This window comes from Streptomyces sp. NPDC059534, from assembly GCF_042743475.1.
GTDB lineage: Bacteria > Actinomycetota > Actinomycetes > Streptomycetales > Streptomycetaceae > Streptomyces.
On the sequence record NZ_JBHWAQ010000006.1, the window covers coordinates 1 to 57,040 of the forward strand.

General features: G+C 71.2%; 50 protein-coding genes (1 of these 50 cut by a window edge). 18 read left to right on the top strand and 32 right to left on the bottom strand.

The genetic code is table 11. The annotated features are described in order from the left end of the window. Positions 1–205: 205 nt before the first annotated feature. The 12 genes from ACFVZH_RS09210 to ACFVZH_RS09265 form a co-directional block, all read right to left on the bottom strand. Positions 206–1,249, bottom strand: a complete 1,044-nt coding sequence (locus ACFVZH_RS09210; protein WP_384894892.1) for an ABC transporter ATP-binding protein — start codon at positions 1,247–1,249, stop codon at positions 206–208. Next, positions 1,242–2,225, bottom strand: a complete 984-nt coding sequence (locus ACFVZH_RS09215; RefSeq protein WP_384894894.1) for an ABC transporter ATP-binding protein — start codon at positions 2,223–2,225, stop codon at positions 1,242–1,244. Before ACFVZH_RS09215 ends, ACFVZH_RS09210 begins: the two co-directional genes overlap by 8 nt. A 6-nt stretch (positions 2,226–2,231) precedes the next feature. After that, complete coding sequence (locus ACFVZH_RS09220) at positions 2,232–3,227, bottom strand: ABC transporter permease (RefSeq protein WP_384894896.1); 996 nt, start codon at positions 3,225–3,227, stop codon at positions 2,232–2,234. Continuing rightward, positions 3,220–4,143, bottom strand: coding sequence for an ABC transporter permease (locus ACFVZH_RS09225; protein ID WP_384894898.1), 924 nt, complete (start codon positions 4,141–4,143; stop codon positions 3,220–3,222). Before ACFVZH_RS09225 ends, ACFVZH_RS09220 begins: the two co-directional genes overlap by 8 nt. Before the next feature lie 82 nt (positions 4,144–4,225). Next, positions 4,226–5,854, bottom strand: a complete 1,629-nt coding sequence (locus ACFVZH_RS09230) for an ABC transporter substrate-binding protein (protein WP_384894900.1) — start codon at positions 5,852–5,854, stop codon at positions 4,226–4,228. Positions 5,855–6,013: 159 nt separating this feature from the next. Next, positions 6,014–7,102, bottom strand: coding sequence for an ABC transporter ATP-binding protein (locus ACFVZH_RS09235; RefSeq protein ID WP_384894902.1), 1,089 nt, complete (start codon positions 7,100–7,102; stop codon positions 6,014–6,016). After that, a complete protein-coding gene (locus ACFVZH_RS09240; RefSeq protein WP_384894904.1) occupies positions 7,095–8,153 on the bottom strand; it encodes an ABC transporter ATP-binding protein in 1,059 nt (352 codons plus the stop codon). Before ACFVZH_RS09240 ends, ACFVZH_RS09235 begins: the two co-directional genes overlap by 8 nt. A gap of 14 nt (positions 8,154–8,167) precedes the next feature. Next, the gene (locus ACFVZH_RS09245) at positions 8,168–9,121 is read right to left on the bottom strand and encodes an ABC transporter permease (protein ID WP_384894906.1); all 954 of its coding nucleotides are present in this window, start codon (positions 9,119–9,121) and stop codon (positions 8,168–8,170) included. Continuing rightward, positions 9,114–10,046, bottom strand: coding sequence for an ABC transporter permease (locus ACFVZH_RS09250; protein ID WP_384895419.1), 933 nt, complete (start codon positions 10,044–10,046; stop codon positions 9,114–9,116). The genes ACFVZH_RS09245 and ACFVZH_RS09250 overlap by 8 nt, the downstream gene beginning before the upstream one ends. Before the next feature lie 173 nt (positions 10,047–10,219). After that, a complete protein-coding gene (locus ACFVZH_RS09255) occupies positions 10,220–11,860 on the bottom strand; it encodes an ABC transporter substrate-binding protein (RefSeq protein WP_384894908.1) in 1,641 nt (546 codons plus the stop codon). A 479-nt stretch (positions 11,861–12,339) separates the two neighbouring features. Continuing rightward, positions 12,340–14,241 carry a translational GTPase TypA gene (typA, locus tag ACFVZH_RS09260; RefSeq protein WP_384894910.1) on the bottom strand — a complete coding sequence of 634 codons (1,902 nt, stop codon included), beginning with the start codon at positions 14,239–14,241 and terminating at the stop codon, positions 12,340–12,342. Positions 14,242–14,514: 273 nt separating this feature from the next. Then, positions 14,515–16,911: an ABC transporter family substrate-binding protein gene (locus ACFVZH_RS09265; RefSeq protein ID WP_384894912.1), complete on the bottom strand. Its 2,397-nt coding sequence runs from the start codon at positions 16,909–16,911 to the stop codon at positions 14,515–14,517. Between the two features lie 247 nt (positions 16,912–17,158). On the opposite strand from ACFVZH_RS09265, the gene ACFVZH_RS09270 reads away from it, so the two are divergent. From ACFVZH_RS09270 to ACFVZH_RS09285, 4 genes are read left to right on the top strand one after another with little or no spacing between them, the layout of a single operon-like run. Beyond that, positions 17,159–17,386, top strand: a complete 228-nt coding sequence (locus ACFVZH_RS09270; protein WP_384894914.1) for a hypothetical protein — start codon at positions 17,159–17,161, stop codon at positions 17,384–17,386. Between the two features lie 33 nt (positions 17,387–17,419). Further along, complete coding sequence (locus tag ACFVZH_RS09275; protein ID WP_384894916.1) at positions 17,420–18,241, top strand: hypothetical protein; 822 nt, start codon at positions 17,420–17,422, stop codon at positions 18,239–18,241. A gap of 1 nt (position 18,242) precedes the next feature. Beyond that, positions 18,243–20,114 carry a fumarate reductase/succinate dehydrogenase flavoprotein subunit gene (locus tag ACFVZH_RS09280; protein ID WP_384894918.1) on the top strand — a complete coding sequence of 624 codons (1,872 nt, stop codon included), beginning with the start codon at positions 18,243–18,245 and terminating at the stop codon, positions 20,112–20,114. Beyond that, positions 20,111–20,881 (top strand): succinate dehydrogenase/fumarate reductase iron-sulfur subunit, encoded by a 771-nt coding sequence (locus tag ACFVZH_RS09285; protein WP_384894920.1) that lies wholly within the window; start codon positions 20,111–20,113, stop codon positions 20,879–20,881. The genes ACFVZH_RS09280 and ACFVZH_RS09285 overlap by 4 nt, the downstream gene beginning before the upstream one ends. Here the strand turns inward: ACFVZH_RS09285 and ACFVZH_RS09290 are convergent. Both ACFVZH_RS09290 and ACFVZH_RS09295 read right to left on the bottom strand, forming a co-directional pair. Continuing rightward, positions 20,862–21,743: a transglutaminase domain-containing protein gene (locus ACFVZH_RS09290; RefSeq protein WP_384894922.1), complete on the bottom strand. Its 882-nt coding sequence runs from the start codon at positions 21,741–21,743 to the stop codon at positions 20,862–20,864. The genes ACFVZH_RS09285 and ACFVZH_RS09290 overlap by 20 nt on opposite strands. A 93-nt stretch (positions 21,744–21,836) precedes the next feature. After that, positions 21,837–22,856: a hypothetical protein gene (locus ACFVZH_RS09295; RefSeq protein WP_384894924.1), complete on the bottom strand. Its 1,020-nt coding sequence runs from the start codon at positions 22,854–22,856 to the stop codon at positions 21,837–21,839. Positions 22,857–22,984: 128 nt separating this feature from the next. Between ACFVZH_RS09295 and ACFVZH_RS09300 the strand changes: the two genes are divergently transcribed. Beyond that, positions 22,985–25,084, top strand: a complete 2,100-nt coding sequence (locus ACFVZH_RS09300; protein ID WP_384894926.1) for a TPM domain-containing protein — start codon at positions 22,985–22,987, stop codon at positions 25,082–25,084. Positions 25,085–25,137: 53 nt separating this feature from the next. Further along, positions 25,138–25,845, top strand: coding sequence for a PspA/IM30 family protein (locus ACFVZH_RS09305; protein ID WP_384894928.1), 708 nt, complete (start codon positions 25,138–25,140; stop codon positions 25,843–25,845). A 119-nt stretch (positions 25,846–25,964) separates the two neighbouring features. On the opposite strand, the gene ACFVZH_RS09310 is transcribed toward ACFVZH_RS09305, so the two are convergent. The 6 genes from ACFVZH_RS09310 to ACFVZH_RS09335 all read right to left on the bottom strand — a co-directional run bounded on the left by ACFVZH_RS09310 (position 25,965) and on the right by ACFVZH_RS09335 (position 31,344). Beyond that, a complete protein-coding gene (locus tag ACFVZH_RS09310) occupies positions 25,965–28,535 on the bottom strand; it encodes a SpoIIE family protein phosphatase (RefSeq protein WP_384894930.1) in 2,571 nt (856 codons plus the stop codon). Between the two features lie 144 nt (positions 28,536–28,679). Continuing rightward, complete coding sequence (locus ACFVZH_RS09315) at positions 28,680–29,102, bottom strand: ATP-binding protein (protein WP_384894932.1); 423 nt, start codon at positions 29,100–29,102, stop codon at positions 28,680–28,682. A 143-nt stretch (positions 29,103–29,245) separates the two neighbouring features. Continuing rightward, positions 29,246–29,653: a (deoxy)nucleoside triphosphate pyrophosphohydrolase gene (locus ACFVZH_RS09320; RefSeq protein ID WP_384895421.1), complete on the bottom strand. Its 408-nt coding sequence runs from the start codon at positions 29,651–29,653 to the stop codon at positions 29,246–29,248. Between the two features lie 148 nt (positions 29,654–29,801). Continuing rightward, positions 29,802–29,981, bottom strand: coding sequence for an SPOR domain-containing protein (locus ACFVZH_RS09325; RefSeq protein WP_384894934.1), 180 nt, complete (start codon positions 29,979–29,981; stop codon positions 29,802–29,804). Between the two features lie 155 nt (positions 29,982–30,136). Continuing rightward, positions 30,137–30,313: a hypothetical protein gene (locus tag ACFVZH_RS09330; protein WP_384894936.1), complete on the bottom strand. Its 177-nt coding sequence runs from the start codon at positions 30,311–30,313 to the stop codon at positions 30,137–30,139. Positions 30,314–30,591: 278 nt separating this feature from the next. After that, positions 30,592–31,344 (bottom strand): GntR family transcriptional regulator, encoded by a 753-nt coding sequence (locus tag ACFVZH_RS09335; RefSeq protein ID WP_384894938.1) that lies wholly within the window; start codon positions 31,342–31,344, stop codon positions 30,592–30,594. A 244-nt stretch (positions 31,345–31,588) separates the two neighbouring features. Between ACFVZH_RS09335 and ACFVZH_RS09340 the strand changes: the two genes are divergently transcribed. Beyond that, positions 31,589–32,920 (top strand): glycoside hydrolase family 18 protein, encoded by a 1,332-nt coding sequence (locus ACFVZH_RS09340; RefSeq protein WP_384894940.1) that lies wholly within the window; start codon positions 31,589–31,591, stop codon positions 32,918–32,920. A gap of 56 nt (positions 32,921–32,976) precedes the next feature. Here the strand turns inward: ACFVZH_RS09340 and ACFVZH_RS09345 are convergent, their stop codons facing one another. After that, positions 32,977–34,143: a DUF4190 domain-containing protein gene (locus tag ACFVZH_RS09345; protein WP_384894942.1), complete on the bottom strand. Its 1,167-nt coding sequence runs from the start codon at positions 34,141–34,143 to the stop codon at positions 32,977–32,979. 159 nt (positions 34,144–34,302) lie between these two features. Continuing rightward, the gene (locus ACFVZH_RS09350) at positions 34,303–35,877 is read right to left on the bottom strand and encodes a S8 family serine peptidase (RefSeq protein ID WP_384894944.1); all 1,575 of its coding nucleotides are present in this window, start codon (positions 35,875–35,877) and stop codon (positions 34,303–34,305) included. 196 nt (positions 35,878–36,073) lie between these two features. On the opposite strand from ACFVZH_RS09350, the gene ACFVZH_RS09355 reads away from it, so the two are divergent. Next, entirely contained in the window at positions 36,074–37,198 is a 1,125-nt protein-coding gene (locus ACFVZH_RS09355) for a threonine synthase (protein WP_384894946.1), read from the top strand. Between the two features lie 78 nt (positions 37,199–37,276). Continuing rightward, complete coding sequence (locus tag ACFVZH_RS09360; protein ID WP_384895423.1) at positions 37,277–37,507, top strand: DUF6000 family protein; 231 nt, start codon at positions 37,277–37,279, stop codon at positions 37,505–37,507. Positions 37,508–37,559: 52 nt separating this feature from the next. Here ACFVZH_RS09360 and ACFVZH_RS09365 read toward each other — a convergent pair whose 3' ends face one another. From ACFVZH_RS09365 to ychF, 3 genes are all read right to left on the bottom strand, one after another. After that, a complete protein-coding gene (locus ACFVZH_RS09365; RefSeq protein WP_384894948.1) occupies positions 37,560–38,303 on the bottom strand; it encodes a DUF4232 domain-containing protein in 744 nt (247 codons plus the stop codon). Between the two features lie 101 nt (positions 38,304–38,404). Beyond that, complete coding sequence (locus ACFVZH_RS09370) at positions 38,405–41,050, bottom strand: BTAD domain-containing putative transcriptional regulator (RefSeq protein ID WP_384894950.1); 2,646 nt, start codon at positions 41,048–41,050, stop codon at positions 38,405–38,407. 185 nt (positions 41,051–41,235) lie between these two features. Further along, positions 41,236–42,324 carry a redox-regulated ATPase YchF gene (gene ychF / locus ACFVZH_RS09375; protein WP_384894952.1) on the bottom strand — a complete coding sequence of 363 codons (1,089 nt, stop codon included), beginning with the start codon at positions 42,322–42,324 and terminating at the stop codon, positions 41,236–41,238. Positions 42,325–42,485: 161 nt separating this feature from the next. Between ychF and ACFVZH_RS09380 the strand changes: the two genes are divergently transcribed. Then, entirely contained in the window at positions 42,486–43,211 is a 726-nt protein-coding gene (locus ACFVZH_RS09380) for a DUF6542 domain-containing protein (protein WP_384894954.1), read from the top strand. Positions 43,212–43,394: 183 nt separating this feature from the next. Here the strand turns inward: ACFVZH_RS09380 and ppgK are convergent, their stop codons facing one another. Beyond that, positions 43,395–44,138, bottom strand: coding sequence for a polyphosphate--glucose phosphotransferase (gene ppgK, locus ACFVZH_RS09385; protein ID WP_384894955.1), 744 nt, complete (start codon positions 44,136–44,138; stop codon positions 43,395–43,397). A gap of 29 nt (positions 44,139–44,167) precedes the next feature. After that, positions 44,168–45,187 carry a 4-hydroxy-3-methylbut-2-enyl diphosphate reductase gene (locus ACFVZH_RS09390; RefSeq protein ID WP_384894957.1) on the bottom strand — a complete coding sequence of 340 codons (1,020 nt, stop codon included), beginning with the start codon at positions 45,185–45,187 and terminating at the stop codon, positions 44,168–44,170. 54 nt (positions 45,188–45,241) lie between these two features. Here ACFVZH_RS09390 and ACFVZH_RS09395 point away from each other — a divergent pair, with 54 nt between their 5' ends. The 4 genes from ACFVZH_RS09395 (at position 45,242) to ACFVZH_RS09410 (ending at position 49,138) form a co-directional block, all read left to right on the top strand. Next, positions 45,242–46,603 carry an APC family permease gene (locus ACFVZH_RS09395; protein WP_384895425.1) on the top strand — a complete coding sequence of 454 codons (1,362 nt, stop codon included), beginning with the start codon at positions 45,242–45,244 and terminating at the stop codon, positions 46,601–46,603. 54 nt (positions 46,604–46,657) lie between these two features. Beyond that, entirely contained in the window at positions 46,658–47,878 is a 1,221-nt protein-coding gene (xseA, locus tag ACFVZH_RS09400) for an exodeoxyribonuclease VII large subunit (RefSeq protein WP_384894958.1), read from the top strand. A 106-nt stretch (positions 47,879–47,984) separates the two neighbouring features. Beyond that, positions 47,985–48,239 carry an exodeoxyribonuclease VII small subunit gene (locus tag ACFVZH_RS09405; RefSeq protein WP_384894960.1) on the top strand — a complete coding sequence of 85 codons (255 nt, stop codon included), beginning with the start codon at positions 47,985–47,987 and terminating at the stop codon, positions 48,237–48,239. Between the two features lie 308 nt (positions 48,240–48,547). Further along, positions 48,548–49,138, top strand: coding sequence for a malonic semialdehyde reductase (locus ACFVZH_RS09410; RefSeq protein ID WP_384894962.1), 591 nt, complete (start codon positions 48,548–48,550; stop codon positions 49,136–49,138). Positions 49,139–49,234: 96 nt separating this feature from the next. Here the strand turns inward: ACFVZH_RS09410 and ACFVZH_RS09415 are convergent, their stop codons facing one another. Continuing rightward, positions 49,235–49,768, bottom strand: a complete 534-nt coding sequence (locus tag ACFVZH_RS09415) for a DUF4245 domain-containing protein (RefSeq protein ID WP_384894964.1) — start codon at positions 49,766–49,768, stop codon at positions 49,235–49,237. A gap of 117 nt (positions 49,769–49,885) precedes the next feature. On the opposite strand from ACFVZH_RS09415, the gene glpX reads away from it, so the two are divergent. After that, on the top strand, positions 49,886–50,920 hold the full coding sequence (gene glpX / locus ACFVZH_RS09420; protein WP_384894966.1) for a class II fructose-bisphosphatase: 1,035 nt from the start codon (positions 49,886–49,888) through the stop codon (positions 50,918–50,920). Positions 50,921–51,091: 171 nt separating this feature from the next. Here glpX and ACFVZH_RS09425 read toward each other — a convergent pair whose 3' ends face one another. Beyond that, positions 51,092–51,466 (bottom strand): WhiB family transcriptional regulator, encoded by a 375-nt coding sequence (locus tag ACFVZH_RS09425; RefSeq protein WP_384894968.1) that lies wholly within the window; start codon positions 51,464–51,466, stop codon positions 51,092–51,094. A 209-nt stretch (positions 51,467–51,675) separates the two neighbouring features. Continuing rightward, positions 51,676–52,395 (bottom strand): DUF1707 domain-containing protein, encoded by a 720-nt coding sequence (locus ACFVZH_RS09430; RefSeq protein ID WP_384894970.1) that lies wholly within the window; start codon positions 52,393–52,395, stop codon positions 51,676–51,678. Between the two features lie 185 nt (positions 52,396–52,580). On the opposite strand from ACFVZH_RS09430, the gene ACFVZH_RS09435 reads away from it, so the two are divergent. Further along, positions 52,581–54,251 carry a fumarate hydratase gene (locus tag ACFVZH_RS09435; RefSeq protein WP_384894972.1) on the top strand — a complete coding sequence of 557 codons (1,671 nt, stop codon included), beginning with the start codon at positions 52,581–52,583 and terminating at the stop codon, positions 54,249–54,251. Between the two features lie 214 nt (positions 54,252–54,465). Beyond that, positions 54,466–55,095 carry an HAD family acid phosphatase gene (locus ACFVZH_RS09440; RefSeq protein ID WP_384894974.1) on the top strand — a complete coding sequence of 210 codons (630 nt, stop codon included), beginning with the start codon at positions 54,466–54,468 and terminating at the stop codon, positions 55,093–55,095. Between the two features lie 7 nt (positions 55,096–55,102). On the opposite strand, the gene ACFVZH_RS09445 is transcribed toward ACFVZH_RS09440, so the two are convergent. After that, on the bottom strand, positions 55,103–55,606 hold the full coding sequence (locus tag ACFVZH_RS09445) for a hypothetical protein (RefSeq protein ID WP_384894976.1): 504 nt from the start codon (positions 55,604–55,606) through the stop codon (positions 55,103–55,105). Between the two features lie 119 nt (positions 55,607–55,725). Between ACFVZH_RS09445 and ACFVZH_RS09450 the strand changes: the two genes are divergently transcribed. Continuing rightward, positions 55,726–56,382, top strand: coding sequence for a lipoprotein (locus ACFVZH_RS09450; RefSeq protein ID WP_384894978.1), 657 nt, complete (start codon positions 55,726–55,728; stop codon positions 56,380–56,382). A 105-nt stretch (positions 56,383–56,487) separates the two neighbouring features. Here the strand turns inward: ACFVZH_RS09450 and ACFVZH_RS09455 are convergent, their stop codons facing one another. Further along, a protein-coding gene (locus ACFVZH_RS09455; RefSeq protein WP_384894980.1) for a ricin-type beta-trefoil lectin domain protein crosses the window boundary here: on the bottom strand, positions 56,488–57,040 show its end. It continues 977 nt past the right edge of the window; only the last 553 of its 1,530 coding nucleotides appear in the window; its start codon lies beyond the right edge, outside the window; its stop codon occupies positions 56,488–56,490.

The window sequence follows — 57,040 nt, forward strand, 5'->3', positions numbered from 1 at the left end:
TCGGCTTGTGGGGGGGCGGGGGGGGGGGGGGGGCGGCCCCGGCGCCCCCCGCGGGGGCCCCCGGGTGGGGGCCCCGCCCGGTAGATGTGGCGGCGGGCGGGGGCGGGTGGGGCCCCCCGGCCGGCCTACGGCACCCGCACGGCCGTACGTCGCCGAGCCTGCCGTGTCCGTATATCGGAACGGATTCCGTCAAGTTGCCCGCGCGTTACGGCTCTTGGGGCTCCTCCGGGGGGACGACCTGCTTCTCCTCCGCGAAGTGACAGGCCGAGTCGTGCTTGGCCGGGCTGTCGGTGAGGCGGAAGGCGGCCGGGACGGCGAGGAGGGGGACCTCGAGGGTGCAGCGTTCCTGGGCCTTCCAGCAGCGGGTGCGGAAGCGGCAGCCGGAGGGGATGTTGGCCGGGGAGGGGACGTCGCCGGTGAGGATGATCCGCTCGCGGTGCGCCCGGGCCTCCGGGTCCGGCACGGGCACCGCGGAGAGCAGCGCCTGGGTGTACGGGTGCGTCGGGTGCTCGTAGATCTGCTCGTCCGTACCGATCTCGACGATCCGGCCGAGGTACATCACGCCGACCCGGTCGGAGATGTGCCGCACGATCGACAGGTCGTGCGCGATGAAGACGTACGACAGGGAGAACTCGGACTGGAGGCTCGCGAGGAGGTTGATCACCTGCGCCTGGACGGACACGTCGAGGGCCGACACCGGTTCGTCCGCGACGATGATCTCGGGCTGGAGCGCGAGGCCGCGGGCGATGCCGATGCGCTGGCGCTGGCCGCCGGAGAACTGGTGGGGGTAGCGGTTGATGTACTCGGGGTTGAGGCCGACGACGTCCAGGAGGTCCTGGACCTTGCGGCGCCGGTCGCCCTTGGGGGCGACCTCGGGGTGGATCTCGTACGGCTCGCCGATGATGTCGCCGACGGTCATCCGGGGGTTGAGCGAGGTGTACGGGTCCTGGAAGACCATCTGGATGTTGCGGCGGACGGCCTTGAGGGCGCGCGGGGAGAGCGTGGTGATGTCCTCGCCCTTGTAGCGGATGCTCCCTGAGGTCGGCCGCTCCAGGTTGACCAGCATCTTCGCGACGGTGGACTTGCCGCAGCCGGACTCGCCGACGATGCCGAGGGTCTCGCCGGCGGCGAGGTCGAAGTCGACCCCGTCGACCGCCTTGACGGCGCCGACCTGCTTCTTGAAGACGATGCCCTGGGTGAGCGGGTAGTGCTTGTGGAGGTCCCGGACTTCGAGAATCGCCTCAGCCATGGAGGCACTCCTTCCAGAAGTGGCAGGCGCTGGAGCGCGGCACCGGGGACTCGGTCACGTCGTAGAGCGGGGGTACGTCGGTGCGGCAGACGTCCTGGGCCAGGGGGCAGCGCGGGTTGAAGGCGCAGCCGGGCGGGATGGCGAGCAGGTTGGGCGGGAGGCCCTTGATCGCGTAGAGCTCCTGGCCCTTCTGGTCCAGGCGCGGGATCGAGTCGAGCAGGCCCCGTGTGTAGGGGTGGGCGGGTGCCTTGTAGATCTCGTGGACGGGTGCCTGTTCGACGATCCGGCCGGCGTACATGACGGCGATCTTGTCGGCGACGTCGGCGACGACGCCGAGGTCGTGGGTGATGAGGATGAGGCCCATGTGCAGCTCGCGCTGGAGCTCGGCGAGGAGGTCCATGACCTGTGCCTGGACGGTGACGTCGAGGGCCGTGGTCGGCTCGTCGGCGATGATCAGCTCGGGTTCCAGGGCCAGCGCCATCGCGATCATGATGCGCTGGCGCATGCCGCCGGAGAACTGGTGGGGGTACTGACCGACGCGTTCCTTGGCGGCGGGGATGCGGACCCGGTCCATCAGCTCGACGGCCTTCGCCCTGGCGTCCTTGCGCGACATGCCCCGGTGGACCTGGAACATCTCGCCGAGCTGGTCCCCGACGGTGATGACCGGGTTGAGGGAGGACAGCGCGTCCTGGAAGACCATCGCCATCTTGGCGCCGCGGATCTTGCGCCGCTCGTCCTCCTTGAGCTTCAGGAGGTCCTGGCCCTGGAAGAGGATCTCGCCGCCGCTGATCTTCCCGGGCGGGATGTCGAGGATGCCCATGACGGCCTGGGCCGTGACGGACTTGCCGGAGCCGGACTCGCCGAGGACGGCGAGGGTCTCCCCCGCGTCGACGGAGTAGTTGACGCCGTTGACCGCCTTGGCCACCCCGTCCCGGGTGTGGAACTCCACGTGCAGGTCGCGCACTTCGAGCAGCATGGGTCCCTACCTCAACTTCGGGTCGAGGGCGTCGCGGACGGCGTCGCCGAGCATGATGAAGGCGAGCACGGTGACGGCGAGCGCGCCGGCCGGCCAGAGCAGCATGTGGGGCGCGTTGCGGATGTACTGCGACGCCGAGGAGATGTCGATGCCCCAGGAGACGGTCGGCGGCTTGAGGCCCACCCCGAGGAAGGACAGGGTCGCCTCGAGGGAGATGTACGTACCGAGGGCGATGGTCGCGACGACGATGACCGGCGCGAGGGCGTTCGGGGTGATGTGGCGGAGCAGCATCCGGGAGTTGGAGGCGCCGAGCGCCCGCGCCGCCTGGACATAGTCGTTCTGCTTGGCGGTGATGACCGAGCCCCGGGCGATACGGGAGAGCTGGGGCCAGCCGAGCAGCACCATGAAGCCGATGACGGGCCAGACGGTGGTGCTGGTGACGACGGACAGCAGGACCAGACCGCCGAGGATGACGGGAATCGCGAAGAAGACGTCGGTGATCCGGGAGAGGACGCCGTCCCAGCCACCGCCGAAGAAGCCGGCCAGGCCGCCGAAGAGGGAGCCGATGATCGTCACGCCGAGCGTGGCGAACACGCCGACCTGGACGGAAGCCCTGGCTCCGTACACCGTGCGCGTGTAGACGTCACAGCCCTGGCCGTTGAAGCCGAACGGGTGGCCGGGCTGGGAGCCCTCCTGGGCCTTGGACAGGTCGCACTGGAGCGGGTCTCCGCTGGCGATCAGCTGGGGCCAGATCGCGATGACCACCAGGAAGAGGATGATCAGGCTCGAGATGATGAAGACGGGGTTGCGGCGCAGGTCGTGCCAGGCGTCGGACCACAGCGAGCGGGGCTTGCCGGTGGGGCCGGTGCCCAGGGGGCCGCCGGGCGTCTTCTCCAGGGTCTCGCCTTCGGCCGTCGCGAGATCGGACGCGCCGCCGGCGCCGGTGGGCGCGATGGCCTGGCCCTCTTCGTACGACTCAAGCGGCTCGGGCTGGTCAGGCATAGCGGATCCTCGGGTCAAGGACGGCGTACAAGAGGTCGACGAGGAGGTTGGCCAGCAGGAACACCAGGACGAGCACGGTCACGAAGCCGACGACGGTCTGGGTGTTCTGGCGCACGATGCCCTGGTACAGCTGATAGCCGACACCATGGATGTTGAAGATCCGCTCGGTGGCGATGGCACCGCCCATCAGCGCGCCGATGTCGGCGCCGATGAAGGTGATCACCGGGATGAGCGAGTTGCGCAGCAGGTGACGGCTGATGACCCGGCGACGCGGCAGACCCTTGGCGATGGCGGTGCGGACGTAGTCGGCGCGCTTGTTCTCCGCGATCGAGGTCCGGGTGAGCCGGGTGACGTACGCGAGGGAGACCGAGGCGAGGACGAAGCCGGGAACGATCAGCTCGTTGAAGGGGGCCTCGGGCGAGACGGCGGGCTTGATCCACCCCCACTGCACGCCCAGCAGCAGCTGGAGCAGCAGACCGGTGACGAACGTCGGGATCGAGAGGACGACCAGCGTCAGCACCAGCACGGTGCTGTCGATCGGCCGCCCGCGCTTCAGGCCGGTCAGCACGCCGAGGCTGATGCCGATGACGATCTCGAAGAGGATCGCGACGATGGTGAGCCGGATGGTCACGGGGAAGGCGCTGGCCATCAGCTCGGTCACCGGCTGGCCGTTGAAGGCGGTGCCGAAGTCGCCGGTGAACAGGTTGCCCATGTAGATCAGGTACTGCTGCCACACGGGCTTGTCGAGGCCGAACTCCTTCTCCAGCTGGGCGGCGGTCGCCGGGTCGCAGGCGCGGTCGCCGCAGAGGCCGGCGATGGGGTCGCCCATGACGTTGACCATCAGGAAGATCAGCAGGGTGGCGCCGATGAAGACCGGGATCATCTGCAACAGACGCCGGATCACATAACGTCCCATGAGGGGCTCCGGGGGTGTGGGGAAGGCGTACGGCCCGGCGTGTGCGTCGTCGCCACGCCGGGCCGCACGCCGACGAGCTGCGTCAGTTGACCTTGATCTGGTCGTAGACGGGGACGCTGAAGGGGTTCAGGGTCACGTTGGAGACGCGCTCGGAGTAGCCCGCGCTGCCGTTCTGGTACCAGAGCGGGATGGCGCCCATGTCGTCGCGGAGGACGCCCTCGGCCTGCTGGAAGATCCCGACGGCCTTGGCGATGTCGGACTCGGCGTTGGCCTGGTTGACGAGCTTGTCGAACTCCGGGTTGCTGTACTTTCCGTCGTTCGACGAGGCGTTGGTGTAGTAGAGCGGCTGCAGGAAGTTCTGGATGAGCGGGTAGTCCATCTGCCAGCCGGCCCGGAAGGGGCCCTTCATCTTCTGCGTGCTGACCTGGCTGCGGAAGTCGGCGAAGGTGCCGACCGGGTTGCCGACGCAGGCCCGGTTGTTGCCGAGGGCGTTGTTGATGGAGTTGCAGACGGCGTCCACCCACTCCTTGTGGGAGCCGGTGTCGGCGTTGTACGAGATCGTCATCGTGCCGCCGGGGATGCCGCCGCCCTCGGCGACGAGCTTCTTCGCCTCGGCCGCGTCGAACTTGCAGAAGTCGCCGCAGACGTCCTTGAAGCCGCCCTCCTCGCCGAGGACCGGGGAGGTCCAGTCGACGGCCGGGGTGCGGGTCTTCTGGAAGATCGTCTCGGTGATCTGGTTCCGGTCGATCGCCATGGAGAGGCCCTGGCGGAGCTTCTCCTGTCCGGGCTTGTTCCACGCGGGGTCGTAGAACGGGAAGGACAGGGTCTGGATGATGCCGGCGGGCACGTTGATGTACCGGTCGCCGAGGTCCGCCTGGACGTTCTTGAGCTGGGAGGCGGGGATGTCGTCGACGAGGTCGAGGTTGCCGGCCGTCAGGTCGGTGTAGGCCGTGTTGTTGTCGGTGTAGACCTTGAGGGTGATGCCGCCGTTCTGGGCCTTGTCGGTGCCGGGGTAGGCGTCCCAGCGCTTGAGGGCCATCTGGGAGCCCTTGGAGTACGAGTCCACGGTGTACGGCCCGTTGCCGATCGGCTTCGACAGCCAGGCCTGGCGGTCGTCGAAGAATGCCTGGGGCAGCGGCGAGAAGGCCGCGTAGCCGAGGGTGATGGGCCAGGTGGAGAACTTCTGGGTGAGCTTGACCGTGAAGGTCTGGGGGCCCGTCACCTTGAGGCCGGACATGGACGTGGCCGACGGCTCGCCCTTCTCGGGGTGGACCTGGTCGTAGCCCTCGATCTGGCCGAAGAAGTAGGCGTTCTTCTGGTTGTTCTTCAGATCGGCGGCGTAGTTCCAGGCGTCGACGAAGGACTTGGCGGTGACCTTCTCGCCGTTGGAGAAGGTCCAGCCGTCCTTGACCGTGATGGTGAAGTTGGTCGAGTCGGTGGTCTCGATGCTCTGGGCGAGCATGTCCTTGGCCTCGCCGGTCTTCGGGTCGTACTGCTTGAGCCCCCGGAAGATCATGGAGAGGACCTTGCCGCCCTGGACCTCGTTGGTGTTGGCCGGCTCGAGCGGGTTCTGCGGGTCGCCCCACGAGGAACTCACGATGCCGTCGGCACCTCCGCCGCCGCCGCTGTCGTCGCCGCCACCGCAGGCGGTCGCCGCGAGGGCGACGGCGGTGGCCAGAGCGGCCCACTTGGCGTGCGTGGCTCCGCGCATGGAGTGCCTCCCGTATGTCCTAAGTCTCACTTAGGCCCCAATATCACCCGATATTGACGGGTATGCATTTTCAGGGCACCCGGACGGACGCCCCCACGACGAAGGGGCGCCCCCGGTCCGTGTGGACCGGGGGCGCCCCTCTGTCATGCGCGCGATGTGTCAGTGCGCGGCGACGACGTTCTTCTCCTCGGCGAAGTGGCACGCGGAGAAGTGCGCGGCCGGGGTGTCGAGACCCTTGAAGTTCGCCGGGACCGCGAGGACCGGGGCCTCCTGGGAGCACCGCTCCTGCGCCTTCCAGCAGCGGGTGCGGAAGCTGCAGCCCGACGGCGGGTTGGCCGGCGAGGGCACGTCACCGGTGAGGATGATCCGCTCGCGGTGCGCGCGGGCCTCCGGGTCCGGCACCGGCACCGCGGAGAGCAGCGCCTGGGTGTACGGGTGCGTCGGGTGCTCGTAGATCTGCTCGTCCGTACCGATCTCGGCCATCTTGCCGAGGTACATGACACCGACGCGGTCCGAGATGTGCCGGACGATCGACAGGTCGTGCGCGATGAAGAGGTAGGACAGGTTGAACTCGTCCTGGAGCTTCCCCATCAGGTTGATGACCTGCGCCTGGACGGAGACGTCCAGGGCCGAGACCGGCTCGTCGCAGATGATGATCTCCGGGTTGAGCGCGAGGCCGCGGGCGATGCCGATGCGCTGGCGCTGACCGCCGGAGAACTGGTGCGGGTAGCGGTTGATGTACTCGGGGTTCAGACCGACGACGTCGAGCAGCTCCTGCACCTTGCGGCGCCGGTCGCCCTTCGGGGCCACCTCGGGGTGGATGTCGAAGGGCTCGCCGATGATGTCGCCGACCGTCATGCGCGGGTTGAGCGAGGTGTACGGGTCCTGGAACACCATCTGGATGTTCCGGCGGACCGCCTTCAGCGCGCGCCCGGACAGCTTGGTGATGTCCTGGCCCTTGTAGAAGACCTCGCCTGCGGTGGCCCGCTCCAGGTTCATCAGGAGCTTGGCGACCGTGGACTTGCCACAGCCGGACTCGCCCACGATGCCGAGGGTCTCGCCCTGGTAGAGGTCGAAGGAGACCCCGTCCACGGCCTTGACCGCGCCGACCTGCTTCTTGAAGAGGATGCCCTGCGTCAGCGGAAAGTGCTTCTGCAGGTTGCGCACCTGGAGGATCGGCTCGCCACGGCCCACAGGGGCGTCGAGGGCGGCGGCCACGGCCTCGTCGTTCGTGCTGAGGTCAGCCATGGATCGTCTCCTTCCAGAAGTGGCAGGCGCTCTTACGGCCCGGGAGATCCGCGCCGTCCTGCTCGGTGACCGGCGCCAGGGCCGGGATCTCCGTACGGCAGATGTCGTCGGCCTTGGGGCAGCGCGGGTTGAAGGCGCAGCCGGTGGGGACCTTGAGCAGGTTGGGCGGCAGGCCCTTGATCGCGTAGAGCTCCTGGCCCTTCTGGTCCAGGCGCGGGATCGAGTCCAGCAGACCGCGGGTGTACGGGTGCGCCGGGCGCTTGTACAGCTCGTGCACCGGCGCCTGCTCGACGATCCGGCCGGCGTACATCACGGCGATCTTGTCCGCGACGTCGGCGACGACGCCGAGGTCGTGGGTGATCAGGATCAGACCCATGTTGTACTCGCGCTGGAGCTCCGCGAGGAGGTCCATGACCTGGGCCTGGACGGTCACGTCGAGAGCCGTGGTGGGCTCGTCGGCGATGATCAGGTCCGGCTCCAGGGCCAGCGCCATGGCGATCATGATGCGCTGACGCATACCGCCCGAGAACTGGTGGGGGTAGTCGGAGACCCGCGCCTTGGCGGCGGGGATCTTGACCTTGTCCATCAGCTCGATGGACTTGACCTTGGCGTCCTTCTTGGACATGCCGTGGTGCACCCGGAACATCTCGCCGAGCTGGTAGCCGACGGTGAGGACCGGGTTGAGGGAGGACAGCGCGTCCTGGAAGATCATCGCGATCTTCCGGCCGCGGATCTTCCGGCGCTCCTCCTCGGACATCTTGAGCATGTCCTCGCCGCGGAACAGGATCTCGCCCTGCGGGATCTTGCCCGGCGGCATGTCGAGGATGCCCATGATGGCCTGCGCGGTGACGGACTTGCCGGAGCCGGACTCGCCGAGGACGGCGAGGGTCTCGCCGGCGCTCACCGAGTAGTTGACTCCGTTGACCGCCTTGGCCACACCGTCACGGGTGTGGAACTCGACGTGCAGGTCGCGGACTTCGAGCAGCGGACCGTTGAAGTCGGCTCCGTCGCGCGGCGCGGGGACGGCCGCGGTCTTGTCGATGATGCTCATCTTTTACGCCCTCCTCAGCGCAGCTTGGGGTCGAGGGCGTTGCGGACGGCTTCGCCGAGCATGATGAACGCCAGAACGGTGAGGCTCAGCATGATCGAGGGCCAGAGCAGGACATGCGGGGCCACTCGGATCTGGGCGACACCGGCGGAGATGTCGACACCCCACGAGACGGTCGGGGCGGCAAGGCCCAGACCGAGGAACGACAGGGTCGCCTCGGCGGAGATGTAGCCGCCGAGCGCGATGGTCGCGACGACGATGACCGGGGCCATGGCGTTCGGCAGGATGTGCTTGAACAGGATCCGCGTGGTGCCGGCGCCGAGCGCCTTCGCCGCGTGGACGTAGTCGGCCTGCTTGACCGTGATCACGGCACCGCGCATGACGCGGGTGATCTGGGTCCAGCCGAGGAACGCGAGGGCGAAGACGACGACCCAGACGGTCCGCTCGACGAACGACTGCAGGACGACCATGGCGCCGAGCAGGAACGGGATGCCGAAGAAGACGTCGGTGATCCGGGAGAGGATCGCGTCGACGAGGCCGCCGAAGTAACCGGCGATCATGCCCATGATGCCGCCGATGACCGTGACGATCGCGGTGACGGTGACGCCGACGATGATCGAGGCACGGGTGCCGTGGATCAGCCGGGCGTAGACGGAGCGGCCCTGCTGGTCGTAGCCCAGCCACTCCGGCGAACCGACGTTGCCCAGCTCGGGCTTGCTCAGGAAGTGGTGCACCAGGTCACCGGCCGTCGGGGACGCGCTGGTGAAGAGCGTGGGCCACACCGAGATCAGCAGCAGCAGCGCGATCAGCGCCGACGACACGATGAAGTACGGGTTGCGGCGCAGGTCGGCCCAGGCGTCGCCCCAGAGGCTGCGGGCCTTCTCCGCCTTCACCACCGGTGCGGACACGTCCACCGAGGGGGTGGCGACGGCGTCCTCGACTGCGGTGGCGGACTTGGTCACGTCAGGCATACCGGATCCTCGGGTCCAGGACCGCGTACAGCAGGTCGATGAGCAGGCTGGTGACGAGGTAGACGATCACCAGGATGGTGACCAGGCCGACCAGGGTTGCGCCTTCACGCCGGGAGATCGACTCGGCGATGACGCCGCCGATGCCCTTGATGTTGAAGATCGCCTCGGTGACGACCGCGCCGCCCATCAGGGCGCCGATGTCGGTGCCGAGGAAGGTGACCACGGGGATCATCGAGTTGCGCATCAGGTGGACGCCGATGACCCGGCGCCGCGGCAGACCCTTGGCGACGGCCGTGCGCATGTAGTCGGCGCGCAGGTTCTCGGCCATGGAGGTACGGGTGAGCCGCGCCACATAGGCAAGAGAGAGACCGCCGAGCACGATGGCCGGAGCGAGCATCTCGCTCAGCTGGGGCTCGGTGCTCACGTTCGGGTCGATCCAGCCCAGGTTGAAGGCGAAGACCATCTTGATGATGTAGCCGAGGACGAAGACCGGGATCGAGATGATCAACAGGGTGAAGATCAGGATCAGGTTGTCCGCGATGCGGCCGGCGCGCAGGCCACCGATGATGCCCAGGCCGATGCCGAAGATCAGCTCGATGGCGAACGCCAGGGCTGCCAGCTGGAGCGTGATGGGGAATGCGTCGCCCAGGACCTCGGTGACCGGCAGTCCGTTGCGGATCTGGGTACCGAAGTCCAAGTGCAGGACCATGTCCCGCATGTAGAACAAGTACTGCTGCCATTCCGGCTTGTCGAGACCGAGTTCATGGCGCTTCGCGGCAAGTGTCGCCGGGTCGGCGCCCTTGTCGCCGAACATCGCCAGCACGGGGTCACCGGGCAGGCTGTGCACCATGAGGAAGATCAGCAGGGTCGTCCCGAGGAAAACCGGGATCATCTGGAGCAGTCGTCGTGCGACATAACGCCCCATCATGCCTCCGTTGAGATGTGACAGCGGCAACCGACGGGCCCTCCCACGACACAGCATGCCCGGATTCGGGCACGGCTATGTAGTGGAAGGGCCCCCCAGCCACTGCGTAAGGCACCGAGACGGGACTGACGATCCGTCAGTCCCGTGACGGCGTGCGGACTACGCTTGGGTGATTACTTCTTGACCTCGACGCCGGTCAGGATCGGGTCGCCGTCCTGACCGTAAGCCACGCCCGAAACCTTCTCGGAGTAGCCCGCGTTGACCTTGTAGTACCAGAGCGGGATGGACGGCATGTAGTTGACCAGGTCCTTCTCGATGACCTGGAACTGCTTCACCGACTCGTCCAGCGTCGCCGCGGAGTCGGCCTTGGCGATCTTGGCGTCCAGCTCCTTGTTGGAGAAGTCGCCCTGGTTGCCGGCCGCACCCGTGCGGAACAGGTCCGAGATGAAGTTGGCGTTCACCGGGTAGTCGAGCACCCAGCCGGAGCGGTAGAGCGACTTGACCTGCTTGGTCTTGCGAGCGGTCAGGTCGGCCTGGAAGTCCGGCTTGCCGTCGCCGACGCACTGGACGCTGGTGGACTGGGTGATGGAGTTGCAGACAGCGTCCACCCACTCCTTGTGGCCACCGTCGGCGTTGAACTGGATCGAGATCTTGTTGTTCGGGACGCCACCGCCGGCCTTGATGAGCTCCTTGGCCTTGGCGGGGTCGAACTTGGTGACGCCGGCGCCACCGTCCTCCTGGAAGCCCAGGACACCCTTGGCGACCCAGCCGGTCGCGGGCTCACGCGTACCCTGCAGCACCGTCTTGGTGATGGTGGCACGGTCGATCGCCATGGACAGACCCTGGATGACGCGCGGGTCGATCTGCTTCGGCTTCTTCCACTGGTCGGCGTAGAAGGCGACGGCGATGGTCTGGATCGCGGAGTACGGCTGGTCCACGGCGCGGTCGCCGAGGTCCTGGCGGTAGACCGGGAGGTCCTTCGGGGCGATCTGACGCAGGACGTCGACGTTGCCCGACTTCAGGTCCTCGTACGCGGCCTCGAGGGTGGTGTAGTTCTTGAAGACCACACCGCCGTTCTTCGCCTTGTTCGGGCCCTTGTAGCCGTCGAATCGAGTGATCTCGATCTTCTTCTTGTGGTCCCAGGTCTTGAACTTGTAGGGACCGTTGCCGACCGGCTTCTGGCCACCGGCGACCGGGTCCTTGTAGAAGGACTCGGCCATCGGCGCGAAGACGATGTAGGCGAGCTTGTGGCCGAAGTACGGGACGGCCTTCGTGAGCTCGATCTTGAAGGTGGTCTCGTCGACGACGCTCAGACCCTCGAGCTTGTCGGCGGTCTGCTTCGCACCCTCGGCGTCGGGGTGGACCTTGTCGTAGCCCTTGATGTCGCCGAACCAGGACGCGAGGCCCTGGGCGTTCTTCAGGCTGGCGTTCCAGTTCCACGCGTCCACGTAGGACTTCGAGGTCACCGGGGTGCCGTCGTGGAAGGTCCAGCCCGGCTTCAGCTTGACGGTCCACGTCTTCGAGTCCGTCGTGGTGACCGACTCGGCGTTGATCATCTCCAGCGAGCCGTCAGCCTTGTAGTCGACCAGGGTCGAGAACAGGCCGGCCATGACGGCGGAGCCGTTGGACTCCATCGTGTCGCCGGTGAGCAGGGGCTTCTCAGGCTCGCCCAGCTCGATGGAGAAAATTCCGTTCGGGTCAACAGCGCCCTTGGCGTCGCTGCCGCCGTCGCTCTTACCCCCGCCACAGGCGGTCGCAGCAAGGGCGACGATGATCGCGCCCGTTACCCACTTGGCGCTCTTGGCACCGCGCATGGGTTCCTCCTCATGAGTCCACTTTGTCACTACAAGAAGGGCACTTCGAGTTTCGCCGACACCCCTGACGGCTTTGGACTCAAGTGCCCCGAGTGTGCTCGTGAGTCGGCACTCCCCACAGTGCGTGACCCATTGACCCGAGCTCAATGGAGCCAACTATTAAGTACGTCCGGGCTGTAAACCACACTTAAGTGGTCTCGTTTTGACAACATCACCAGGGGCCCGAAGACCGAAATCCGGACAAACGGAGCACAGACAGACACGCCCGAAACGGACTGTTAACACACGTACCGGAGAGCGATCGCCGATATGCGGACACTCGGGCCTCGAAATGAAGTTGACTCGACTTGACGAAAAGCCCGGACCCCCACAGCTTCTGTGGGGGTCCGGGCTCTGTTGCTGACGTCACGTCAGCCGGGAGCGGCGAAGATCACAGGACCATGATCTACCCCGCCGTCCGCGGCCGTATGCGACCTTACTCAGCCGTTCTTGGCGCGGGAAGCGGTACGACCACGCGCGTTCTGGTCCAGGACGACCTTGCGGATGCGCACGGCCTCCGGGGTGACCTCGACGCACTCGTCGTCGCGGCAGAACTCCAGGGACTGCTCCAGGGACAGCTTCCGCGGCGGCACGATCGCCTCGAAGGAGTCGGCGGAGGCGGAGCGCATGTTGGTGAGCTTCTTCTCCTTGGTGATGTTCACGTCCATGTCGTCGGAGCGCGAGTTCTCGCCGACGATCATGCCCTCGTACACCTCGGTGCCGGGGTCGGTGAACAGGACGCCGCGCTCCTGGAGGTTGGTCATCGCGAACGCGGTGACGGCGCCCGCGCGGTCGGCGACCAGCGAACCGTTGTTACGGGTCGTCAGCGTGCCGAACCACGGCTCGTGGCCCTCGTGGATGGAGTGGGCGATGCCCGTACCGCGGGTGTTGGTCAGGAACTCCGTACGGAAGCCGATGAGGCCACGGGACGGAACGACGAACTCCATGCGGACCCAGCCGGAGCCGTGGTTCGACATGTTGTCCATGCGGCCCTTGCGGACACCCATGAGCTGCGTGACGGCGCCCATGTGCTCCTCGGGGACGTCGACCGTGAGGCGCTCGACGGGCTCGTGCGTCTTGCCGTCGACCTCCTTGGTGACGACCTGCGGCTTGCCGATGGTCAGCTCGAAGCCCTCGCGGCGCATCTGCTCGACCAGGATGGCGAGCGCGAGCTCACCGCGGCCCTGGACCTCCCAGGCGTCGGGACGCTCGGTGTCGAGGACGCGGAGCGAGACGTTACCGATCAGCTCGCGGTCCAGACGGTCCTTGACCTGGCGGGCGGTGACCTTGCGCTGCTTGACCGCGGACTTGGCGTCCGCGCCCTTGCCCGTGCCACCGCGGCCGACGAGCGGCGAGGTGTTGGTGCCGATGGTCATGGAGATGGCCGGCTGGTCGACCGTGATCAGCGGGAGCGCGATCGGGTTCTCCGGGTCGGCCAGGGTCTCGCCGATCATGATGTCGGGGATACCGGCGACGGCGCAGATGTCACCGGGGCCGGCGACCTCGGCGGGCTTGCGGGTGAGCGCCTCGGTCATCATCAGCTCGGTGATGCGGACGTTGGAGATCGTGCCGTCCCGCTTGATCCACGCGACCGTCTGGCCCTTGCGCAGCTCGCCCTGCTCGACGCGGAGCAGCGCGATGCGGCCGAGGAAGTTGTCGGCGTCCAGGTTGGTGACGTGGGCCTGGAGCGGGGCCTCCTCGTCGTACGACGGGGCCGGGACGTGCTCCAGGATGGTGGAGAAGAACGGCTCCAGGTTCTCGCTGTCGGCCGGGACCGTGCCGTTCTCCGGCTTGGTCAGCGAGGCGATGCCGTCGCGGCCGCACGCGTAGACGATCGGGAACTCGATCTGGTCCTCGTCCGCGTCCAGGTCGAGGAAGAGGTCGTAGGTCTCGTTGACGACCTCGTCGATCCGGGAGTCCGGGCGGTCCGTCTTGTTGATGCAGAGGATGACGGGCAGGCGCTGCTGGAGGGCCTTGCGCAGCACGAAGCGGGTCTGCGGGAGCGGACCCTCGGAGGCGTCGACGAGGAGGACGACCGCGTCCACCATCGAGAGACCGCGCTCGACCTCGCCACCGAAGTCGGCGTGGCCGGGGGTGTCGATGATGTTGATCGTGATCGGGGCCCCGCCGTCCTTGGGGTGGTACTTCACCGCCGTGTTCTTGGCGAGGATCGTGATGCCCTTCTCACGCTCCAGGTCGTTCGAGTCCATCATGCGGTCGTCGAGGTGCTGGTGGGCGGCGAAGGCACCGGCCTGCTTGAGCATGGCGTCGACGATGGTCGTCTTGCCATGGTCGACGTGGGCGACGATGGCGACGTTACGGATGTCGTGGCGCGTGGGCATGGGTGCTTGCGCTTCTCTCGGATCGTGGGATGCGGCGTCAGTTCCTCGTACGCCCGCCGGGCGGACGCGCCACGGCTATGTCCTATGGTACGGGGCTGCCGCGCAAGGGGCTTCCCCGCCCGGGATCCGAGAGGGGCCACCGGGAGTTTTCAAGGGTGTGGGGAGGGGTCGTGCGACCGGGTCAAAGGGCCGACGCGATCCTGCCCGCCGGGGTCGCCGGCGGGCAAGGAAATTGAGCTGCTTCTGAGGTTGTGACCTGCGGTTTCGGAGGTTTCAGCGGTTTCGTTCGGCACCGTTGGAGGATTCGGGCTTCTTGAAGCCGATGTCCTGGTAGCGGGGGCCGCCGAGACCCCATGCGCCGGCGTTCACCAGATCGGCCTTGGCGGCGACGAGCTGGGGGCGCTGGTAGAGGGGGATGGAACCGGCCGCGGCCCAGATCCGGGCGTCCGCCTGGCGGACCAGCTCGCGGGCCTCCTCCTCGTCGAGCGTCCCCGCCGCCTGGTCGAACAGCTGGTCGATGCGGTCGGTGCCGACCCGCGAGTAGTTCTGCTCGACCAGGAGCGAGCCGTCCGAGGCCGGCTCGGGCTTGGCGAAGATCGGCCGGGCGTCGGTCGCCGGGAAGGCGGAGGCCGGCCAGGAGTAGAGGGCGAGGTCGTAGTCGCCGGAGGCGACGTGATCCTTGAAGAAGCTGTCGTCGGAGACCTTGGTCACCTCGGTACGGATGCCCACCGCGTCGAGCATCCGGACGATCCGGTCGCCGACGGCCCGCAGCGACTCGGAGCCGGGTCCGGAGGGCAGGACGAAGCGGAGGCTGAGGGCCTTGCCGTCCTTGCCGAGGGCCCGTGCGGCCTCGGGCGCCGTCACCGGGGCGGCGGTGCCGCGCGGGGCGTAGGCGCCCGCCATGCCCTGGTCCGGCTTGGCGCCCGCCGGGACGCCGGCCCGGGCGCCGGCGCCGGTGCCGGTGCCTGTGCCGGTGCCTGTGCCGGTGTCGAGGGCCTGGGCGCGGGCGAGGAGCGCGGCGCTCTGGCGGGCGGCGGCGGCGGCCGGGGCGAGGATGTTGGTGCCGTTCTCGGGGCCGCCGGCGCCGATGACGGGGGCGGGGACGGCCCGGCGGTCGCCGGGCTTGTCGTCGCCGACGATGTAGAGGCCCTCGTCGGAGGCGGTGTCGGCGGCCTTCTTCTTGTCGTCGGCGGAGCCGCCCGCGGCCTTGTCGCTCTGCGCCTTCTTCTCGGCCTCGCTGCCCGCCTTGGTGCCGGCGGGCTGCCGGGCCGCGCCGCCCGGGACCCAGCCCGCGTCGGCGAGGAGGGCCCGCGCCTCCTTGGTGTCCTGGTCGCCGAGCGCGTCGCTGCTGTCCGCGTACGCCGCCTGGCCGGCGAGGGCGAGGTGGCTGCCGGGGGGCTTCGCCGGGAGACCGAGCGGCTTGAGTACGGATTCGGCCAGCTCCTGGCGGTTGATGGCGCGGGCCACCGCGCGCCGGACCCGCTCGTCGGCGAGCGGTCCGGACTCGCCGTTCAGCGAGAGCTGGGTGTAGGCGGGTTCGAGGGACTTGCGGACCACGTACCGGGCCAGGATGTCCCGGGTGGCCGCGTACTGGGCGATGGCCTGCTGGTTCTTGGCGCGGGCGGCCTGGACCTGCTCCGCCTTCCCCTCGTCGGAGCCGTGGGCGAGCGCCCAGGACCGCAGGGCCTTGGCGGGGGTGGTCTCGGATCCGGGGCCGTGGGCGAGGGCCGCCTCCGCTCCGTTCCGGCCGGCCCGGGCGTCGCGGAGCGCGAGGGCGATGCGCTCGGCCGTGGACCGGTCGATCTCGGCCAGGTCGAGCTTGCCCGCGGCGAGGGCGGCCGCCCGGTCGGCCCGGGGGACGGCGGCGAGGACGATGCTGTCGAGCTTGGCGGACTGCCCCCACCAGCGGGGGTTGCGGGTGAGGGTGACGGCGCTGCCCTTGCGGTCGATCGACTTCAGCAGGAACGGTCCTGCAGTGGCCTTGAGGGTGGTGCGCGCCCCGTCGTTGAAGGAGTTCGGGGACCCCATGACCTGCTTCGGGTAGAGCGGGGTGAAGAGGGACTGCCAGTCGGCGTACGGCTTGGCGAAGGTGACCCGCACCTCCAGGTCGTTCTTGCCCCGCTCGATCTTCTCGATCCGCTCGTACCCGGAGTTGCGGGCGGTCCAGTACGCGGTGTCGCGGCCGCTCAGGGCGCGCCACTGGGCCACGAAGTCGGGCGCCCCGATCTCGCGTCCGTCGCTCCAGACCGCCTGCTGGTTGAGCTTGTAGAGGACGACCTGCTTGGGCTCGGTCTCGACGACCTGCGCCGACTCCAGGTAGTCGGCGTTGCGCTGCGGCCGGCCCCGCTCGTCGAGCGTGTAGAAGGAGGGGAGCACCGCCGCGGCGATGCGGGAGGTGGCGCCGTCGGCGTCGGCCTGGAAGGTGTTGAGGGTGGTGGGCAGCGCGTCGACGGCCCAGCGGACGGTGCCGCCGTCGGCGACCCGGTCGCGCGCCGCGGGCGCGTTGTCCTGGGCCGCGGCCGGGGACTCGTCGGCCTCGTCGCCGGAGCTGCAGCCGGCGAGGACGGTGACGGCGAGGACCGCACTGGTGAGGGTGGCGACGGAGCGGAGCGTGCGGGAGCGGGGGCTCCTGGAGCATGTCCTCCCGCGAGGGGCGCCGATCTGGGACATGACTTGTACCCCTTCGTCCAGATTTATGCCATTTGGAGATGATCAGACCTATTGCTCATACACTGAAAAGGACGGAGCGGTTTCGGCCAGGGCGACACGGCGGCACGTCCGGAAAACGCCACTCGTGCGGCTCAACACCCCCGGCCCGAGCGCTCCGGACGAGTGGAATCCCGTGCACATGGCTTCCCATGCGGGATGTGACGCGCGACACTCCTGCCGAAGCCGCTCGCGGAAGTGAGGGCAACCCATGTCCGTTCAGGACGATCTGGCGGCCGTCAAGCGCTGCCTCGAAGACCTGGTCCGCACCGTCGGACAGCTGGAGCGCTCCGTCGATGCCGAGCGGGGCGCACCGCCCGCGCCGGCCGCCGGCCGCGCCGAAAGCCTGGTGACCATCCCCGACGCCCCCTATGACAGCGGGCTGTGGACGGACACGGACGACGAGGGACTGGGGGCACGCGACCGCCACGCGCCGTAGGACGTACCGGTTCACCGACCGTAGGAGGCCCTGTTGGCCGCAGGCACGGAACCCCCCGGGGCAGCGACGGGGGTCCGCTCCCCCGGGCGCCCCGCCATCACCGCCCGCCATCTGCGGACCGACCGCTGGTGGCTCTCCCCCGCCGCCACCGCGGCGGGGCTGCTCGCCTTCGTCGCCTACTCGACGTGGCGGGCCTTCGCCAACGCCGACTACTACGCCGCCCCCTACGTCTCCCCGTTCTACTCGCCCTGCCTGGCGGAGAACTGCGTCCCCATGCGGGGCGGGCCGAACGCGGAGCTCTTCGGCAGCTGGTGGGGGCTCTCCCCCGCCCTGCTGATCCTCGTCTTCCCGCTGGGCTTCCGACTGACCTGCTACTACTACCGCAAGGCGTACTACCGGGGCTTCTGGGCGGCTCCCCCCGCCTGCGCCGTCGCCGAACCGCACGGCGCGTACACCGGCGAGACCCGGTTCCCGCTGATCCTGCAGAACCTCCACCGGTACTTCTTCTACGCCGCCGTGCCGGTCGCCGGGATCCTCACGTACGACACCGTCCTCACCTTCCGCGACTCCTCCTACGCCTGGGGGCACGCGGGGCTGGGGACGCTGCTCTTCCTCCTCAACATCGCCCTCATCTGGGCGTACACCGTCTCCTGCCACTCCTGCCGGCACATCGTCGGCGGCCGGCTGCGGCACTTCTCGAAACACCCCGTCCGCTACCGGCTGTGGACCTGGGTGGGGCGCCTCAACCGGCACCACATGCGGCTCGCCTGGGCCTCGCTGATCAGCGTCGCCCTCTGCGACCTGTACGTGTACCTGCTCGCCACCGGCACCTTCGACGACCCGAGGTTCTTCTGACATGAGTCCTGTGGAGCGGCAGCAGTGGGACGTGGTCGTGGTCGGCGCGGGCGGCGCCGGGCTGCGGGCCGCGATCGAGGCGCGCCGGGCCGGCGCGCGCACCGCCGTCATCTGCAAGTCCCTCTTCGGCAAGGCGCACACCGTGATGGCCGAGGGCGGCATCGCCGCGTCCATGGCGAACGCCAACGAGCACGACGACTGGAAGGTCCACTTCCGCGACACCATGCGCGGCGGGAAGTTCCTCAACCAGTGGCGGATGGCCGAGCTGCACGCCCAGGAGGCCCCCGATCGGGTCTGGGAGCTGGAGACCTGGGGCGCGCTCTTCGACCGGACCCCCGACGGCCGGATCTCCCAGCGCAACTTCGGCGGTCACGAGTACCCCCGGCTCGCCCACGTCGGCGACCGCACCGGCCTCGAACTGCTGCGGACCCTCCAGCAGAAGGCCGTCTCGCTCCAGCAGGAGGACCACCGCGAGACCGGCGACCACGAGGCGCACCTGAAGGTCTTCCAGGAGTTCACCGTCACCCGGATCCTCAAGGACGCCGACGGGAAGGTCGCCGGCGTCTTCTGCTACGAGCGGGAGAGCGGCCGCTTCCTCGTCCTGGAGGCACCCGCCGTCGTCCTCGCCACCGGCGGCATCGGCAAGTCCTTCAAGGTGACCTCGAACTCCTGGGAGTACACGGGCGACGGGCAGGCGCTCGCCCTGCTCGCGGGAGCACCGCTGGTGAACATGGAGTTCGTGCAGTTCCACCCGACCGGCATGGTCTGGCCCCCGTCGGTGAAGGGCATCCTGGTCACCGAGTCCGTACGCGGGGACGGCGGCGTCCTGCGGAACTCCGAGGGCCGGCGGTTCATGTTCGACTACGTCCCCGACGTCTTCAAGGAGAAGTACGCGGAGTCGGAGGAGGAGGGCGACCGCTGGTACGAGGACCCCGACCACAACCGCCGCCCGCCCGAGCTGCTGCCGCGCGACGAGGTGGCGCGGGCCATCAACGCCGAGGTGAAGGCCGGCCGCGGCTCCCCGCACGGCGGGGTGTTCCTCGACGTGTCGACCCGGATGCCGGCCGACGCGATCAGGCGCCGGCTGCCCTCGATGTACCACCAGTTCAAGGAGCTGGCCGATGTCGACATCACCGCGGAGGCGATGGAGGTCGGGCCGACCTGCCACTACGTGATGGGCGGGGTCGCCGTCGACTCGGAGACGGCCGCCGCGGCCGGGGTCCCGGGGCTCTTCGCCTGCGGCGAGGTGGCGGGCGGCATGCACGGCTCCAACCGGCTCGGCGGCAACTCCCTCTCCGACCTGCTGGTCTTCGGGCGGCGGGCCGGGCTGTACGCGGCGCAGTACGCGGTGTCCGGTGCGGGCGGCGGCGTCCTGGCCGAGGAGGTGGCCGCCGCGCGGGCGGAGGCCCTGGCCCCCTTCGACGGCGGCGGGGAGAACCCGTACACCCTCCACCAGGAGCTCCAGCAGACGATGAACGACCTCGTCGGGATCATCCGGCGGGAGGGCGAGATGGCCGAGGCCCTGGAGCGGATCGACGCCCTGCGGGAGCGGGCCGGGCGCGTCGCGGTCGAGGGACACCGGCAGTTCAACCCCGGCTGGCACCTCGCCCTCGACCTGCGGAACATGCTGCTGGTCGGCGAGTGCGTGGCCCGGGCGGCCCTGGAGCGCACCGAGTCCCGCGGCGGACACACCCGCGAGGACCGTCCGGTGATGGAGCGGTCGTGGCGTCCGGTGAACCTGCTGTGCCGGGCCTCGGACGGCGGTGTCGTCCTGGAACGGGTGCGCACCGAACCGATCCGGCCCGATCTGCTCGCCCTGTTCGACAAGGAGGAGCTGGCGAAGTACCTGGCGGAGGAGGAGCTGGACGCATGAGCACCTATCAGGCCCGCTTCCGGATCTGGCGCGGCGACGCCGGCGGCGGGGAGCTGACGGACTACACGGTCGAGGTGCACGACGGCGAGGTGGTCCTCGACATCGTCCACCGCCTCCAGGCCACCCAGACGCCGGACCTCGCCGTGCGCTGGAACTGCAAGGCGGGCAAGTGCGGTTCGTGCTCGGCCGAGATCAACGGCCGGCCGCGGCTCCTCTGCATGACCCGGATGTCGGTCTTCTCGCGCGACGAGGTCGTCACGGTGACCCCGATGCGTGCCTTCCCGATCGTCCGCGACCTGGTCACGGACGTCTCCTTCAACTATGCGAAGGCCCGGGAGATCCCGGCGTTCGTGCCGCCCGCCGGGCTCGCTCCCGGCGAGTACCGGATGCGGCAGGAGGACGTGGACCGCTCGCAGGAGTTCCGGAAGTGCATCGAGTGCTTCCTCTGCCAGGACACCTGCCATGTGGTGCGCGACCACGAGGAGAACAAGGAGGTGTTCGCCGGGCCCCGCTTCCTGATGCGGGTCGCGGAGCTCGACATGCACCCGCTGGACGCGGCGGAGGAGGCCGGGCTCGACCGGCGGCGGACCGCGCAGGAGGAGCACGGCCTCGGCTACTGCAACATCACGAAGTGCTGCACGGAGGTGTGCCCCGAGTCCATCCGGATCACCGACAACGCCCTGATCCCGCTGAAGGAGCGGGTCGTGGACCGGAAGTACGACCCGCTCGTCTGGCTCGGCAACACCATCAGGCGGCGGAAGAGCTGACTCCGCCACCGGTCGCGCCCGTGTCCGCGCCCACGCTCGTACCCGCGCCCGCGCCTGCGCCTGCGCTCCAGCGGCCGAGGACGGGCTCGGCGAGGGTACGGGCGGGGCGGCACAAGGTCTGGCCGTGCCGGGCGAAGAGCTCGTCGCGCGAGGTGAAGCGGCCCAGGTCCGTGCGGAGGTGGGCGGACAGGTCGCAGGGGGCGGAGCCGGCGCACGCGGCCGGCGCGTCCCAGTCGACGGAGGTCCGGGCGACGGCCTCGAAGAGGGTCTCCGGGCCCGCGTTGGTGAACCCGGCGCCGTGCCCGGCCGGGCCGGGACCGGCTTCGCCGCGCTCCTGACGGTCGTCCGCCGCGCCGAACAGCTCCGCGATCGGCACCCAGGCGCCGTCGAGCCGGAACTCCGGCCAGGCCAGCAGGACCTCCTCCGGGACGAACGGGCGCAGCCTCGGAAAGCGCGGGTACCAGAAGACGCCGTCCACGAGCAGGCCCCGCACGCGGGTCTCCACGTCGAGCGAGCGGGCCACCGCCTCCAGGACGGCCATCCGCTGGCTGCACGAGCCGCGGCCCAGCCGCAGCGTGCGCGACACCCGGCGCCGGTCCTCGACGGAGTACACCGGGCGTACGGCGGAGACGATGATCCCGTGCGCGATCCGGAGACGGTCGCGGTCGGTCCCCGCTCCCCGCTCGTCCGCCTCGCGCCGCACCCGGGCCACGAGCGCGGTCACGCGCGGGTGCGCCAGGTCCAGGATGGGCGTGGGCCGGGTGGACCCGGCGGTCCGGGCCCGGGCCGGGTCGTCGGCCCCGGCCGAGAGGTCAGGGACCGCCCCGGCGGCGCGGAACGGCATCAAAAGGCGACTGGTCACGGCGGAATCCCCCTCCGCTCGGCCGCTGGACCGCGGCCGGCGGCACCATCCTCCTCCTGCCGGTGCCGGCCCGGTGACCGGGGTGGCGCCCGCTCAGTGCCAGCCGTCGCGGTAGGCCGCCCAGTCCTCTTCCCGGGCGGCGAAGTCGACGTAGAGGGCGAGTCCGAACCGCTCGCGGCCGGGGTCCGTGCGGCCGAGGCCGAGGCGCGCGCCCCGGACGGCCGCGGCGACGGTCTCCGCGTTCTCGTGGTGGCCGAGGTCGTCCTCGTGGAAGAAGGGCAGCCCGATCAGCAGGTCGGTCGACCCGGGAGTGACCTCCAGGGCGAGGCTGGTCTGCTGGGCCACGTACCCGCCGTACAGGCTCTCCAGCGGCATCCACGTGTCGTACGACATGACGGCTATCTGGTCGACCCTCCGGGCGACCTCCCCGAAGAACTCCTGCGACCACCACTTCTCGCTCCCGCTGACCGAGCCCAGCGCCGTGTGCGCGCCCGGCAGCGGGTCGATCTGGTGGGCGGCGACCGAGAGCGGGGCCTTGCGGGCCCGGGTCAGCCGCCCGAGGTCGTCGAGGAGGGAGAGGTAGTTCCGGTCGTCGGAGTGCAGCGGCTCCAGGTCGAAGTGGACCCCGTCGAAGCCGGCGTCGAGGATCTGCCGGGCCGAGCCCACCACGGCCCGGCGGGACCCGGCGTCCTCCAGGCGCAGCCCCACCGGGCCCTCGGTGGCCAGGACATCGCCCAGCCACGCCTGGACCCGTATCCCCGGCATGATCCGGTGCACCCCGTCGATCAGCCACTTCGCACGGGGGTACGCGGCCGCCGGCAGGGAGCCGTCGTGCTCCAGGGGCCCGGCGTGCACGTACAGGTCGCGTATCCCCGTGCCCTTGAGCCGGGCGGCGAGCGCGGTGAGGTCGGCGTCCTTCTTTCGTCCGTCGACCCAGGCGTGTCCGATCCAGAAGGCGTCCTTGCCGCGGGTCCTGGCGTCGTCCCTGAGGTCTCCGGCATAGCTGACACGGAGGGCGAGCGCGCCGAACAGCGGCGGCACGACGAGGAGCAGCACGAGGCCGAGGACGAACCAGCGTCCCCTCCTCCACAACCTGCGCAGCCGTCCGTTCAACCTGAACCCCCCGGGGTCGTCACGCCACTGGAACCACCGTAGGGGCGGCCACTGACAGTGACGTCGGACGGCCGGGATCGGTTTCCGTCCGGTCGCGGCACCGTATACCCGGACATAGCCTCCCTTTTGTGACGCGAATAGCCACCCGAGCCCTTCTCGCAGCACTGGTGGCGGCGTGGTGGCTCCTCGTGCCCGCCGTTCACGGTGCCCGCGCCGACGACCCCGTCGCCCTGTCCCGCGACGGGCAGATCACCGACCGGGTGGGCGCCCTCGGCGACCGCCGCCCCTCGGTGGTCCAGGCCCTCGACCGGCTCTACGACGACCGGCGGATCCAGCTCTTCGTCGTCTACGTACGGGACTTCTCCGGCCGCACCGGACAGAGCTGGGCCGACGCCACCGCCGAGCGCAACGGCCTCGGCACCGACGACCTCCTCCTCGCCGTCGCCACCCACGACCGGCAGTACGGCTACTCCGCCGACCCCGCCTCGCGCCTCACCCAGGTCCAGCTGGACGACGTGGCCCGCACCGCGATCGAACCCGCGCTGCGGCAGAACGACTGGGCGGGCGCCGCCATCGGCGCCGCCAACGGCTACGACGCCGTGCTCGCCGGACAGCCCGTCCCCGTCCCCGCCCTCACCCCCGGGCCCGCCGACCCCGGCACACCGGCCGACGACGGCACCTCCGCCTCCGACCTCGTCCTGCCGGTCGTGCTCGTCGGCGGCGCCGGGGCCGTGGCGGCCTACGCGTACACCAAACGGCGCCGGCGGACCCGGACCCGCACCACCCCCCAGGGCGGACAGGGCTGGGGCGCCCCGCAGGAACCCGCGCCGCCGTCGCCGGCCGATCTCGACGCGCAGGCGCGCCGCACACTCGTCGCCACCGACGACGCCGTACGCACCAGCCAGGAGGAGCTGGGCTTCGCGTCCGCCCAGTTCGGCGACGAGGCGGTACGCCCCTTCACCGAGGCGGTCGACTTCGCCAAGGAGCAGCTGACGGCTTCGTTCCGGCTGCGCCAGAAGCTCGACGACGCCTTCCCCGAGGACGACTCGACCCGCCGGAGCATGCTGGAGGAGATCCTCCGCCGCTGCGCGGAGGCCGACGCCCGGCTCGACGCCGAGACCGAGGACTTCGACCGGCTCCGGGCCCTGGAACGGACCGCGCCCGAGGCGCTGGCCACGGTCGAGGCCGCCTTCCGGGAGCAGACCGGGCGCGTCGGCATGGCCGAGGCGGCGCTGACCGCGATGCGCGAGCGGTACGCCGAGACCGCCGCCTCCCCCGTCGCCGGAGACGTCGAACAGGCGAAGGACCGGCTCGTGTTCGCCACGACCCACGTCAACCAGGCCCGCCAGCAGATCGACGCCGGCGACAACGGCGGCGCCGCCGTGCACATCCGGGCGGCCGAGGGGGCCGTCGACCAGGCGGCCCGGCTGATCGAGGCCGTGGACCGGCGGGCGCAGGAGCTGGCCGAGGCGGTGGGCAAGCTGCCGGGCGCGCTGTCGGAGGCGGACGCGGACCTGGCGGACGCCCGCGGCCTGTCGGACGGCACCGCCGAAGGGGTGTCCACGGCCGATCTCCGGGGCCGGATCGCCCGGGCCGAGTCGGTGGTCGGCGAGGTACGGCGCGCCGTCGACACCGGCCGGTACGACCCGATCGACGCCCTGCGCCGGGTCGAGGAGGCCGATACGGCGCTCGACGAGGCGCTGGAGGGCGCACGGGAGCGCGAGTCGGGCACTCGACGCGCCCGCGCGCTCCTCGATCAGGCGATGCTGACGGCCCGTTCGGCGATCGGAGCGGCCTCCGACTACATCACCACGCACCGGGGCGCGGTGGGCAGCGAGGCCAGGACCCGCCTGGCCGAGGCCCAGCGCCACTGGAACGAGGCGCACGCGTCGGCGGCCGCCGACGACCCGCAGACCGCGCTCGCGGAGGCCCGGCAGGCGGACGACCTCGCCCGGCGCGCCCAGGACCTCGCCGAGCAGGACGTCCGCACCTATGGGAACCCGAACGGCATGGGCGGTGTATCAGGAGTGGGAGGAGGCGGTGGCGGCGGGCTCGGCGGTGCGGTGCTCGGCGGCATCATCCTCGGCGGACTGTTCGGCGGTGGACGGGGAGGCGGACATGGGGGGTTCGGCGGAGGGTTCGGCGGGGGCGGGGGGTCCGGCGGCGGGCCGGGCAGCTTCGGCGGCAGCGGCACGCGCGGCCGGCTGGGCGGCGGCGGCCGTTTCTGAAGGCGGCCCGGGCCGCCTCCGTTCCTTTTCCGTCCCTCTCAAGGAGAAGAGCCATGAGCAAGCAGACCATCCTCGGCCGTGTCACCCAGCTGGCGAAGGCCAACATCAACGCCCTGCTGGACCAGGCGGAGGATCCGCAGAAGATGCTGGACCAGCTGATCCGCGACTACTCGAACAACATCACGGAGGCGGAGGAGGCGGTGGCCGCGACCATCGGCAACCTCCGACTGATGGAGCAGGACCACCAGGAGGACGTGGAGGCCGCCAAGGAGTGGGGCGGCAAGGCGCTGGCCGCGAGCCGGAAGGCGGACGAGCTGCGCGGCGGAGGGCAGACCGCGGAGGCCGACCGGTTCGACAACCTGGCGAAGGTGGCACTGGGCCGCCAGCTCCAGTCCGAGAAGGAGGCACGGACGGCGGAGCCGACGATCACCTCGCAGACCGAGGTGGTGTCGAAGCTCAGGACCGGCCTCGACCAGATGAAGGCCAAGCTCGGCGAGCTCCAGTCCAAGCGCGACGAGCTGGTCGCCCGTGCCACCTCGGCCCAGGCGCAGAACCGCATGATGGACGCGGTGAAGAGCATCGACGTGCTCGACCCGACGAGCGAACTGAACCGCTTCGAGGACAAGGTGCGCCGGGAGGAGGCGCGGGCCTTGGGCAAGCAGGAGCTCGCCGCCTCCTCCCTGGACGCCCAGTTCGAGCAGCTGGACGCGCTCGGCGACAGCGCCGAGATCGAGGCCCGGCTGGCCGCGCTCAAGGGCTGATCCCGGCGGGGTCCCGGTCCCGGCTTCGGCTTCGGCTTCGGCTTCGGCTTCGGCTTCGGCTTCGGCTTCGGCTTCGGCTTCGGCTTCGGCTTCGGCTTCGGCTTCGGCTTCGGCTTCGGTCAGAACATGCTGAGGAGCTGTTCCACGGTGGGCTCCGCCGCTCCGCCGCCGTCCGGCAGGGCCAGTTCGAACCAGACGGTCTTGCCGCGCGGGGTACGGCGCGAGCCCCAGGAGGAGGAGAGCAGGCCGACCAGCTGGAGGCCGCGGCCGCCCTCGTCGGTGTCCCGGGCCCGCCGGCGCCGCGGCTGGACGAGCCCCGCGTCCCAGACCTCGCAGACGAGCGTGCGGTCGCGCAGCAGCCGCAGCCTGATCTCGCCCTCGCCGTACCGCAACGCGTTGGTGACGAGTTCGCTGACGAGGAGTTCGACGGTGTCGACCAGCGGTTCGAGGCCCCAGGCCGCGAGTTGGGCGCGGGCGAGCTCGCGGGCCCGGCCGACCGAGCGGGGTTCCCTGGGCAGCTGCCAGTCGCCGACCGCCTCGCTGGGCAGTCCCTGGATCCTGGCCATGAGGAGCGCGATGTCGTCCTCGCCGTGCCCGGTGTTCAGGCTGTTCAGGACGCGGTCGCAGACGTCCTCCAGCGGCCGCTCCGGGTCGGTGAGGGCGTGTCGGAAGGCGCTGAGGCCCTCGTCCAGGGGGTGGTCGCGGGACTCGACGAGGCCGTCCGTGTAGAGGGCGAGCAGGGCGCCTTCCGGCAGGTCGACCTCGACCTCCTCGAAGGGCTCGCCACCGACCCCGAGCGGCATCCCGGGGGGTACGTCGAGCAGCAGGGCCTCCTCGCCGGGTTCGACGAGCACCGGCGGGAGGTGCCCGGCGTTGGCGAAGGTGCAGCGCCGGGTGACCGCGTCGTAGACGGCGTAGACGCAGGTGGCGAGGTAGACCTCGGAGAGTTCGGGGCCCCGGGACTTCTGGGTGCGGGACTGCTGGGTGCCGATCGGGGCGCCGAGGCCGCGGGCGATCTCGTCGAGGTGGGAGAGGACCTCGGCCGGCTCCAGGTCGAGCTGGGCGAGGGTGCGGACGGCGGTGCGCAGTTCACCCATGGCGACGGCGGCGCGCAGACCGCGGCCCATGACGTCCCCGATGACGAGGGCGGTGCGGTGGCCGGGGAGTTCGATGACGTCGAACCAGTCGCCGCCGACCTCGGTGGCGGCGGTGCCGGGCAGGTAGCGGCAGGCGATGTCGAGGCCGGCCGCCTCGGGGTCGCCGGGCGGGAGGAGGCTGCGCTGGAGGATGAGGGCCCGTTCGTGTTCGCGGCGGTACAGGCGGGCGTTGTCGATGCAGACGGCGGCGCGGGCGGCGAGTTCGACGGCGAGGGCCCGGTCGCGTTCCCCGAAGGGTTCGCTGCCCTTGGCGCGAGAGAACTGGACGAGGCCGACGACGATGTCGTGGGCGACCATCGGGACGACCAGGGTGGACTGGACGAGTTCGCCGTCGGCGCCCGGCACCGTCACGATGCGGCCGGTGCGCAGGGCTCCGGCGCACGGCGAGTTGAACGGGTAGCGGTGGACGGCTCCGACCTCGATGGGGACGGGTCCGCAACAGCCGCTGTCCGGGGCGTGGCCCTCGTCGGTTCTGAGGGGGGTGTCGGAGACGGCACTGGCGAAGGCGACCCTGCGGAGTTCGGCGCTGCCCGCCCCGTAGCCGACGTCGTGGGAGCTGCCCCAGCGGCCGGGCGGGGCCTCGTCGCCGGTCAGCAGGCCCTGGTAGAGGTCGACCGAGGCGAGGTCGCAGAAGCCGGGGACGGCGACGTCGAGCAGCTCGCGGGCGGTGGCCTCCAGGTCGAGGGAGTTGCCGATGCGGGCGCCGGCCTCGTTGAGGAGGGCGAGGTTGCGGCGGGCGCTGGCCGCTTCCCTGGCCGCGTTGTGGCGGCGGGTGACGTCGATGCCGAGGCCGGCGACGCCGACCGGCCGGCCGGTCCCGCTGTGGACCCGGTAGAGGTTGATGGACCAGTGGCGGCGGTCCCGGGCGCCGGGTGCGGCGCCCACGATCTGGAAGTCGGTGACGGACTCCCCGGTGTCCAGGACCCGCTGGAGGGCGGTGGTCATCCGGTCGGCCTCGGGGCGGGTGAGGTAGTCGTGGACGGTGCGGCCGCGGTGGTCTTCGGCGGATCCGCCGAAGACGGTGGCGAAGCGCCGGTTGGCCCGCTTCACCGTGAGGTCGGTGCCGAAGAGCAGAAATCCGAAGGGAGATTGGCCGAATATCGCCTGGGAGGCGGCGAGGTCCGTCTCGATGCGGCGCAGGGCCCGCACATCGACGACGATGCACAGCGCGGCGCGCTCCCCGGTCTGGGTCTCGCTCGGCATCACGTACATCTCGGCGATGCCGTGGGGCCGTTCCTCGCCGGGCAGGCGGAACGGGACGAGCCCGGTCCACTCCTTGCCGTCGAGGATCTCCTTGACCCTCCGGTGTCCGCGCTCGCGCAGGTCGGCGGGCATGAACGCCTCGACCGGGTCCTTGCCCCTGGCTTCCTCCGCGGTCACCCCGAAGAGGTCAACGGCCCGTCGGCTCCACTGCTCGACGAGGCCGTCGGGCCCGATCGAGAAGGAGGCGACCCGGATGTAGTCATAGATGGAGCCGGGCGGGCTGCTCTGCCACACGACGCCGCCGCTCGCCGTCTCGGATATCTCGCTCACGCGACCGTCCCCTCCAGCTCACCGCACCGGATCGGCCATGCCCGCAGTATTCAATACGGCAGGCCCCGACGGCACGACGTTCCCGATCACAGGGTGGTCTCGGTCGTCCCGTGCCGAGTACCGGTGATCGTTGTCCCACCCTGTTTACTCACCAGGGAGAGCCAGCTCGAACCATACGGTTTTGCCCGTCCTTCCTTTACGGGTCCCCCAGCGCCGTGCGGAACAGGCCACGAGGCCGAGACCGCGGCCCCCTTCGTCCTCGGGTCCCGAGGAGCGCGCGGTCGGCGGATCCGGAAGCGGATCGGAAACCTCCACGAGCAGCGCCGGCGCATGGGCCGGGTCGGTGCCGTCGGGGTGGGTCCGGACGAGCCGGACCCCGATCGGGCCGGAGGCGTACCGCAGCGAGTTGGTCACCAGCTCGCTGACCAGCAGGACGGTCACATCGACGACGGCCGCGTCGAGCTGCCAGGCCCGCAGGGTCTCGCGCACGGCGTGGCGGGCCGTACGCACGGCGTTCGCCTCCGCGGGGAAGTTCCACTCGGCGCGGTCGCCGTCGGTGTCGATCACACCCGATCACTTCCCCAGCCGTGTGTCAGCAGGCAGACCCGCATCCTCTTTCAAGGGATCAATCTGGACATACCCGATATTTGGGGCGGGATATCGTGCCGACGGCAGCAGTGGGCGCACGGTGGCACGAACGGCGTACAGACTCAGCCGCGCGCCCCGTCGACGGGCGCCTCCGGCAGCCTCCGCCCGGCCTCGGCGACGGCGGGCCGGTCCTGGTCGAGCCAGTCGACCGCGTCCAGCTCGTGCCGGGCGAGCCAGCGCAGCGCGTCGTGGTCCTCCAGCGGGCGCGGGGTGCCGGAGAGCAGGCGGGCGGTCCATACCCGCAGGACGTATCCGGGCTTCAGCGGCCATTCGCCGGGGATGCGCTCGCCCGGCTCGACCTCCACGCCGAGCTCCTCCCGGAGCTCGCGGACCAGGGCCTCTTCACCGCTCTCCCCGGGTTCGAGCTTGCCGCCGGGCAGTTCCCAGCGGCCGGCGAGCTCGACGGGGGCGCTGCGGCGCGCGGCCAGCAGCCGGCCCCGGTCGTACAGGGCGCCCGCGACGACGACCACGACGCCGCTTCCCCGGTCGGGGTCGGCGTCGCGGCGGGACTCGCCGTGGCGGGGCACATCAGGGCGGGGCTCAGGGGGGCCGGCGGGGTCGGTGGTGCGTTCCGTCATGGGCGCGAGCGTAGCCCGGCCCGGGCGGCGGCCACCGGGCTCAGAGAGCCGGGCTGCCGATGCGCTCGACCCAGTAGAGCTGCTTGTGACCGCGGTCGTCGAGGCTGTCCGCGATCTTCTGGGCCTCGTCCCTGGTCGCGTACCTCCCCACCCGGTAGCGATTGCCGTTGTCGTCCTGCCGTATGACGAGCCACGGGAGGAGAGGGCCGCTGTCGGTCATCAGGCTTCTCCTTCCGCCGGTCCGGGCGCAGTCGAGGATCTCCGGGAAACCGCAATCCGCATATGCCGGAGCTTACGCCTGACCTTCACACAGCGGATATGCGTTTTCACAAAGAGATACGGATCGGCCGGGAACCGACGGAAGGAGGCCGAAGCTCACACCCCGGGCGTCACGCGGGGAACGGTCGGCACCGGCATCAGGACGGGACCGCCCGCACCCTGCGGGTCCTTGCGGCAGACGTCCCCGCACGCGGCGTCGAGCGAGCAGCAGGGCCCGGGGGGCGGTGCGGCCGCTCCCGGGTCCGGGGTGGGCGTGGTGACCGTTTCCGTCATGAGGGTTCCTGCCGTCCGGCCGGATCGCGGGTACGGCCAGGAAGCCAGGAGCCGGGCATGACGCCCGCCGTAGGCGAGTGGTTGCCACGCGGTGACGCGGCCTGACGCCCCGTTAACTCCGGGTCACGCGCCCCGGACACCCGTCCCCGCTGAGCGGGCCCACGGACCGGGCCATGGGCCCGGACAGAGAGACCGGGGCCGAGGCAGGGGCCGGACAGAGACCAGGGCCTGGGCCGGACCCGGACAGGGACCGGGACCAGGGCCGGACCTCTCGCGGGTCAGCGGACCGGCAGGTGGTAGGCGATGCGGTAGCGGTCGGCGGGGACCACGACGTCGGCGGTCTCGACGGCCCGCCCGGAGGCGTAGTACGTCCGCTCGACGACCATCACCACGTGTCCCGGGACCCCGCCGAGCGCGAGGAGCTCCTCGGCGAGGCCGGGCCGGGCTCCGACCTCCTCGACGACGTTGTCCACGACGACGTCGATGGCGGCCATCCGCTCGACGACGCCGCAGCCGCCCAGCGGGCCCTCCTCGGGCAGCATGACCGGGGTCCGGCCGGTGACGGCGAGCGGCTCCCAGGAGGTGGAGACCATCATGGGCTCGCCCCCGTCCCGGTACACGTACCGCGTGCGCATCACCCGCTCCCCCGGGTCGATGCCGAGCCGCTCGGCGACCTCGTCGCTCGCCCGCTCCTGCTCGCTGTTCGACTCCCAGGTGCCGCGGGCCCCTTCCGCCGCCTGTTCCTGGCGGAACGGGGTGCCGCCGGCCGCCGGGCGGTATCCGGAGCGGGCGATCCGGCGCGGCACCGGACGCTCCCGCACGTAGGTGCCCGAGCCCGAGCGTCCTTCCACGAGCCCCTCGGCCATGAGTACCTTGCGGGCCTCCAGCGCGACGGTGTCCGACACCCCGTACTCCTCGCGAATGCGTGCCTGCGAGGGGAGACGGGTATGCGGCGGAAGCGAGCCGTTCGCGATCTTCTCCCGCAGATCGCTCGCCACGCGCAGATAGGCGGGCTGCTCACCGAACGTCACTGGACACTCCCCTCAGGTTGACTGACAGCTACAGCCTGACAACCGACGGTGGCGATCCGCAAGCATGGGCCAAAGTTTCACTCGATGTGATGACAGCTTGACCCGAGCCCTTGCTACCCACGGTCACCCCGGATAGGCGTCGCCGAACCCCTTGACCTCATTGGTCCAGACCAATACGTTCCTGCCTGAACGCCTCGGAACACTCTCCCGCACGCTCCATCCCGCCTCGCACAGGAACGAGCCCATGCGTCCCAGAGCCATGACCAAGCTGACCTTCGGCGCGGCCGCCGCCGCCACCCTCGGCCTCCTCGCCACCCTGGCCCCCACCGCCGACGCGCACCAGCCCTCCGCGCACACCCCCGCCCTCAAGCGGGTCGGCTACTTCACCCAATGGGGCATCTACGGACGGAACTTCCAGGTCAAGGACCTGGAGCAGAGCGGCACCGCCGGCAAGCTCAGCCACATCAACTACGCCTTCGGCGTGATCGGTTCGGACGGCAAGTGCCTCATGGGCAACGCACCGGGCTCCGACCCGTGGGCCGACTACGTGCGCCCGGTCGACGCCGCCAACTCCGTGGACGGCGTGGCCGACACCGCCGACCAGCGCCTGGCCGGCAACTTCAACGAGCTGCGCGAGCTGAAGGCGAAGCACCCCGGCCTCAAGGTCATGATCTCGCTGGGCGGCTGGAGCGGCTCCGCGCACTTCTCCGACGCGGTGCGCACCGACGCCGGCCGCAAGGCCCTCGTCGCCTCCTGCATCGACACGTACATCAAGGGCAACCTGCCGGCCGACGGCGCCCGCGGCGGCGCGGGTGCCGCCGCGGGGGTCTTCGACGGGGTCGACCTGGACTGGGAGTGGCCGGGCTCGGACGGCGCCCCGGGGAACGTGATCCGCCCCGAGGACAAGCCCAACTTCACCAAGCTGGTACGGGAGTTCCGCACCCAGCTCGACGCCTACGGGCGCTCGCTTCCGCAGCGCAGGCACTACGACCTCAGCGCCTACGTCCCCACCGCGCCCGCCAAGATCGACGCGGGCTTCGAAGTCGCCAAGATCATCCGGGACTTCGACTTCGTGAACCTCCAGGGCTACGACTTCCACGTCTCCGGCGAGAAGACCACCGCCCAGCAGTCGGCGCTCTTCGCCAGGAACGACTTCAGCGTCGACCAGACCGTCAAGGCATGGCTGCGGCGCGGCGCCCCCGCCCGCAAGCTCGTGGTCGGCATGCCGTTCTACGGGCAGGGCTGGACCGGCGTCACCGGCGGCGGCGACGGCATCGGGCAGCCGGCGACCGGGCCCGCCCCCGCGACCTGGACGGCCGGCTCGGAGGACTACAAGTTCCTGAAGGTACTGGCGGATTCGGGCACGTACCAGCTCCACCGGGGCACGCGGAACGGCCATGCCTGGCTCTTCGACGGCACCACCCTGTGGACCTACGACGACCCGACCGTGCTGCGCACCAAGGCGTCCTACGTCCGGCAGAACGGACTCGGCGGCGCCATGGTCTGGTCCCTCGACGGGGACACCCCCGACGGTGAGCTCATCACCGCGATCGACCGGGGCCTGACCCGCCGCTGAACCGCACCCGGCGTCGCCCCGGCCGCCCGCTCGGCGGCCGGGGCCGCGCCGACGGCTCAGGCCGAGGTGCCCTCCTTCGCCGGCAGGGTGTCCGTCAGGCCGAGCGCGGTCCGCGCCTCCGCGCCGAGGTTCTCCGGCAGGGCGTCCCAGGCGGTGTCGTACGCGTCCCAGTACGCCTCCGCGTCGGCGGCCCGCGCCAGCTTGCCGAACTCCTTGGAGGCCGCGTCGAGGGTCGTGCCGAGCCCGGCGACCGGGGCGGTGGAGGCGCCGGGCCAGGACTGCGCCTTGAGTCCCGCGCGCGCCCCGTCGATCGCCGCGACCACCTTCCCGGCCCACGCCTTGTTGGCCGCGAAGTCCTCGTCCGGGTCCTCGTCCGGTTCCTCGTAGACCGCCGCCTCGATCGGGTTGACGGCCTTGAGGAAGTACGCCTGGTCCAGGGTCAGGGTGGACGTGTCGGAGCGCACCGAGCCCTTGAAGGGCTCGCCCTCGCTGGCGTACGCGCAGATCACGGACCGGTCGCCGAGCCGCCAGCTCTCCTTGCTGGGCAGGTAGTAGTACGTCCAGACGTCCGTGGGCACGGCCCAGGTGTCCAGGGCGTACGTCGAGTTGATCGTGTCGCAGCGCTTCTCGGCCAGTGCGTCGACCGCGTCCTCGCCGGGCCACGTGTCGAAGCCGGTGACCTTGAAGCGGCCGGTGACCTCGCCGTCGTGCGGGCCCGCGCAGTCGACGACCTCGACGTGGGTCGCGTACTCCTTCGCCTTGTCCTTGTCCCCGAAGCAGTCCCCGGTCCGCAGCGAGGAGGGCGACTTGGTGCGGGACGCCTCGTCCACGTTCTCCTTGAAGCCCTGCCATGCCGAACCGATGCCGCCGGTCACCAGGCCCACGACGAGCAGCAGGCAGCTCAGCGCCGAGAGGGCGATGCCCGCGATCGCGAGCCCCTTGCCCGCCTGGTCCCGCTTCCTGATCTGCGGCAGGGCCATGAGGCCGAGGACCAGGCCGAGGGGCGGGAGGCAGCAGACGACGCCGGAGACGAGCGAGCCGACGGCGAGGCCGTTGGTCGTGCGCCGCGGCGGCCCGTAGGGGCCGACGCCGGGCATGCCGGGCGGGCCGTACGGCGTGTACGGCATCCCCGGCGAGGTGTACGGGCCCGGGGCGGGCCAGCCCGGCTGCTGCGGCCCTCCCTCGGGGAACGGGGGCGGCGGGGTCGGCTGGATCGGCTCCACGGGTACGGGCTCCTGTTTCGGGGCGGGCGGCGCGAACAAACGATCGGGCGCGCATCGTACGTGGCCAGGTGGAGCGGGCGGGCAGGCGGGGGACGCCGAGGGGCGGCCGCCCTCAGGCGACCGCCCCCCGCACCTTCGATCAGGACCGGAACCTCCGGGTCAGAACTGCAGGGCCCAGGAGTCGATCTTCCCGGTGTCGTAGGCCGCGTTGTCCGTGACCCGCAGCTTCCACGTGCCGTTGGCGACCTCCGAGGAGGCGTTCACGGTGTAGGTGGTGTTGATGTTGTCCGTGCTGCCGCCGGTGCCGAAGGTCTTCAGCGTGTACGCCGTGCCGTCGGGGGCGATCAGCTGGACCTGGAGGTCGCCGATGTACGTGTGGACGATGTTCACCGGCACCTGGAGGGCGGCGGGGGCGTTGCCCGTGACGCCGCTGACGGTGACCGGGGACTCGACGGTCGCGTTGTCGGCGATGGCGAAGTCCGCGGTGTTCTCGAACTTCGGGCCGGTGGGCGGCGGGGTGGTGGAGCCGCCGACGTAGAGCAGCCGGTTCGGGGAGCCGGTGCCGGGGCCGGTGACGACGTTCGGGGTGGCGGCGGTCGTCAGGGCCGTGGAGACCTGCGCCGGGGTCGCCGTCGGGTTGGCGGCGAGGTAGAGGGCCGCGGCGCCGGCGACGTGCGGGGACGCCATCGACGTACCGGAGATGGTGTTGGTGGCGGAGTCGCCGGTGTTCCAGGACGAGGTGATGGAGGAGCCCGGGGCGAAGAGGTCGAGGCCGCTGCCGTAGTTGGAGTAACCGGCCTTGGCGTCGCTCGACGTCGTGGCGCCGACGGTGATGGCCTCGGCCACGCGGGCCGGGGAGTGGTTGGCGGCGTTGTCGGTCTCGTTGCCGGCGGCGACCGCGTAGGTGACGCCGGAGGCGATCGAGTTGCGGACGGCCTGGTCGAGGGCGGAGTCGACGTCGCCGCCGAGGCTCATGTTGGCGACGGCCGGCTTGACGGCGTTCTGCGTCACCCAGTCGATGCCCGCGACGACCTGCTCGGTCGTGCCGGAGCCGGAGTCGTCGAGGACGCGGACGCCGACGATCTTCGCCTTCTTGGCGACGCCGTAGGAGGAGCCGGCGACGGTGCCCGCGACGTGGGTGCCGTGGCCGTGGCCGTCCTGGGCGGTGTTGTCGTTGTCGATCGCGTCGTAGCCGTTGAAGGCCCGGCCGCCGAAGTCGCTGTGGCTGATGCGGACGCCGGTGTCGATGATGTACGCGGTGACGCCCTGGCCGGCGGTGTCCGGGTAGGTGTAGCTCTGGTTCAGCGGGAGGGCCTTCTGGTCGATCCGGTCGAGGCCCCAGGACGGCGGGGAGGGCTGCGTACCGTCGATGTGGAAGACCCGGTTCTGGACGACGGACTTCACGGCCGGGTCGGCCGCGAGCTTCCGCGCCTGCGCCTCGGAGAGTTCGACGGAGTAGCCGTTGAGCGCCGAGGTGTACGTGCGCTTGATCTTCGCGCCGAAGCGGGCGGCGACCGCCCGGCCCTGGGCGGTCTCCGCCTGCGCGGACTCGTCGAGGGTGACGATGTAGCTGCCCGCGATGGTGCCCTCGGCTCCGGCGTTCTCGATGACGCCCTCCGGGGCGGCCGGTGAGGCGGCGGCCGGGAGGGCGGAGAGGGATCCGAGGGTGAGGGCGGCCGCCGCGAGGGCCGCGGCGGTGGCGATTCGGCGACGTGAGTCACGCATCACTGACATGTGAGGGGTCCTCCTCATTGGTGGTGCGCTGCTGTGGGGGATGGCACGGGACCTTGAACGTGACGAGGACATGACAAGAGCAGACGCCAAGTCCACACCGCTTCGAACGTCCGGCTGCCGAGCGAAAGATTGGCTGATCCATAGGAATCCCACAAGGGTTTCCCGCGCCCCGTAACGCCCGCGCCACACGGCTGCCATGCTGCGTCCCATGACCGCCTACGTGTGTCCCCGTTGCCAGGTCCACTCGCCCACGTCCGCGCTCACCTGGTGTTGTCCGAAGTGCCGCGGCCCCTGGGACCTCGACTTCGCGAGTACGCCGGTACCCCTCCCGTCACTCGCGTCACGTGTGAATTCATTGTGGCGTTACGCGGAGGCACTGCCTCCGATGCCGCTCGCGGCCGAGGTGACCCTCGGGGAGGGCCGCACCCCCCTGGTCCCCCTCACCGAGTCCGTCTCGGCCAAACTCGACTTCCTCATGCCGACCCTGTCGTTCAAGGACCGCGGCGCCGTCATGCTCGCCGCGCACGCGCTGCGGCTGGCCCGCGCCGGAGTCCTCGAACGGGTCGTGGCCGACAGCAGCGGCAACGCCGGCACGGCGGTGGCCGCGTACGGGGCACGGGCCGGACTCGACTGCCTCGTGTACGTCCCCGCCGGCACGTCCCCGAAGAAGCTGGAGCAGATCCGCGCCCACGGCGCCCGGGTCGTCGAAGTGGACGGCGACCGCGAGGCCACCGCCCTGGCCGCCCGGGCCGCCGCCGACGAACCCGGCACCTTCTACGCCTCGCACGTGTACAACCCGTACTTCCCGCACGGCACCAAGACCTACGTCTACGAGCTCTGGGAGGAACTCGGCGGCCGCCTCCCCGACACGATCGTCGTCCCCGTCGGCAACGGCACCCTCCTCCTCGGCGCCGCCCTCGCCCTCGACGAACTCCACCGCCACGGCCTCACCGACACCCGGCCCGCACTCGTCGCCGTCCAGGCCGAGGCCGTCTCCCCGCTGGCCACGGCCTTCCACGCCGGCGCGGACGACCTCACCGGACCGGCCCCCGCCCGCCCCACCCTCGCCGAGGGCATCGCCATCACCGCCCCGCCCCGCGCCGGCCAGATCCTGCGGGCGGTACGGAAATCGGGCGGCACGTTCCTGACCGTCACCGAGGAGCAGATCCGCACCGCCCAGCGGGACCTCGCCCGCCGCGGCCTCTTCGTCGAGGCCACCGGAGTGGCGTGCTGGGCGGCCGTGCGCGCGGCCCCGCCCCGCCCCGGCCTCACCGTGGTGCCCCTGTGCGGTGCGGGCGCGAAGACGGGCCTGACTCCCTGAACCCGACCCCGTCCCGAATTCGCCCGACTCGGCACCCGCGCGGACGCCGAGCTCCTCGCCGCCTATCTGGATCGGTACCTGCCCCGGACCGACCTCGACTACGACCAGCCCGCGGCCCTCGGCGCCCTGCTGCGGCTCGACGCCGGCCTCGGGACGGCGTACGCCGACCGGTTCACCGGCCCGGACGGCCCCTGGGACGGCTGGGTCCGGGCCCGGAAGCCCTCCGACGAGTCCTCGTACACCCCGGAGAGGCTGCGTCGGCCGGCCGACCTCCGAGGCGACTTCGCCGACGGCTGGACCCTCCCCTGACGCCGCACCGGGACCACGCGGGTCCGGGTGGTCCCGGTCCCGGGCGTCCGAATCAGAACTCGTCGGCGCCGTTGCGGAGTTCGTAGGTCCAGTAGCCGGTCTTGGCGGCGGCCTCGTCGACGGCGAGGCCGCCGGCCGGCGCCTTGACGACGACGCTGCCCTCGGCGGGGCCGTCGGCGGCGAAGAGGTTCACGTTGAACTCGTTGACGACCTTGTTGTCCTCGTGGACACCGCCGAGGGCGACGCGCACGTTGGCGTAGGCGGGCTCGCCGGCCTTGAGGACGATGGCGGCGGACGGCTTGCTCTTCGCCACGGCCGGGACGTCCTTGGCGGTCTGGACGGGACCGAAGGCGATCAGCGGGTACTGGAGGAGGGTGCAGGAGCGGCCCGAGGTGTTCGTGGCGGTGAGGACGATGTGCTCGGTCGGGACCTCGTCCGCCTTCTTCGCCGTGATCCTGACGTCGCCGAAGGCGCAGGCGGGGGCCTTGGCGGAGGTCTTCGAGCCGCCGGTCGAGCCGGTGGAGCCACTGTCCCCGGACGCGCTCCCGCCGCCGGACGTGGCGGTCGATCCGCCGGCCGAGCCGGAGCCCGAGCCGTTCTTGGCGGCGGTCTGGTCGCCCGCGCCGCCCGCGGCCGTCCCGCTGTCGGCCGTACCGCCGGACGTCTGCGAGGCGCTGGCGCTGCCCGCGTCCTTCGCGCCGGTGGCGCCGTCGTCGCCGCCGCAGGCGGTCAGCCCCAGCGAGAGGGCGGCGATGGCGGCGGCGGCCAGGACGGTGTTCTTGCGGTGGTGACGCATGGTGGTGCTCCCCCGTTGACGCGGTCGGTCGGCGCACATGAATCCGTGCACCGTGCTGCGTCCAGCTTCCGGCCCCGCGCTGCCGTCCCGCTTGCGTACCGCTAACGATCCGCTGACAGCCGCGAAAGCCGCTCCGTCGCCCGCGCCGAACCCTCCGTGAAACCGGCCTTCTCGGACGCCGCGATCGCGCGTTCCAGCTGGTCAGCGGCCTCGTCGAGGCGGCCGATGCCGGCCAGCGCCTCACCCCGGACGATCTGCAGCTGCGCCTGGACGACCACCGCGTCGGGCGCGACCAGTTCCCCGGCGCGAACGGTGTGGGCGAGCGCCGCCTCGTACTCCTCCGCCTTCAGGCAGTGCCCCGCCAGATGCTGGAGGGTCAGCACCTGGGTGGAGGGATGGCCGGTGCGGTCGGCGAGCGACACCGCGTGCATCATGAGCAGACCGGCCCGCTCGTGCTCCCCGGTCGCGTCCAGGACGGCGGCGTAGTTGACGTACGCGATCGCCTCGCTGACGGTGTCGCCCACCCGGGCCGCCAGACCGGGCGCCTTCTCCAGATGGACGAGCGCCTCCGCGTCCCGCCCCTCCTCGTGCAGGATCCAGCCGAGCAGCGCCCGGGCCCGCGACTGGGCGTCGAGGTCGCCGACCTGCTCGGCCGCGGCGAGCCCGGCCTCCAGGAGCGGTGTCCAGCCGTCCCCGATCCGCATGAGCATCAGCGGCCACTGGACGAGGGCGAGCCGCCAGGCCCGGTCGTGCAGGCCGAGGGAGACGGCGACCGCCACCGCGCCCTCCAGGGCGGGGCGTTCGGCCACGTACCAGTCGAGGGCCGCCGTACGGTCCTCGAACTCCCTTGTCGCGGCGGGCCGTCGGGCGTCCGCGGGCAGCGAGTAGCAGGGCTGGGAGCCCGGTTCGGCGGCGGCGTCGGCCGCCAGGCCGGTGTAGAGGTAGTGGTCGAGGAGGCGGGTCAGACCCTCGGGGTCGGCCTGCGGGGCGAGATGGCGGGCGTACAGACGCACCAGGTCGTGCGGAGTCCAGCGGCCCGGCACCGACTCGGTGAGCAGATGCGCGGCGGCGAGCCGGTCCAGGTCGACGGAGGCGTGCGCGGGGGACGTGCCGGCGAGCGCGCCGGCCGCGAAGCGGTCCAGGTCCGAGCCGGTGTGCAGCCCGATCGAGCGGAACAGCCGGGCGGCGGACTCGGGCAGCTGCTGCACGGTGAGATGGAGCGCCGCCGACACTCCCCGGTCCTCCACGTCGAGCAGCATCAACCGGCTCTGCTCGTCGGCGAGTTCGCCGACCATCGCGTCGAGCGTCCACTGCGGGCGCTCGGCCAGGCGGGCCGCCGTCACCCGCAGCGCGAGCGGCAGCCCGTCGCAGAGCCCGGCGAGCCGCGCGGCGGCGGCGGGCTCGGAGGCGACCCGCTCCACGCCGAGCACGGTGGTCAGCAGAGCCGTCGAATCGGCCGTCGGAAGGTGCGACAGCGGCACCGGCCGGGCGGCGTCGGAGGCGATGAGCCCACCCAGCCGGTCACGGCTGGTGACGACGGTCGCGCAGTGGTCGCCGCCCGGCAGCAGCGGCCTGACCTGCTCGGACGAGCGCGCGTTGTCGAGGACGACGAGCAGTCGGCGGCCGCTCGTCAGCGAGCGGAACAGCGCGCCCCGCGCCTCGACGGCCTCCGGGATGCGCTGCGGCGGGACGCCGAGCGCGAGCAGGAACTCGCGGAGCACGGCGGCCGCCTCCGGCTCCGCGGTGTCGCTGAAGCCGCGCAGGTCGGCGAAGAGCCTGCCGTCGGGGAACTCGGCCCGCCGCTGGTACGCCCAGTGCACGGCGAACGCCGTCTTGCCGACGCCCGCGGGCCCGGTGACCAGACAGACGGGCGCCTCCCCGGCGCCCACCGCCCGGTCGAGCGCGACCAGTTCGGCCCCCCGGCCGGTGAAGCCGCGCGGCGCGCGCGGCAGCCCCTCCGGCACCGGGACGTCGACCGGGACGACGGGACGCGGCGCGGTGACGGGTTCGGCGGAGCGCAGCAGCGTCGCGTACGCCTCGCCGAGCGTCTCCCCGGGGTCCACGCCCAGCTCCTCGGCGAGCAGCCGCCGGGTCCGGTGGTACCAGTCGATCGCGTCCGACTGGCGCCCCGAGCGGCCCAGCGCCAGCATCAGCGCGGCCGCCAGCGACTCGCGCAGCGGATGCGCGACGGCCTCGGTGCGCAGCACGGCGGCCGCCCGGGCATGCTCGCCGAGCTTCCCGTACGCCTCCGCCAGCGCCTCCACGGATGCCAGCCGCAGCTCTTCGAGCCCCCCGGCCGCCGCCTCCAGCGGCCTGCTGTGCACGGTCCCGGTGAGCGCCGGCCCCTGCCAGTACGACAGCGCCTCCCGCAGCATCCGCACCGCGTCGGCCGGCTGCCGCTGCACTCCCGCGAGACCCACCAGCTCCTCGAACCGGTGCGCGTCCACCAGCGACTCCGGCATCCGCAGCACGTACGCCGAACCGTGCGTCGCCAGCTCCACCCCGTACGCCTCGGCCTCATGCTCCGCCAGCAGCGCCCTCAGCCGCGACACATGCCCCTGCAACACGGTCTTCGCATGCGTGGGCGGCTCGTCCTCCCACAGCGCGTCGATCAACTGCCCCACGTTCACCGCGCTGTTGGGGCGCAGCAACAGCATCGCGAGCAGGCTGGTCCGCTTGGCGGGCCCCAAGGCTACGTCCCTGTCCTCCGCCACCAACGCAACGGAGCCGAGCAGCCTGAACTCCACCTGATACCTCCGCGATCCCTGTCCCCCACGCCCCCCGTCCCCAGCGACCGAGGATACGCGGACCCCACCCACCCCCCACACGCCCCACAGCCGACCCCCGCCCCCCCTGGCCGGAAACCACACCGCCCCCACACAGAAGGGGCCGAACCCACCCGGGCCCGACCCCTTCCGGCACACACGGGGGACTACACGTTGAAGCGGAACTCCACCACGTCGCCGTCCTGCATGACGTACTCCTTGCCCTCCATGCGGGCCTTGCCGGCGGCGCGGGCGTCGGCTACGGAGCCGGTGGAGACGAGGTCGTCGAAGGAGATGACCTCGGCCTTGATGAAGCCCTTCTGGAAGTCGGTGTGGATGACACCGGCGGCCTCGGGGGCGGTGGCGCCCTGCTTGATGGTCCAGGCGCGGGATTCCTTGGGGCCGGCCGTCAGGTACGTCTGGAGGCCGAGGGTGGCGAAGCCGACGCGGGCGAGGGTGGCGAGGCCGGGCTCCTCGGCGCCGACGGACTGGAGGAGCTCCATGGCGTCCTCCTCGTCGAGCTCGGCGAGGTCCTGCTCCAGCTTGGCGTTGAGGAAGATGGCCTCGGCCGGGGCGACCAGGGCGCTCTGCTCGGCCTTGAAGGCGTCGTCGGTCAGCTCGTCCTCGTCGACGTTGAAGACGTAGAGGAACGGCTTGGTGGTGAGGAGGTGGAGGTCGTGGAGGAGCTCCGCCTTCTCCGAGCCCTGGAGGATGCCCTGCGAGAAGAGGGTGTCGCCCTTCTCCAGGATCGCCTGGGCGGCCTCGACGGCGGCGACCTTCGGCGCCGTGTCCTTCTTGATCCGCATCTCCTTCTGGAGTCGCGGCAGGACCTTCTCGATCGTCTGGAGGTCCGCGAGGATCAGCTCCGTGTTGATCGTCTCGATGTCGTCCTTCGGCGAGACCTTGCCGTCGACGTGGACGACGTTCTCGTCCTTGAAGGCGCGGATGACCTGGCAGATCGCGTCCGACTCGCGGATGTTCGCGAGGAACTTGTTGCCGAGGCCCTCGCCCTCGCTCGCGCCGCGCACGATGCCGGCGATGTCGACGAAGTCGACGGTCGCCGGGAGGACGCGCTGCGAGCCGAAGATCTCCGCGAGCTTGGTCAGGCGGGCGTCGGGGACACCGACGACGCCGACGTTGGGCTCGATGGTGGCGAACGGGTAGTTGGCCGCCAGCACGTCGTTCTTGGTCAGGGCGTTGAACAGGGTCGACTTGCCGACATTCGGCAGACCGACGATTCCGATCGTGAGCGACACGGTGGCGACTTCCTGAAGTGTGGACGGGGGGCCGATCCCCCAGTTTACGGGCGGGAAGAACCGGCCAGTGACGTCCGCCTTCGGTCGATCTCGGGCGCAACGTCACCCAAAGGGCGTGTCCCGGACCCGGTTCCCGGCCCGATCCGACCTACGTTGGTGGTGTGGAGCAGCACAGGACAAGTCAGCCGCAAGGCCGCCGGGGGCCGCAGACCCCCGTCACGCCGCCGCCCGCGCTCGTGGAGGGTGCGGCCGTGTACCGCGTGACCGGCAGGTCAGGGCGGGCCCGCGGGGGCGCCCGGGTCGAGCGGGCCGGGGCCGCGGCCGCCGCCGTTCCCGGGCGCGGTTCCGGGCGGCCGCCCGGGGCCCGGCCCGTGCCGCCCGTGGTCGTCGCCCTGCGCCGGCTGCCCTCGCCCCGCCTCACCGGGCTCGGCGCCGGGCTCTTCGCCTCCGCCGTCATGCTGACGCTCGGCTTCCTCGACCTGCTGCTCCTCGACGGCTCCCCCGTCGTCTACGGGGTGCTGTTCCTGCCGGTCAGCGCCCTGACCGCGCTGTGGGTGCGCACCGCCGACCTGGTCACCGCCCCGATCAGCGTCCCCATCGCCTTCGCCGTCGGCGTCGTCCCCGTCGCGGGTGGCACCGGCGGTCTCGGCGGCCAGGCCATGGCCGTCGTCACCGCCCTCGCGGTGCACGCCGGCTGGCTCTACGGCGGCACCCTCGTCGCCGGCCTCATCGCGAGCGTCCGCAAGGTGCGCGACATGGGCCGCCGCCAGCAGCGCACCGCCCTCGCGGCCGCCCGGGGCGCCGCACCGGCTCCCGAGGCCGCCGCCGGCGCCGCCGAGGCCCCGGGCGGACGCACCGGCACCCCCCGCCGCCGACCCGTCGTGTGAGGCCCCGGCGGGTCCCGTCGTGTGAGGCCCGGCGGGTCCCCGCCGGGCCTCGCCCCTGAGGGTGTCGCCGCCAGGACCCTCACCTGCGGGCCGCGCCCGTCGGGACCCTCGCCGGCGGGCCATGCCCCTCGGCTCATGCCTCGCGTCGGCGCTCGCGCCGTGGGCGGTCGGCCTTGTGGTGGTTCAGCTCGTGTGTGCCGCCATGGCCGCGCCGACGATGCCGGCGTTGTTCCGGAGTTCGGCGGGGAGGATTTCGGCGCGGATGCCCTCGATGAGGGGGAGGAACTTGTCGGCCTTGCGGCTGACGCCGCCGCCGATGATGAAGAGCTCGGGCGAGAAGAGCATCTCGACGTGGGCGAGGTACTTGCGGAGCCGGCGGGTCGCCCAGTGCTCCCAGCTGAGGTCCTCGTCCTCCTTGGCGCGGGTCGAGGCGCGGGTCTCGGCGTCGTGGCCCTTGAGTTCGAGGTGGCCGAGTTCGGTGTTCGGGACGAGGCGGCCGTCGGTGAAGACGGCGGAGCCGATGCCGGTGCCGAGGGTCAGGAGGATGACGGTGCCCTTGCGGCCGCGGCCGGCGCCGAAGGTCATCTCGGCGAGTCCGGCGGCGTCGGCGTCGTTGAGGACGGTGACGGGGAGACCGCCGAGGCGGTCGCCCAGGAGGGTGCCGGCGTCGACGCCGATCCAGGACTTGTCGACGTTGGCGGCGGTCCGGACGGTCGATCCGGTGACCACGCCGGGGAAGGTCACCCCGACGGGGCCGGTCCAGCCGAAGTTCGCCACGACCTCGGCGACGCAGCCCGCCACACCGTCGGGTGTGGCGGGCTGCGGGGTCAGTACCTTGTGGCGCTCCTCGGTGAGCGTGCCGCGCTCCAGGTCCACGGGGGCGCCCTTGATGCCCGAGCCGCCGATGTCCACTCCGAAGACGTTCATGGACCCACGGTAAGGGCTGGAGGGCCTGGCTACTCCTTGACGGGAGCCGCGGCGGTGAGCTTCTCGGCCTCGGCGCGGAGGTCCTTGTTGCGGAGCTCCTTGGGGAGGGAGAAGGTCAGGGACTCGTCGGCGGTCTTGACGATCTCGACGTCCGCGTAGCCGCGCTCGGACAGCCACTCCAGGACCTCTTGGACGAGGATGTCCGGGACGGAGGCGCCGGAGGAGAGGCCGACGCTGGTGACGCCTTCGAGCCATGCCTCGTCGATCTCGCTGGCGAAGTCGACGAGGTACGCGGCGGGGACGCCGGCCTGCTTGGCGACCTCGACCATGCGGATCGAGTTCGAGGAGTTCTTCGAGCCGACGACGATCACCAGCTCGGCCTGGCCGGCGAGCTCCTTGATGGCGATCTGGCGGTTCTGGGTGGCGTAGCAGATGTCGTCGGACGGCGGGGAGATCAGCTGCGGGAACTTCTCCTTGAGCGCGTCGACCGTCTCCATCGTCTCGTCGACGGAGAGCGTGGTCTGCGAGAGCCAGACGACCCGGGAGGGGTCGCGGACCTCGATCTTGGCGACGTCGCCGGGGCCGTCGACCAGCTGGATGTGGTCGGGCGCCTCGCCGGAGGTGCCGATGACCTCCTCGTGGCCCTCGTGGCCGATGAGGAGGATGTCGAAGTCCTCGTTGGCGAAGCGGACGGCTTCCTTGTGGACCTTGGTGACCAGCGGGCAGGTGGCGTCGATGGTCTTCAGGCGGCCCTCGCGGGCCTCCTCGTGGACGGTGGGGGCGACGCCGTGCGCGGAGAACATCACGATGTTGCCCGGCGGGACCTCGGTCGCCTGGTCGACGAAGATCGCGCCCTTCCGCTCCAGGGTCTGGACGACGTACTTGTTGTGGACGATCTCGTGGCGTACGTAGATCGGCGCCCCGTACTGCTCCAGGGCCTTCTCCACGGCGATCACGGCACGGTCCACGCCCGCGCAGTAGCCACGGGGTGCGGCGAGCAGGACACGCTTCGGGCGGTTCGTCGCGGGCGTTGCAGTCATGGGTCCCATCGTAAGGCCGCGTCGGTGAGCGGTTTGATCGGCGTGGTGGCCGAAACTGTCGCCATGGCCGAGGAGACGCAGGTGGCGGCGGGCGCGGGGCACACGGGTCTTCGGCGGACCCTCGGCTTCCGCGACCTGGTGGTCTACGGCCTGCTCTTCATCGCCCCGATGGCCCCGGTGGGCGTCTTCGGCACGCTGGACGCCAAGTCGGACGGGGCCGTCGCACTGGTGTACCTCGTGGCGACCGTGGCCATGGCGTTCACGGCGTTCAGTTACGCGCAGATGGTGCGGGTCGCGCCGCAGGCGGGCTCGGTCTTCACGTACGCGCGCAAGGGGCTGGGGGAAGGGCCGGGATTCGTCGCCGGGTGGATGGCGATGCTCGACTACCTGCTGATCCCGGCCGTCGCCTACCTCTTCGCGGGCATCGCGATGGAGGCGCTGGTCCCGTCGATCCACCGGTGGGTGTGGACCGGGATCGCCGTGGTCGTCACCACCCTGCTGAACCTGTGGGGCGTGCGGGCGGCGGCCCGGGTCGGCTTCGCGGTGCTCGCGATGGAGATCGTCGTCCTGCTGGTCTTCGTCGTGTCGGCGGTGGTGGTGCTCGTACGGGACGGGGCGCGGCGCGACTGGTGGTCGCCGCTGACGGGGGACGCCGGGTTCTCCCCGGCGGCGGTCCTGGGCGCGGTGTCGGTGGCCGTCCTGTCCTATCTGGGCTTCGACGCGATCGCCTCGTTCGCGGAGGAGGTCACGGGCGGTTCGGCGAAGGTCGCGCGGGCGGTGCTGTTCTGTCTGGCCCTCGCGGGTGTGCTCTTCATCGCGCAGTCCTGGCTGGTGGCGCTGCTCGAACCGGTCTCCTCGGCCGAGCTCGCGGCGGATTCGGCGAAGCAGGGGTCGGCGTTCTACGACGCCGTGGACGCGTCCGTGGGTGGCTGGCTGCACGATCTGGTGGCCGTCTCGAAGGCGATCGGCGCGGCGTTCGCGGCCCTGGCGGGGCAGGCGGCGGGCGGGCGGCTGCTCTTCGCGATGGGCCGCGACCGGCGGCTGCCGCATGCGCTCGCCCGTACGGACGGGGGCGTGCCTCGGGTGGCGCTGCTGGTGGCGGCGACGGTCACGATGGTCGCGGCGGTGTGGGCGGCCCGAAGGGACGACGGCCTCGACCACCTCGTGTCGGTGGTCGACGTCGGCGCGCTCACGGCGTTCGTGCTGCTGCACGCGAGCGTGGTGGGGTGGTTCGCGGTACGGCGGGCGGAGGGGCCGCCGGACTGGCTCCGGCACGTCGTGATGCCGGTGACGGGGGCGGCGATCCTGGTCGCGGTGATCGTGGAGGCGTCGGTCGCCGCCCAGGTGGTGGGCGCGGTGTGGCTGGGCGTCGGCCTCGTCGTCCTGGCCGTCCAGGGCGCGACCCGGAGCTCCGCGCGCGCGTGACCCGGTCTGCCCGGCGGTCCTGACGTTGTCGTACCGCGCGGTTACGCTCGGTCCATGGGTCTGACTACGTCCGCCGAAGCACCGCTTCCCGTCGGTGAGGTCTCACGGCTGATCGGGGGGTGGATCGACCGGCTCGGGGCGATCTGGGTCGAGGGGCAGATCACGCAGCTGTCGCGGCGGCCCGGCGCCGGGGTCGTCTTCCTGACGCTGCGGGATCCCTCGCACGACATCTCGATCGGCGTCACCTGCTATCGCAAGGTGTTCGACGCGGTCGCGGACGTCGTGTCGGAGGGCGCCCGGGTCGTCCTGCACGCGAAGCCGGAGTGGTACGCGCCGCGCGGGCAGCTGTCGCTGCGGGCCGTGGAGATCAAGCCGGTGGGGATCGGCGAGCTGCTCGCCCGGCTCGAGCAGCTGAAGAGGAGCCTGGCGTCCGAGGGGCTGTTCGCGCTCGACCGGAAGAAGCCGCTGCCGTTCCTGCCGCACCGCGTCGGCCTGGTCTGCGGCCGGGCCTCGGCGGCGGAGCGGGACGTCCTGGAGAACGCGCGGCGCCGCTGGCCCGCAGTCAGCTTCGAGGTGCGGAACGTGGCGGTGCAGGGCGTGAAGGCGGTCCCGCAGGTCATCCAGGCGGTGAAGGAGCTGGACGGGCACGCGGACGTGGACGTGATCATCGTCGCGCGGGGCGGCGGCAGCGTCGAGGACCTGCTGCCGTTCTCGGACGAGCGGCTGGTCCGCGCGGTGGCCGACTGCCGTACGCCGGTGGTCTCCGCGATCGGCCACGAGCCGGACTCGCCGCTGCTCGACCTGGTGGCGGACCTGCGCGCCTCGACCCCGACGGACGCGGCCAAGAAGGTCGTACCGGACGTCGGGGAGGAGCTGGACCGGGTGCGCGGGCTGCGGGACCGGGCGCTGCGGACCGTGCGGGGGCTCCTCGACCGGGAGGAGCGCGGTCTGACGCAGGCGCTCGCGCGGCCCGTCATGGAGCATCCGCAGCGGATGGTCGAGGTCCGCGAGGACGAGCTGGTGGCGCTGCTCGCCCGCAGCCGGCGGGTGCTCGGGCATCTCCTGGACCGGGCGGACTCGGAGCTGTCGCACACCCGGGCGCGGGTCCGGGCGCTGTCGCCGGCGGCCACGATGGAGCGGGGGTACGCGGTGCTCCAGCGGGTGGACGGGACGGTGGTCCGCTCCCCCGCGGAGGTCGCGGAGGGCGAGGAGCTGCGGGCGCGGGTCGCCGAGGGCGAGTTCGCGGTGCGCCGCGTGGCCGCCGACCCGTCCTGAGCGGGACGGCGACGCGACGCCGGGCGGGACCCCCGCGCCCGACCGATCGGGTCGGGGACGGCCGGAGAGACAGAGAAGCAGACGGGTACGACGGAGGGTGGAGCAGATGGCAGCCGGTACGGAAGAGGCGGCGCTCGGGTACGAGCAGGCGCGGGACGAGCTGATCGAGGTCGTCCGGCGGCTCGAGGCGGGCGGCACGACCCTGGAGGAGTCGCTGGCGCTCTGGGAGCGCGGCGAGGAGCTGGCGAAGGTCTGCCGGCGCCGCCTGGAGGGGGCGCGGGCGCGGCTCGACGCCTCACTGGCGGCGGAGCGCGCGGCCGAGGACGCGGAGGCGGGGTCGGAGGACGCGGACGACGAGTAGCCCGACCGCGGACGACGCCGTCTCGGCCCGCCCGGCCGCGGACGACATCGCTTCGGCCCGCCCGGCCGCGGACGACGCCGTTTCGGCCCCGCCCGGCCGCGGACGACCTCGTTCGGACCCGCCCGCCGCACGCGACGCCGTTTCGGACGTCTCTTCGGTTTCGCGGCGGGCCTGTCGTAGACTCGCCGAAGTGAAGCGGATCACTATCCGGATGGATTAGTTGAACTTTCACCAATCCTGGGCGTACTGTCGGGACATCGCTTGAACTCCGTACGAGCGACCCCCTTGCAGTCCGGAAGGTACGCAGCATGTCTCTCGCCCTTGACCCCGCCGCCCAGGACCTCCTCTTCCGTGAGGCCCGCACCGCCAACACGTTCACCGACGAGCCGGTGACCGACGAGCAGGTCCAGGCGATCTACGACCTGGTGAAGTTCGGCCCGACCGCCTTCAACCAGTCCCCGCTGCGCATCACGCTGGTCCGCTCCCCCGAGGCCCGCGAGCGCCTGGTCAAGCACATGGCCGAGGGCAACCAGGCCAAGACCGCCACCGCGCCGCTCGTCGCGATCCTGTCCGCGGACAACGAGTTCCACGACGAGCTCCCGGCCCTGCTGCCGCACTTCCCGCAGGCCAAGGACATGTTCTTCGCCGAGCGCCCGGTCCGCGAGGGTTCGGCCGCGCTGAACGCCGCCCTGCAGGCCGCGTACTTCATCGTGGGCGTCCGCGCCGCCGGCCTGGCCGCCGGCCCGATGACCGGCCTGGACTTCGCCGGCCTCCAGAAGGAGTTCCTGGACGACGACCACACCCCGCTGATGGTCGTGAACATCGGCAAGCCGGGCGAGGACGCCTGGTTCCCGCGCTCCCCGCGTCTGTCCTACGACGAGGTCATCACCACCGTCTGAGCCCCGCGCAGACAGGCCGAAGGCCCCGCACTCGACGAGTGCGGGGCCTTTCCCTGTGCCGCGGACGGGCCGTGTCCACGGCGGACGCCGTACGGATCAGACCTTGCCCGAACGGAGCGCGCCCGCCATCTCGGCCAGCCGCTCGAAGGAGGCGGTGCCGGTCACCACGGTCGTCGCGGCGCCGTCCGTGCGGACGAGCGCGTCGTACTTGGGGCCCTCCCAGCGCTGCCAGACCTGGCCCGCCACCGTCTCGGTCCGCCCGGTGTCCTTCGCCCGATGGGTGACGTCCGGCACATAGGTGCCCGGCGCCGCCGTCGACTGGTGGACCGCCACGTACTGCGTGTCCGGGGAGAGGAAACCGAGCTGCCAGGCGTTGGCGTTCTCGCGCTTGTACGAGACGACCGTCGCCTTCCAGCCGTCGCCGAGGCCCTGGGGGGCCAGCACCGGATACGGCGCCGCCCGCTGAGCCGTGAGGAGTTCGACCCGGTAGTCCTTCGCCTTGACCGGTTCGGCTTCCTCGTCGTGCGGGATGAAGAGATACATCACGCCCGCGGCGATCAAGATCACCCCGAGGGACTGGATCATCCCGCGTACCGTCTGCCTGCCTCGCATACCTGCCACGCCCCCCATGGTCGCATCATGGTCTCGTGCTCATACGTGGGCCCCTCTGCTCATTTTGTCGACGTACCGATAGAGTCGCAGCACCCTCTTATTTCCGGCCGTCGCCGTACAGAAAGGTGCGTTCCGATGACCGAGCAGCATCATCTGCCGCCCGAGCTTGTGGTCTCCCCCGAGGCCCCCGACCGCAACCTGGCCCTTGAGCTGGTCCGCGTCACCGAGGCCGCCGCCATGGCCGCCGGCCGCTGGGTCGGCCGCGGCGACAAGATCGGCGCGGACGGCGCCGCGGTCAACGCCATGCGGACCCTGATCTCCACCGTCTCGATGAACGGCGTCGTCGTCATCGGCGAGGGGGAGAAGGACGAGGCCCCCATGCTCTTCAACGGCGAGCGGGTCGGCGACGGCACCGGCGCCGAGGTCGACATCGCCGTCGACCCGATCGACGGCACCACGCTCAACGCCAAGGGCATGCCGAACGCGATCGCCGTCCTGGCCGCCGCCGACCGCGGCGCCATGTTCGACCCGTCCGCGGTCTTCTACATGGACAAGCTGGTCACCGGCCCCGAGGCCGCCGACTTCGTCGACATCAACGCCCCCGTCTCGGTCAACATCCGCCGGGTCGCCAAGGCGAAGAACTCCGCGCCCGAGGACATCACGGTCGTCATCCTGGACCGCCCCCGCCACGAGGGCATCGTCAAGGAGATCCGCGAGACCGGCGCCCGGATCAAGTTCATCTCGGACGGCGACGTCGCCGGCTCGATCATGGCCGTCCGCGAGGGCACGGGCGTCGACATGCTCATGGGCATCGGCGGCACGCCCGAGGGCATCATCTCCGCCTGTGCGATCAAGTGCCTCGGCGGTGTGATCCAGGGCAAGCTGTGGCCGAAGGACGACGCCGAGCGCCAGAAGGCGCTGGACGCGGGCCACGACCTGGACCGCGTGCTCTCCACCGACGACTTGGTCAGCGGCGACAACGTCTTCTTCGTCGCGACCGGCATCACCGACGGCGAGATCCTGCGCGGGGTGCGCTACCGCGCCGAGACGGCGACCACGCAGTCGCTGGTCATGCGCTCGAAGTCCGGCACGATCCGCCAGATCGACTCCACGCACCGGCTGTCGAAGCTGCGCGCGTACAGCAAGATCGACTTCGACCGCGCGAAGTAGCCGCGGGATCACGCGAGGCGTGACAGCGCGACGCCGGACGCGCCGCAGGGCGTGACGCGCGAGGTGTGACGCGGCGGCCGCGCGCGACGACGGTACGAAGAGGGGCGCCCCCATGTGCGGTGGGGGCGCCCCTTCCCGTACGGGCCCGCGGAGGCGCGTCCGCGGCTCCCGTCAGCCCGCCTGGGCGATCCGCTCGGTCGCGGCGGTCTTCCTCAGCTCCACCTCGCGCCGCCGGCGCCGGGCCAGCACGACGCGGCGCTCGGCCGCCGTGAGGCCGCCCCACACCCCGTACGGCTCGGGCTGCAGCAGCGCGTGCTCGCGGCACTCGACCATCACCGGACAGCGTGCGCAGACCCGCTTGGCCGCCTCCTCGCGGGCCAGCCGCGCGGCGGTCGGTTCCTTGGACGGGGCGAAGAACAGTCCGGCTTCGTCCCGGCGGCACACCGCCTCCGCGTGCCAAGGGCCGGCCTCGTCCTCCCGGGTGGGCGTGGTGCGCTGAGGGGGGACGGCGGCGACCTGGAGGGGCTGATGCGGCAGTTGCAGCACGGTCTACTCCTGACGACGGCTTCGCGAGCGAGCGGCGATGCAGCAGCCCTACCCGCTGTGCGCGCGCCTATGCACTGCGTGCCGCGCGGTTCCGCACTGCGGATACCCGTGGACGGATTCCGGTCACCGCCCGCCCGGGGTCCCGCTCGGTGCCCGCCGGCGGTCCCGCCCACCGTCCGCCCGGGGGCCCGGCGGACCCCCGGCGGCGGTCAGTTGCCGAGGTGTTTGCGCAGCTTGTCCTGGAGGTCGGTGATCCACTTGCCGCGCTTGGGGCGGGCCTCGACGTTCCCGAAGACCGAGTAGCCGTTGATGACGACGACCGGAGCCTGCGGGTCGACGCCCTCCAGGGTCACGACGTCGAAATTGCCGAAGACCCCGCTGCCGCTGCCGCGCAGGCTGATGTTCTCCGGGACCCGCACCTCGACGTTGCCGAAGATCGAGGTGGCGTTGATGGTGGTGAGCCGCTGGGCGAAGATCGCCTCGGTCAGGTCGACCTCGATGTTCCCGAAGAGCGCGAAGGCGTTCGTCCGGCGGCTCACCCGCCAGCGCCCCTTGCGGGTGGTGCTGGAGAAGATCGCGACGAGGTTGTCCGCGGGACCGTCGGAGTCGTCGGCGGACCAGGCGTAGGCCGGCTCGGGCTCCTGGCGGGTCCGGGCGGACGGCAGGTCGCGGACGATCGGCTCCAGCTCGCCGACCGTCTTGGCGCGGTAGACCGCGTCGATCCGGTCGGAGTGCTCCTCGGGGTCGAGCCGCCCCTCGGCCAGGGCGTTTCCGAGGATGTCCGCGATCCGGTCCCGGTCCGCGTCCGAGGCCCGCAACGAGCCCTGCGGGTCGGCGAAAGCGGTCTCCGCGGGGGCGGTCTCGGCGGGGGCGGCCGGCCGCTGCGGCTGCGGCTGCTTCTCGGGTTCGGGCTGCTTTTCGAGGTCCACGGAGCCAGCCTAGCGAAACGCGATAGATCGCGACCAGGGGGCGGGGCCGGAGCTGTGGACGAAAGGCGCCGGCACCAAGTGAGCCTTACCTCACAGGATCGGCGGCCCGCCCGCGCTCTACGCTGGAGGGCGCGCTGCCAATGGAGGCGGCGCTGCTGTCTGCCGAGTGAGGAATGGCTGCCGTCATGCCAGAGTTTGCGTACTCCGATCTGCTGCCGCTGGGAGAGGACACCACGCCCTACCGCCTGGTGACCTCCGAAGGTGTCTCCACCTTCGAGGCCGACGGCCGTACGTTCCTCACGGTGGAGCCCGAGGCGCTGCGGCAGCTCGCCGCCGAGGCGATCCACGACATCCAGCACTTCCTGCGCCCGGCCCACCTGGCCCAGCTGCGCCGGATCATCGACGACCCCGAGGCGTCGTCGAACGACAAGTTCGTCGCGCTCGACCTGCTCAAGAACGCGAACATCGCCGCCGCGGGCGTCCTGCCGATGTGCCAGGACACGGGCACCGCGATCGTCATGGGCAAGCGCGGCCAGAACGTGCTGACCTCAGGCCGCGACGAGGAGGCCCTGTCGAAGGGCATCTACGACGCGTACACGAAGCTGAACCTGCGGTACTCGCAGATGGCCCCGGTCACCATGTGGGAGGAGAAGAACACCGGCTCGAACCTGCCCGCGCAGATCGAGCTGTACGCGACCGACGGCGGCGCGTACAAGTTCCTCTTCATGGCCAAGGGCGGCGGCTCCGCCAACAAGTCCTTCCTCTACCAGGAGACGAAGGCCGTCCTCAACGAGGCGAGCATGATGAAGTTCCTGGAGGAGAAGATCCGCTCGCTCGGCACGGCGGCCTGCCCGCCGTACCACCTGGCGATCGTCGTCGGCGGCACCTCCGCCGAGTTCGCGCTCAAGACCGCGAAGTACGCCTCGGCGCACTACCTGGACGAGCTGCCCACCGAGGGCTCGGCCGAGACCGGCCACGGCTTCCGCGACAAGGAGCTGGAGGAGAAGGTCTTCGAGCTGACGCAGAGGATCGGCATCGGCGCGCAGTTCGGCGGCAAGTACTTCTGCCACGACGTCCGCGTCGTCCGCCTCCCCCGCCACGGCGCCTCGCTGCCCGTCGCCATCGCCGTGTCCTGCTCGGCCGACCGCCAGGCCGTCGCGAAGATCACCGCCGAGGGCGTCTTCCTGGAGCAGCTGGAGACCGACCCGGCGCGCTTCCTGCCGGAGACGACCGACGAGCACCTCTCCGAGGAGAGCGACGTCGTCACCGTCGACCTGAACCAGCCGATGGACGACATCCTCGCCGAGCTGACCAAGTACCCGGTCAAGACCCGCCTCTCCCTCAACGGCCCGCTGGTCGTGGCGCGCGACATCGCGCACGCCAAGATCAAGGAGCGGCTGGACGCGGGCGAGGAGATGCCGCAGTACCTGAAGGACCACCCGGTCTACTACGCGGGCCCCGCGAAGACCCCCGAGGGTTACGCCTCCGGTTCCTTCGGCCCGACGACGGCCGGCCGCATGGACTCGTACGTGGAGCAGTTCCAGGCCGCGGGCGGCTCGAAGGTCATGCTGGCCAAGGGCAACCGTTCCGGCCAGGTCACCGCCGCGTGCAGCGCGCACGGCGGCTTCTACCTCGGCTCGATCGGCGGCCCCGCGGCGCGTCTCGCGCAGGACTGCATCAAGAAGGTCGAGGTCGTCGAGTACGAGGAGCTCGGCATGGAGGCGGTCTGGAAGATCGAGGTCGAGGACTTCCCGGCGTTCATCGTCGTGGACGACAAGGGCAACGACTTCTTCCAGAACCCGGCTCCGGAGCCGACGTTCACCCACATCCCGGTGCGCGGCCCCGGTCTCGGCTGATCTTCCCGGCCCTGTGGCGCCCCTCGGTCCCTCCGGACCGGGGGGCGCCGCCGTTTGTCCCGCGCCGGTTGGCCCCCTGTGCCCGCCCCCGCGTCGATCTCCGCTCAGAAAGTCGCTACCGACCGGTAGCCCTCTCGTCGCCTACTGGCCAGTATGGGGCGCGAGCATGTCAACCACTGAGCCGGTCGACCCTCGGGAGCCCCCCATGCCCTCCATGCCCTCCACCAGAACCACCGCAGGCGCCACCGCCGCCCTCGCCCTCGCCGGTCTGCTCGTCGTCGGCCCCGCGCCGGCGGCCTCGGCGGCCGACCCGGACACCCACCTCACCTCGACCGCCGCCCTCAAGGACGTCGACTACGGGACCTGGCGCCGTGACGTGGCGGCCGTCGTCGCCGAGGCCCGCCCGTACATCGAGGCGCGGTCGGCGGACGCGGGACGCGAGAAGCAGGCGATCGTCCTCGACATCGACAACAGCTCGCTGGAGACGGACTTCCATCCGTTCTGGGAGCTGCCGACCCCGGCCATCGCGGACGTGCGGGACCTCGTGCGGGACGCCCACGCGCGCGGGGTGGCGGTCTTCTTCGTGACCGCGCGGCCGGGGATCATACAGTCGCTCACCGACTGGAACCTGAAGAAGTCCGGGTACCCGGTCGACGGTCTGTACGTGCGGAACCTGCCCGACCTGTTCGCCGAGGTCGGCGCGTACAAGACCGCCAAGCGGGCGGAGATCGAGGCCAAGGGCTACACGATCATCGCGAACATCGGCAACAACACCACCGACCTCGTCGGCGGCCACGCGGAGCGCGCCTTCAAGCTCCCGGACTACGGCGGCAAGCTGTCCTGACGGACGGCTAGCGGGTGTTGATGTGGAACTCCATCCGCTCGTAGTCCCCGTCGGGGGTGGTACGGACGTAGCCGCGGGCGTCCTTGAAGTCGCCGGTTCCGCCGGTGATGGCGACGTCGAACGCGGCGGGCGCCTCGGCCGAGGTGTCGAAGGTCGTGAGGGCCTGGGCGGTGAGCTGTCCGCCCGGTCCTCCGTTCAGGACGAAGGTGCCGACGCAGTTCAGGTCGGCCTGGGTTCCGGAGACCCGCACGACGGAGCACGTGACGCCGTCACGGCCGACCTTGCTGCCGCCCTTGGTCTTGTACAGGTCGTCGGCGAAGGTGAAGCTGTCGCCGACCTTGGGCGCCGGGGCGCTCGCGCTGGCTCCCTCGCCCGGGACCTCCTTCGAGTAGAGCGTGAACTCGAACCCGTCGCCGTCGTCGGCGTGCACCGGGGCGGCGGCGGCGCCGAAGGCGACGGCCGCGACCGTACAGGCGCCGAGGACGCCGATCCTCCTGAACGTGGCGGTCATGTCCTGCCTCCCGTGGGATGGGGCTCCCCCCTTCGGCATGCCATCACATTGTGCGACGATCACCGCGCGTTCGCCCGTCCGGCCGAATCCCGTCTCCGCGGATCGGCGATCATGGCGGCATGCGAGTGAGAGCACTTCCGATACGTACGGCCGTCCCCGTCGCCCTGGCGGCGACCGGGCTGCTGCTGGCCGGCTGCGGCACGACCTCCGGGACGGCGGCCCCGGCGACGGCGGCCTCGGGGGCCTCCGAGACCGGCGGCGCTCCGGAGGCCGCGGAGGAGCCCGTGAAGGCGGCCGCCGCGCTCGGCGGGCCGGGGACGGCCTGCGCGCTGCCCGTCTCGTTCGCGCTGGCGGAGAAGTGGAAGCCGGAGGCGATCGACGACCCGGAGAACCCGGATTTCGCGGCGCTCATGCGCCAGGGACCGGCGACCGTCCGCTGCGAGGTCGACGCCAAGCCGGCCGGGCACGTCGGCTATCTGCGGGTGTGGACGGCCGCGAAGGGGCCGGCGCGGGCCGCGCTGGAAGGCTTCGTGAAGGCCGAGAAGGGCGCCTCGAAGACGGCGTACCGGGAGACGAAGGCGGGCGCGCTGCCGGCCACCGAGGTCACGTACACCGTCTACGACAAGCTGATGGAGGAGTCCAAGGAGGAGCGGGCCTTCGCCGTCTCGACCCCGAAGGGGACGGTGATCGTCCACCTCGGCGGGCTCGACACGGACGAACACCGGGCGATGCTCCCTGCGTACGAACTGGCCCGTACGACGCTGAAGCTCTCCTGACCAGGCTGCGAGTTCTCCTGACCAGGCCGTGAGCTCTCGTGAACAGGGCCGTGGCCCCCGTCCCGCAACGGACGGGGGCCACGGCGTTCTCGTGCGGGGCGCCGGCTACACGAACCGCTGGTTCGCGGAGCCGTTGCAGCTCTGGAGCCTGACGGGCTCCTTGGCCGCTCCCTGGGTGAGGCAGAGGCCGGTCGCGGCGGCGGGCCGGATCGTGGCGCCGTCGCGGACGAACCTCTGGTTGGCGCCGCCGTGGCAGTTCCAGACGAGGAGCGCCTTGCCCGCCTGGTAGGCGGAGGCGGGGACGTCGAGGCAGCGGTCCTGGGTGAGCTGGGTGTGGACGGTCTGCCGGGCGGAGTCGTACCACCAGCCCTGGTTGCGCCCGCCGTGGCAGTCCCAGCCGAGGACGGCGGTGCCGTTGGCCGATTCGCCCGCGTTCACGTCCAGGCAGTTGCCGGTCGCCTGGTTGACCAGCGGCTTGTACGCGTCGTCCCAGGCGACCGGGAAGAGCGTCGGCGTGCCGGAGGAGTCGACGTCGGCGCAGCTCGCCTCGCGGAGTCCGGAGCCGTAGATCTGCGTCAGGCAGGAGGCGAACGCGGCGTGGCCGCTCTTGTTGGGGTGGAAGGACTGGCGGACGGAGTTCTCGTCGATGCCGCCGGGC

Bases quoted from the DNA above. Each gene is read 5' to 3' on its own strand.
- ACFVZH_RS09210 (WP_384894892.1), bottom strand. From the start codon at position 1,249: ATGGCTGAGGCGATTCTCGAAGTCCGGGACCTCCACAAGCACTACCCG.
- ACFVZH_RS09215 (WP_384894894.1), bottom strand. From the start codon at position 2,225: ATGCTGCTCGAAGTGCGCGACCTGCACGTGGAGTTCCACACCCGGGAC.
- ACFVZH_RS09220 (WP_384894896.1), bottom strand. From the start codon at position 3,227: ATGCCTGACCAGCCCGAGCCGCTTGAGTCGTACGAAGAGGGCCAGGCC.
- ACFVZH_RS09225 (WP_384894898.1), bottom strand. From the start codon at position 4,143: ATGGGACGTTATGTGATCCGGCGTCTGTTGCAGATGATCCCGGTCTTC.
- ACFVZH_RS09230 (WP_384894900.1), bottom strand. From the start codon at position 5,854: ATGCGCGGAGCCACGCACGCCAAGTGGGCCGCTCTGGCCACCGCCGTC.
- ACFVZH_RS09235 (WP_384894902.1), bottom strand. From the start codon at position 7,102: ATGGCTGACCTCAGCACGAACGACGAGGCCGTGGCCGCCGCCCTCGAC.
- ACFVZH_RS09240 (WP_384894904.1), bottom strand. From the start codon at position 8,153: ATGAGCATCATCGACAAGACCGCGGCCGTCCCCGCGCCGCGCGACGGA.
- ACFVZH_RS09245 (WP_384894906.1), bottom strand. From the start codon at position 9,121: ATGCCTGACGTGACCAAGTCCGCCACCGCAGTCGAGGACGCCGTCGCC.
- ACFVZH_RS09250 (WP_384895419.1), bottom strand. From the start codon at position 10,046: ATGGGGCGTTATGTCGCACGACGACTGCTCCAGATGATCCCGGTTTTC.
- ACFVZH_RS09255 (WP_384894908.1), bottom strand. From the start codon at position 11,860: ATGCGCGGTGCCAAGAGCGCCAAGTGGGTAACGGGCGCGATCATCGTC.
- typA (WP_384894910.1), bottom strand. From the start codon at position 14,241: ATGCCCACGCGCCACGACATCCGTAACGTCGCCATCGTCGCCCACGTC.
- ACFVZH_RS09265 (WP_384894912.1), bottom strand. From the start codon at position 16,911: ATGTCCCAGATCGGCGCCCCTCGCGGGAGGACATGCTCCAGGAGCCCC.
- ACFVZH_RS09270 (WP_384894914.1), top strand. From the start codon at position 17,159: ATGTCCGTTCAGGACGATCTGGCGGCCGTCAAGCGCTGCCTCGAAGAC.
- ACFVZH_RS09280 (WP_384894918.1), top strand. From the start codon at position 18,243: ATGAGTCCTGTGGAGCGGCAGCAGTGGGACGTGGTCGTGGTCGGCGCG.
- ACFVZH_RS09285 (WP_384894920.1), top strand. From the start codon at position 20,111: ATGAGCACCTATCAGGCCCGCTTCCGGATCTGGCGCGGCGACGCCGGC.
- ACFVZH_RS09305 (WP_384894928.1), top strand. From the start codon at position 25,138: ATGAGCAAGCAGACCATCCTCGGCCGTGTCACCCAGCTGGCGAAGGCC.
- ACFVZH_RS09325 (WP_384894934.1), bottom strand. From the start codon at position 29,981: ATGACCGACAGCGGCCCTCTCCTCCCGTGGCTCGTCATACGGCAGGAC.
- ACFVZH_RS09330 (WP_384894936.1), bottom strand. From the start codon at position 30,313: ATGACGGAAACGGTCACCACGCCCACCCCGGACCCGGGAGCGGCCGCA.
- ACFVZH_RS09340 (WP_384894940.1), top strand. From the start codon at position 31,589: ATGCGTCCCAGAGCCATGACCAAGCTGACCTTCGGCGCGGCCGCCGCC.
- ACFVZH_RS09350 (WP_384894944.1), bottom strand. From the start codon at position 35,877: ATGTCAGTGATGCGTGACTCACGTCGCCGAATCGCCACCGCCGCGGCC.
- ACFVZH_RS09355 (WP_384894946.1), top strand. From the start codon at position 36,074: ATGCTGCGTCCCATGACCGCCTACGTGTGTCCCCGTTGCCAGGTCCAC.
- ACFVZH_RS09365 (WP_384894948.1), bottom strand. From the start codon at position 38,303: ATGCGTCACCACCGCAAGAACACCGTCCTGGCCGCCGCCGCCATCGCC.
- ppgK (WP_384894955.1), bottom strand. From the start codon at position 44,138: ATGAACGTCTTCGGAGTGGACATCGGCGGCTCGGGCATCAAGGGCGCC.
- ACFVZH_RS09390 (WP_384894957.1), bottom strand. From the start codon at position 45,187: ATGGGACCCATGACTGCAACGCCCGCGACGAACCGCCCGAAGCGTGTC.
- ACFVZH_RS09395 (WP_384895425.1), top strand. From the start codon at position 45,242: ATGGCCGAGGAGACGCAGGTGGCGGCGGGCGCGGGGCACACGGGTCTT.
- xseA (WP_384894958.1), top strand. From the start codon at position 46,658: ATGGGTCTGACTACGTCCGCCGAAGCACCGCTTCCCGTCGGTGAGGTC.
- ACFVZH_RS09405 (WP_384894960.1), top strand. From the start codon at position 47,985: ATGGCAGCCGGTACGGAAGAGGCGGCGCTCGGGTACGAGCAGGCGCGG.
- ACFVZH_RS09410 (WP_384894962.1), top strand. From the start codon at position 48,548: ATGTCTCTCGCCCTTGACCCCGCCGCCCAGGACCTCCTCTTCCGTGAG.
- ACFVZH_RS09415 (WP_384894964.1), bottom strand. From the start codon at position 49,768: ATGGGGGGCGTGGCAGGTATGCGAGGCAGGCAGACGGTACGCGGGATG.
- glpX (WP_384894966.1), top strand. From the start codon at position 49,886: ATGACCGAGCAGCATCATCTGCCGCCCGAGCTTGTGGTCTCCCCCGAG.
- ACFVZH_RS09435 (WP_384894972.1), top strand. From the start codon at position 52,581: ATGCCAGAGTTTGCGTACTCCGATCTGCTGCCGCTGGGAGAGGACACC.
- ACFVZH_RS09440 (WP_384894974.1), top strand. From the start codon at position 54,466: ATGCCCTCCACCAGAACCACCGCAGGCGCCACCGCCGCCCTCGCCCTC.
- ACFVZH_RS09445 (WP_384894976.1), bottom strand. From the start codon at position 55,606: ATGACCGCCACGTTCAGGAGGATCGGCGTCCTCGGCGCCTGTACGGTC.
- ACFVZH_RS09450 (WP_384894978.1), top strand. From the start codon at position 55,726: ATGCGAGTGAGAGCACTTCCGATACGTACGGCCGTCCCCGTCGCCCTG.